This window comes from Croceicoccus sp. Ery5 (assembly GCF_020985325.1).
Lineage (GTDB): Bacteria > Pseudomonadota > Alphaproteobacteria > Sphingomonadales > Sphingomonadaceae > Croceicoccus.
This window is the reverse complement of the sequence record NZ_CP087587.1, coordinates 2,654,686-2,710,744: the sequence shown is the minus strand read 5'-3', so window position 1 is coordinate 2,710,744 and position 56,059 is coordinate 2,654,686. Positions and strand designations below refer to the sequence as shown.

Annotated in this window: 57 protein-coding genes and 3 pseudogenes (1 of these 60 cut by a window edge); 11 read left to right on the top strand and 49 right to left on the bottom strand. The window is 60.7% G+C overall.

The features are described 5' to 3' along the window. Nucleotides 1–156: 156 nt before the first annotated feature. Nucleotides 157–2,241 (bottom strand): TonB-dependent siderophore receptor, encoded by a 2,085-nt coding sequence (locus LOZ74_RS12830; RefSeq protein WP_230291507.1) that lies wholly within the window; start codon nt 2,239–2,241, stop codon nt 157–159. A gap of 81 nt (nt 2,242–2,322) precedes the next feature. Here LOZ74_RS12830 and LOZ74_RS12825 point away from each other — a divergent pair, with 81 nt between their 5' ends. Then, the gene (locus tag LOZ74_RS12825; RefSeq protein ID WP_230291506.1) at nt 2,323–2,850 is read left to right on the top strand and encodes a hypothetical protein; all 528 of its coding nucleotides are present in this window, start codon (nt 2,323–2,325) and stop codon (nt 2,848–2,850) included. Between the two features lie 53 nt (nt 2,851–2,903). Here the strand turns inward: LOZ74_RS12825 and LOZ74_RS12820 are convergent, their stop codons facing one another. Continuing rightward, nucleotides 2,904–3,281: a winged helix-turn-helix domain-containing protein gene (locus tag LOZ74_RS12820; protein ID WP_230293890.1), complete on the bottom strand. Its 378-nt coding sequence runs from the start codon at nt 3,279–3,281 to the stop codon at nt 2,904–2,906. 92 nt (nt 3,282–3,373) lie between these two features. Then, nucleotides 3,374–3,985: a hypothetical protein gene (locus LOZ74_RS12815; protein WP_230291505.1), complete on the bottom strand. Its 612-nt coding sequence runs from the start codon at nt 3,983–3,985 to the stop codon at nt 3,374–3,376. A gap of 375 nt (nt 3,986–4,360) precedes the next feature. Between LOZ74_RS12815 and LOZ74_RS12810 the strand changes: the two genes are divergently transcribed. Next, complete coding sequence (locus LOZ74_RS12810) at nt 4,361–4,591, top strand: hypothetical protein (RefSeq protein ID WP_230291504.1); 231 nt, start codon at nt 4,361–4,363, stop codon at nt 4,589–4,591. Nucleotides 4,592–4,595: 4 nt separating this feature from the next. Here the strand turns inward: LOZ74_RS12810 and LOZ74_RS12805 are convergent, their stop codons facing one another. The 12 genes from LOZ74_RS12805 to LOZ74_RS12750 form a co-directional block, all read right to left on the bottom strand. After that, entirely contained in the window at nt 4,596–7,295 is a 2,700-nt protein-coding gene (locus tag LOZ74_RS12805) for a conjugal transfer protein TraG N-terminal domain-containing protein (RefSeq protein WP_230291503.1), read from the bottom strand. Nucleotides 7,296–7,335: 40 nt separating this feature from the next. Continuing rightward, nucleotides 7,336–8,802 carry a conjugal transfer protein TraH gene (locus tag LOZ74_RS12800; RefSeq protein WP_230291502.1) on the bottom strand — a complete coding sequence of 489 codons (1,467 nt, stop codon included), beginning with the start codon at nt 8,800–8,802 and terminating at the stop codon, nt 7,336–7,338. After that, complete coding sequence (locus tag LOZ74_RS12795) at nt 8,792–9,628, bottom strand: conjugal transfer protein TraF (protein WP_230291501.1); 837 nt, start codon at nt 9,626–9,628, stop codon at nt 8,792–8,794. The genes LOZ74_RS12800 and LOZ74_RS12795 overlap by 11 nt, the downstream gene beginning before the upstream one ends. Nucleotides 9,629–9,673: 45 nt before the next feature. Continuing rightward, nucleotides 9,674–10,800, bottom strand: a protein-coding gene (locus LOZ74_RS12790) for an IS3 family transposase (RefSeq protein ID WP_370638831.1) whose coding sequence is annotated in 2 segments (ribosomal slippage) — nt 9,674–10,560 and nt 10,560–10,800 — 1,128 coding nt in all. Because the reading frame shifts where the segments join, the coding sequence is not laid out codon by codon here. Between the two features lie 32 nt (nt 10,801–10,832). After that, nucleotides 10,833–11,489, bottom strand: a complete 657-nt coding sequence (locus tag LOZ74_RS12785) for a conjugal transfer protein TraV (protein WP_230291499.1) — start codon at nt 11,487–11,489, stop codon at nt 10,833–10,835. 5 nt (nt 11,490–11,494) lie between these two features. Beyond that, nucleotides 11,495–12,421, bottom strand: coding sequence for a DsbC family protein (locus tag LOZ74_RS12780; protein WP_230291498.1), 927 nt, complete (start codon nt 12,419–12,421; stop codon nt 11,495–11,497). Next, complete coding sequence (locus LOZ74_RS12775) at nt 12,418–13,746, bottom strand: TrbI/VirB10 family protein (RefSeq protein WP_230291497.1); 1,329 nt, start codon at nt 13,744–13,746, stop codon at nt 12,418–12,420. Before LOZ74_RS12775 ends, LOZ74_RS12780 begins: the two co-directional genes overlap by 4 nt. Continuing rightward, nucleotides 13,743–14,498 carry a type-F conjugative transfer system secretin TraK gene (locus LOZ74_RS12770; protein ID WP_370638830.1) on the bottom strand — a complete coding sequence of 252 codons (756 nt, stop codon included), beginning with the start codon at nt 14,496–14,498 and terminating at the stop codon, nt 13,743–13,745. The genes LOZ74_RS12775 and LOZ74_RS12770 overlap by 4 nt, the downstream gene beginning before the upstream one ends. Before the next feature lie 2 nt (nt 14,499–14,500). Then, nucleotides 14,501–15,070 carry a type IV conjugative transfer system protein TraE gene (locus LOZ74_RS12765; RefSeq protein WP_230291496.1) on the bottom strand — a complete coding sequence of 190 codons (570 nt, stop codon included), beginning with the start codon at nt 15,068–15,070 and terminating at the stop codon, nt 14,501–14,503. Between the two features lie 12 nt (nt 15,071–15,082). Continuing rightward, nucleotides 15,083–15,370, bottom strand: a complete 288-nt coding sequence (gene traL / locus LOZ74_RS12760) for a type IV conjugative transfer system protein TraL (protein WP_230291495.1) — start codon at nt 15,368–15,370, stop codon at nt 15,083–15,085. Nucleotides 15,371–15,396: 26 nt separating this feature from the next. Then, nucleotides 15,397–15,738 carry a hypothetical protein gene (locus LOZ74_RS12755; protein WP_230291494.1) on the bottom strand — a complete coding sequence of 114 codons (342 nt, stop codon included), beginning with the start codon at nt 15,736–15,738 and terminating at the stop codon, nt 15,397–15,399. A 325-nt stretch (nt 15,739–16,063) separates the two neighbouring features. After that, nucleotides 16,064–16,663 (bottom strand): hypothetical protein, encoded by a 600-nt coding sequence (locus LOZ74_RS12750; RefSeq protein ID WP_230281962.1) that lies wholly within the window; start codon nt 16,661–16,663, stop codon nt 16,064–16,066. Here LOZ74_RS12750 and LOZ74_RS12745 point away from each other — a divergent pair. Continuing rightward, entirely contained in the window at nt 16,595–16,888 is a 294-nt protein-coding gene (locus tag LOZ74_RS12745) for an AlpA family transcriptional regulator (protein ID WP_255671149.1), read from the top strand. The two genes, LOZ74_RS12750 and LOZ74_RS12745, sit on opposite strands and share 69 nt — an antisense overlap. 120 nt (nt 16,889–17,008) lie before the next feature. Here the strand turns inward: LOZ74_RS12745 and LOZ74_RS12740 are convergent. After that, nucleotides 17,009–17,470: pseudogene (locus LOZ74_RS12740) on the bottom strand (transposase); the annotation flags it as partial. A gap of 62 nt (nt 17,471–17,532) precedes the next feature. On the opposite strand from LOZ74_RS12740, the gene LOZ74_RS12735 reads away from it, so the two are divergent. Next, on the top strand, nt 17,533–18,897 hold the full coding sequence (locus tag LOZ74_RS12735; RefSeq protein WP_230290966.1) for a transposase: 1,365 nt from the start codon (nt 17,533–17,535) through the stop codon (nt 18,895–18,897). Nucleotides 18,898–18,967: 70 nt separating this feature from the next. On the opposite strand, the pseudogene LOZ74_RS12730 reads toward LOZ74_RS12735, so the two are convergent. The 9 genes and pseudogenes from LOZ74_RS12730 to LOZ74_RS12690 form a co-directional block, all read right to left on the bottom strand. Next, nucleotides 18,968–19,750: pseudogene (locus LOZ74_RS12730) on the bottom strand (IS256 family transposase); the annotation flags it as partial. A gap of 58 nt (nt 19,751–19,808) precedes the next feature. Further along, nucleotides 19,809–20,742, bottom strand: a pseudogene (locus LOZ74_RS12725) (IS701 family transposase); the annotation flags it as partial. A gap of 118 nt (nt 20,743–20,860) precedes the next feature. Next, entirely contained in the window at nt 20,861–22,024 is a 1,164-nt protein-coding gene (locus tag LOZ74_RS12720; RefSeq protein ID WP_230291493.1) for an acyl-CoA dehydrogenase family protein, read from the bottom strand. A gap of 14 nt (nt 22,025–22,038) precedes the next feature. Next, nucleotides 22,039–22,314 (bottom strand): hypothetical protein, encoded by a 276-nt coding sequence (locus LOZ74_RS12715; RefSeq protein WP_230280521.1) that lies wholly within the window; start codon nt 22,312–22,314, stop codon nt 22,039–22,041. Between the two features lie 248 nt (nt 22,315–22,562). Next, nucleotides 22,563–24,161, bottom strand: a complete 1,599-nt coding sequence (locus LOZ74_RS12710) for an NAD(P)/FAD-dependent oxidoreductase (protein WP_230280522.1) — start codon at nt 24,159–24,161, stop codon at nt 22,563–22,565. Between the two features lie 3 nt (nt 24,162–24,164). Continuing rightward, nucleotides 24,165–25,001, bottom strand: coding sequence for an SDR family NAD(P)-dependent oxidoreductase (locus LOZ74_RS12705; protein WP_230280523.1), 837 nt, complete (start codon nt 24,999–25,001; stop codon nt 24,165–24,167). Nucleotides 25,002–25,502: 501 nt separating this feature from the next. Continuing rightward, entirely contained in the window at nt 25,503–26,801 is a 1,299-nt protein-coding gene (locus LOZ74_RS12700) for a cytochrome P450 (RefSeq protein WP_230280524.1), read from the bottom strand. 144 nt (nt 26,802–26,945) lie between these two features. Beyond that, on the bottom strand, nt 26,946–27,704 hold the full coding sequence (locus LOZ74_RS12695; RefSeq protein ID WP_230291492.1) for an SDR family NAD(P)-dependent oxidoreductase: 759 nt from the start codon (nt 27,702–27,704) through the stop codon (nt 26,946–26,948). Continuing rightward, nucleotides 27,704–29,029 (bottom strand): cytochrome P450, encoded by a 1,326-nt coding sequence (locus tag LOZ74_RS12690; protein ID WP_230291491.1) that lies wholly within the window; start codon nt 29,027–29,029, stop codon nt 27,704–27,706. The genes LOZ74_RS12695 and LOZ74_RS12690 overlap by 1 nt, the downstream gene beginning before the upstream one ends. 34 nt (nt 29,030–29,063) lie before the next feature. Here LOZ74_RS12690 and LOZ74_RS12685 point away from each other — a divergent pair, with 34 nt between their 5' ends. Both LOZ74_RS12685 and LOZ74_RS12680 read left to right on the top strand, forming a co-directional pair. Continuing rightward, entirely contained in the window at nt 29,064–29,423 is a 360-nt protein-coding gene (locus LOZ74_RS12685) for a helix-turn-helix domain-containing protein (protein WP_230280527.1), read from the top strand. Then, a complete protein-coding gene (locus LOZ74_RS12680) occupies nt 29,420–29,998 on the top strand; it encodes a malonic semialdehyde reductase (RefSeq protein ID WP_230291490.1) in 579 nt (192 codons plus the stop codon). The genes LOZ74_RS12685 and LOZ74_RS12680 overlap by 4 nt, the downstream gene beginning before the upstream one ends. Nucleotides 29,999–30,064: 66 nt before the next feature. Here the strand turns inward: LOZ74_RS12680 and LOZ74_RS12675 are convergent, their stop codons facing one another. From LOZ74_RS12675 to LOZ74_RS12650, 6 genes are read right to left on the bottom strand one after another with little or no spacing between them, the layout of a single operon-like run. Beyond that, the gene (locus tag LOZ74_RS12675; RefSeq protein WP_230291489.1) at nt 30,065–31,288 is read right to left on the bottom strand and encodes an acyl-CoA dehydrogenase family protein; all 1,224 of its coding nucleotides are present in this window, start codon (nt 31,286–31,288) and stop codon (nt 30,065–30,067) included. A gap of 21 nt (nt 31,289–31,309) precedes the next feature. Continuing rightward, entirely contained in the window at nt 31,310–31,933 is a 624-nt protein-coding gene (locus LOZ74_RS12670) for a TetR/AcrR family transcriptional regulator (RefSeq protein ID WP_230291488.1), read from the bottom strand. Further along, on the bottom strand, nt 31,930–32,745 hold the full coding sequence (locus tag LOZ74_RS12665; RefSeq protein ID WP_230291487.1) for an SDR family NAD(P)-dependent oxidoreductase: 816 nt from the start codon (nt 32,743–32,745) through the stop codon (nt 31,930–31,932). Before LOZ74_RS12665 ends, LOZ74_RS12670 begins: the two co-directional genes overlap by 4 nt. Next, nucleotides 32,742–33,908 carry an NAD(P)/FAD-dependent oxidoreductase gene (locus LOZ74_RS12660; protein ID WP_230291486.1) on the bottom strand — a complete coding sequence of 389 codons (1,167 nt, stop codon included), beginning with the start codon at nt 33,906–33,908 and terminating at the stop codon, nt 32,742–32,744. The genes LOZ74_RS12665 and LOZ74_RS12660 overlap by 4 nt, the downstream gene beginning before the upstream one ends. Before the next feature lie 5 nt (nt 33,909–33,913). Continuing rightward, the gene (locus LOZ74_RS12655; protein ID WP_066849467.1) at nt 33,914–34,495 is read right to left on the bottom strand and encodes a 3-phenylpropionate/cinnamic acid dioxygenase subunit beta; all 582 of its coding nucleotides are present in this window, start codon (nt 34,493–34,495) and stop codon (nt 33,914–33,916) included. A 17-nt stretch (nt 34,496–34,512) separates the two neighbouring features. Next, a complete protein-coding gene (locus tag LOZ74_RS12650; RefSeq protein WP_066849469.1) occupies nt 34,513–35,901 on the bottom strand; it encodes an aromatic ring-hydroxylating dioxygenase subunit alpha in 1,389 nt (462 codons plus the stop codon). A 117-nt stretch (nt 35,902–36,018) separates the two neighbouring features. Here LOZ74_RS12650 and LOZ74_RS12645 point away from each other — a divergent pair, with 117 nt between their 5' ends. After that, nucleotides 36,019–36,231, top strand: a complete 213-nt coding sequence (locus LOZ74_RS12645; RefSeq protein WP_066849472.1) for a ferredoxin — start codon at nt 36,019–36,021, stop codon at nt 36,229–36,231. A gap of 125 nt (nt 36,232–36,356) precedes the next feature. After that, nucleotides 36,357–37,436 (top strand): 12-oxophytodienoate reductase, encoded by a 1,080-nt coding sequence (locus LOZ74_RS12640; protein WP_230280533.1) that lies wholly within the window; start codon nt 36,357–36,359, stop codon nt 37,434–37,436. 9 nt (nt 37,437–37,445) lie between these two features. On the opposite strand, the gene LOZ74_RS12635 is transcribed toward LOZ74_RS12640, so the two are convergent. From LOZ74_RS12635 to LOZ74_RS12615, 5 genes are read right to left on the bottom strand one after another with little or no spacing between them, the layout of a single operon-like run. Continuing rightward, a complete protein-coding gene (locus LOZ74_RS12635) occupies nt 37,446–38,165 on the bottom strand; it encodes an SDR family oxidoreductase (protein ID WP_230280534.1) in 720 nt (239 codons plus the stop codon). Next, nucleotides 38,165–38,611 (bottom strand): nuclear transport factor 2 family protein, encoded by a 447-nt coding sequence (locus LOZ74_RS12630; RefSeq protein WP_230291485.1) that lies wholly within the window; start codon nt 38,609–38,611, stop codon nt 38,165–38,167. The genes LOZ74_RS12635 and LOZ74_RS12630 overlap by 1 nt, the downstream gene beginning before the upstream one ends. 39 nt (nt 38,612–38,650) lie before the next feature. Then, on the bottom strand, nt 38,651–38,950 hold the full coding sequence (locus LOZ74_RS12625; protein WP_066849484.1) for a putative quinol monooxygenase: 300 nt from the start codon (nt 38,948–38,950) through the stop codon (nt 38,651–38,653). A 23-nt stretch (nt 38,951–38,973) separates the two neighbouring features. Further along, on the bottom strand, nt 38,974–40,464 hold the full coding sequence (locus LOZ74_RS12620) for an aldehyde dehydrogenase family protein (protein WP_230291484.1): 1,491 nt from the start codon (nt 40,462–40,464) through the stop codon (nt 38,974–38,976). After that, nucleotides 40,461–42,086 (bottom strand): GMC family oxidoreductase, encoded by a 1,626-nt coding sequence (locus LOZ74_RS12615; protein WP_230291483.1) that lies wholly within the window; start codon nt 42,084–42,086, stop codon nt 40,461–40,463. Before LOZ74_RS12615 ends, LOZ74_RS12620 begins: the two co-directional genes overlap by 4 nt. Before the next feature lie 131 nt (nt 42,087–42,217). On the opposite strand from LOZ74_RS12615, the gene LOZ74_RS12610 reads away from it, so the two are divergent. Together LOZ74_RS12610 and LOZ74_RS12605 are read left to right on the top strand one after the other, a co-directional pair. Next, nucleotides 42,218–43,357 (top strand): sulfotransferase, encoded by a 1,140-nt coding sequence (locus LOZ74_RS12610; RefSeq protein WP_230291482.1) that lies wholly within the window; start codon nt 42,218–42,220, stop codon nt 43,355–43,357. Then, the gene (locus LOZ74_RS12605) at nt 43,354–44,517 is read left to right on the top strand and encodes a hypothetical protein (RefSeq protein WP_230291481.1); all 1,164 of its coding nucleotides are present in this window, start codon (nt 43,354–43,356) and stop codon (nt 44,515–44,517) included. Before LOZ74_RS12610 ends, LOZ74_RS12605 begins: the two co-directional genes overlap by 4 nt. Nucleotides 44,518–44,526: 9 nt before the next feature. On the opposite strand, the gene LOZ74_RS12600 is transcribed toward LOZ74_RS12605, so the two are convergent. From LOZ74_RS12600 to LOZ74_RS12580, 5 genes are read right to left on the bottom strand one after another with little or no spacing between them, the layout of a single operon-like run. Next, nucleotides 44,527–45,306 (bottom strand): hypothetical protein, encoded by a 780-nt coding sequence (locus LOZ74_RS12600; RefSeq protein WP_230291480.1) that lies wholly within the window; start codon nt 45,304–45,306, stop codon nt 44,527–44,529. Nucleotides 45,307–45,308: 2 nt separating this feature from the next. Further along, the gene (locus tag LOZ74_RS12595; protein ID WP_230291479.1) at nt 45,309–46,145 is read right to left on the bottom strand and encodes an SDR family NAD(P)-dependent oxidoreductase; all 837 of its coding nucleotides are present in this window, start codon (nt 46,143–46,145) and stop codon (nt 45,309–45,311) included. Further along, on the bottom strand, nt 46,142–48,505 hold the full coding sequence (locus tag LOZ74_RS12590; protein WP_230280543.1) for a membrane-bound PQQ-dependent dehydrogenase, glucose/quinate/shikimate family: 2,364 nt from the start codon (nt 48,503–48,505) through the stop codon (nt 46,142–46,144). Before LOZ74_RS12590 ends, LOZ74_RS12595 begins: the two co-directional genes overlap by 4 nt. Before the next feature lie 27 nt (nt 48,506–48,532). Beyond that, entirely contained in the window at nt 48,533–49,309 is a 777-nt protein-coding gene (locus LOZ74_RS12585) for a hypothetical protein (RefSeq protein ID WP_230280544.1), read from the bottom strand. Further along, on the bottom strand, nt 49,306–49,758 hold the full coding sequence (locus tag LOZ74_RS12580; protein WP_230280545.1) for a nuclear transport factor 2 family protein: 453 nt from the start codon (nt 49,756–49,758) through the stop codon (nt 49,306–49,308). Before LOZ74_RS12580 ends, LOZ74_RS12585 begins: the two co-directional genes overlap by 4 nt. A 193-nt stretch (nt 49,759–49,951) precedes the next feature. Between LOZ74_RS12580 and LOZ74_RS12575 the strand changes: the two genes are divergently transcribed. After that, on the top strand, nt 49,952–50,482 hold the full coding sequence (locus LOZ74_RS12575) for an ester cyclase (protein ID WP_230280546.1): 531 nt from the start codon (nt 49,952–49,954) through the stop codon (nt 50,480–50,482). 82 nt (nt 50,483–50,564) lie between these two features. On the opposite strand, the gene LOZ74_RS12570 is transcribed toward LOZ74_RS12575, so the two are convergent. The 8 genes in view from LOZ74_RS12570 to LOZ74_RS12535 are tightly spaced (at most 50 nt apart) and all read right to left on the bottom strand, a layout consistent with a single transcriptional unit that may run on beyond the window. After that, a complete protein-coding gene (locus LOZ74_RS12570; RefSeq protein ID WP_230280547.1) occupies nt 50,565–51,317 on the bottom strand; it encodes an SDR family NAD(P)-dependent oxidoreductase in 753 nt (250 codons plus the stop codon). After that, complete coding sequence (locus LOZ74_RS12565) at nt 51,314–52,162, bottom strand: alpha/beta fold hydrolase (RefSeq protein WP_230280548.1); 849 nt, start codon at nt 52,160–52,162, stop codon at nt 51,314–51,316. Before LOZ74_RS12565 ends, LOZ74_RS12570 begins: the two co-directional genes overlap by 4 nt. A 1-nt stretch (nt 52,163) precedes the next feature. Beyond that, nucleotides 52,164–52,712, bottom strand: a complete 549-nt coding sequence (locus LOZ74_RS12560) for a VOC family protein (protein WP_230280549.1) — start codon at nt 52,710–52,712, stop codon at nt 52,164–52,166. Nucleotides 52,713–52,728: 16 nt separating this feature from the next. Next, nucleotides 52,729–53,130, bottom strand: coding sequence for a MaoC family dehydratase (locus tag LOZ74_RS12555; RefSeq protein WP_230280550.1), 402 nt, complete (start codon nt 53,128–53,130; stop codon nt 52,729–52,731). Next, complete coding sequence (locus tag LOZ74_RS12550; protein WP_230280551.1) at nt 53,127–53,579, bottom strand: hypothetical protein; 453 nt, start codon at nt 53,577–53,579, stop codon at nt 53,127–53,129. Before LOZ74_RS12550 ends, LOZ74_RS12555 begins: the two co-directional genes overlap by 4 nt. Nucleotides 53,580–53,591: 12 nt before the next feature. Continuing rightward, a complete protein-coding gene (locus LOZ74_RS12545) occupies nt 53,592–54,755 on the bottom strand; it encodes an acyl-CoA dehydrogenase family protein (RefSeq protein ID WP_230280552.1) in 1,164 nt (387 codons plus the stop codon). Nucleotides 54,756–54,805: 50 nt separating this feature from the next. Continuing rightward, entirely contained in the window at nt 54,806–55,570 is a 765-nt protein-coding gene (locus LOZ74_RS12540) for an SDR family oxidoreductase (RefSeq protein WP_230281951.1), read from the bottom strand. After that, nucleotides 55,570–56,059, bottom strand: the 3' portion of a protein-coding gene (locus LOZ74_RS12535) for an alpha/beta fold hydrolase (RefSeq protein WP_230280553.1). Its footprint extends 236 nt past the window's final position; 490 of the gene's 726 nt are visible here — the last part of the coding sequence; its start codon lies off the right edge, out of view — the gene reads right to left on this strand; the stop codon is at nt 55,570–55,572. Before LOZ74_RS12535 ends, LOZ74_RS12540 begins: the two co-directional genes overlap by 1 nt.

Here is a 56,059-nt window from a genome sequence, read left to right as displayed (position 1 = left end):
TGTGGCACAGCGTGGAGCCACAAGCCCATCAGCAGCTTTCTCTTCTCTCGCAGCCGTCCAATCTGATTTCGCGCGTCAATCCCAGTGACCCGCGAAGCGTGGTGCCATGGCTGATGCATAACCGAACGTCACAACGAAACAGAAGACAGAAGCGGCTCAGAATTTGCCCCTGGCAGTCATGAACACGCTGCGTCCGGCTTCCGGGAATCCATCCGTCAGCGTATAATATTCGTCGAACAGGTTCCGCGCGCCGATGCCAAGGGTGACATGCTCGTTCACCGCATAATCGAGGCGCAGCGAAGCCGTTACATAGCCATCGAGATCGTAGTAAACCGGCGTATCGCCGCTGGCGGTCGCTGCTTCCACCGTGGTGCGACCGGATGCGAATTCGACGCTCGGCAGGACTGTCAAGCCGTTCACCGGCTTCCAGGACAGCCAGACGAAACCCTTGTGGCTGGGAACGTCCGTTAGTTTGAACTCTCGGACAAAACCTCCCGGGGGCGCCGACCCGATGTCGAAACTGCGATGGATGTAACTATAGTTCAGCCCCGCCTTAAGCGTCGGCGAGAACTGTGCATCGATCCCCAGTTCCGCGCCATAATAGTCGGCCGAGCCGATATTTTCCCGGCGATTGAGATCTTCATCGGTGCGGATCGTGACGAGGGCATCGTCGAGCCTGCTGTAGAAGACAGAGCCGAACAGCCGCGCTGGCCCGAGCCCGGTGCTGCCGCCGATTTCGAAACTGGTCGCGCGTTCGGGATCGAGACCCGGGTTGGGCTCGGCCATGCCAAACTGACTGCTGAAACGCTCGAACAAGGTTGGAAAGCGTATTCGGGAAGAGGCGCTTGCATAGGCCGTGCTGCCGTCGTCGCCCTCCCAATCGAGCCGTCCCTGTGCATTCCATCCTTCGGCATCCTTGAGCTGAAAATTGAACAGGGCGGGTGTGAGATCATCGTCATATTCTTCGGCCCTCGAAAGGTCTCGCCAGTCGTAACTCGCCCCCAGCGTGAGCGACAAATTATCGGACAGTGCGAACCGGTTTTCCGCCGCCATACTCCACGTCTTTTCCAGACTCTGCTGATTGGGCTCTGGCGCGGCGCCGGGCAAATCGGGTTGCGAAAGCTGCGTTTCGTTATGCTCATCGCGCCGGAAATGAACGGCCAGGCTCAGCCTATCGCGCCCGGAAAGCGCCAGGGCAAGCTCGGCCGATCCGCCGATCGCTTCGTCGTCATAGGGGCTGTCGAAGGCCCGTCCCTGCGTCTGGCTGCTCAACGTACGATCGTCATAAGAGCGGAGCACATTGTAATATTCGCTGCGAAACAGCCGGGTCTTCAGCGTCGCCACATCGTCAAGCGCAGTGGTCGACAGGAAATAGATGCTCTCGATGTTCCATTCGGGCCATGTCCAGTTGCGCAGCACGCGGTTGTTGGTGGACGTGATATGAAGCGGGGCAAGCTTCGATCCTTCCTGCCGTGTATAGCTAATCGAATATTCGTCCGTGGCGTTGGGTGTAAATCCAGCCTTCAGATTGAGGCGCCAATCCTCGGTACGCGAGAAGTCGCGCGCGCCACCATCTTCATTGATCGTCGGCTCGAAATTGCCGGGGAGATCCCAGTGATTGCGGAAACTGCGAGCGAAGCTTGCCTGGGCGTACCATCTCTCCTGACGGGTGCCGAGAAGCCCGAATGCGGTGTAACCGGCATAGTCGGCGTCACGGTCGAGATCGAGCACGCCGCGCACCTCCATCTCAAGTTCCTGCGTCGGCTTGCGCGTGACGAGGTTTATCGCTCCGCCCATCGCTCCGGGACCGTCGAGTACCGAGGCATAGCCTTTCGCCACCTGAATCTCGGCAATGTCGGGAGTGAGGAACCGGCCGAAGTCGAGCCGGTTGTCAGCAGGCAGATAGACGCGGATGCCATCGATGGAGAGCGGCACCTGAAAGCGGTCGAAGCCGCGCACGAAGATCAGGCGTTCGTTGCGCGATCCGCCGCTATTGGCAGCAACAACACCCGGAATGAGGTTGGCTGCGTCATCAAGACTATTGCGATTGAACGCCTCCATAGCCTCTGCCGTGAGGGTCTCGCTGCTGATGCCGATGCCGTCCGCGCGCTGTGCCGTCACCACGATCTGGCCGAGCGTGAAGGTCTGATCGGCCTCTTGTGAGGTCGCATCGTCCTGAGCCCGGACGGCCACCGGAAAGACAAGCGTGGCGGCAACTGCAAGAATGGAAACGAGACGCACGAATACCCCCCTGAAATGTTGTTATGGATCTCGGTGTGCTATATACGGTGAAATATAGCTAAGCAATGCGAAGGAAGTTCAGTGCGACAAGCCGCGATATTTGCCGCAACGATCATGGTGACCGGACTGGCGTCAGCACCGCTCTTCGCGCAGGATGCCAATCAGCCCTGCGCCGAGCGTGTCATCCCTTCAGGTATCCTTGCGCCATGGACCCATCCGGTTCCGGCCATCGCTGCTGCGGAAGCTGGACAGAGCGATGCTGCCCGGATCGAGGCAGGCAGCGCGGTCCGGCTATCACTGCATCCCGCATCTGATGTCCGCTATGTCGTTGCTCCCGGAAAGCCCGGTGGCTCGGTCAGCTACGGCGGAATGGCCGGGTTGGATATTCCGGAAGCCGGCAGGTATCGCGTCGCGCTGGGCTCGCCCGGTTGGGTCGATATCGTCTCGAATGGGACTGCCATAGCATCAGTCGCGCACGGCCATGGCCCCGAATGCACCGGTATTCGCAAGATAGTCGATTTCGATCTGCAAGCCGGAAGCTATATCCTGCAGATCGCCGCAAATGGCGAGCCCGAGACCAATGTGCTGGTGGTGCCAGTGCGGCAGTGAACTCTATCCCCGAAAGTTTGCCGCTGAATCTCTCTCGACGACAATCGCTTCGATTATTTTTTCTGGCTCGCTTTCGGTTCATCTAGCATGGCGGCCGACAAGGAACTGTAACTCTTGCCATGGGCGGCTGTTCCCAGCTCGTTCTGCAGATTCCGGTATTGCCGGAGTACGGTGTCACCAAAAGCCGTTACACGTGCGCCACCGCCATGGGCGCTGCCGGGGGTCGTCTCTACGAGCGGATTTTGCCAACAACGGTTCATTACATCGACCAGAAGCCATGCCCGGCGATAGCTCATGCCCATCGTCCGGGCGGCGGCCGAAATCGAACCATGGTCCGCTATCGCATCGAGCAGGTCTGCCTTGCCGGGTCCCATCGCGATCTCGGCGCCGCAATAGAGCTGGATTCTTATCTTGAGAGCGGGAGGTTCCATCGTATCGAGAGGATAGTCGTCGACGCCTGTTTCCTGCAATCCACTCATTGTAGCCTTCGGTATATGCGATCGCGGCGAAGGCGTAAGCTCGCCTATTCGATGAGGTCGCCAATATCGTTGTTGCGCCACGGTTCGGGCAGGCTCGATTGAGGGCAATAGCGCGCGCTGCTTGCCCATCCACTGTCGGATTTCGAGGTAAAGCTGGTTTCATTGAGGATATCGTAGGTTGAGACATTAGTGGAAATATGCTCCTCGGCGCCCCATGCCGCACCGCCTTCCGTACAGCTTTCGGTCACGCGGTAGCTGTTCGCGCCGGTCTTCTCGATTGACTTAAAATCGCAGGGCACGCGCGACGTGTTGATCCCACTCTTGCGCACCAGCACGAGTGTCGCGTTGGATGCTTGCCCGCAAGCCGTATCGTTCACCACATAAAAGCCGGGCTTCAAGGGAAGTGTAGTCACGCTCTCGGCGTCTTGGCTGCCGTTGTCCGAAGCTATTGGTCCTCCTGGAGCCTGGACGGTTCCGCTGCCGAGAGGAGACGCCATGGTAATGGTACTTGGTTCGGTAGCGTTGCCGGTTTCGGCAAGGGCAATCGTATCGCCCTCGTTGCTTGTGACGTCCTCGATATCGCCACTTGCTGTGGAGGATGAGTTGCCACAGGCTGCGAGCAGACCGACGGTAAGAAGAAGTGCTACGCGATGCATGTGTAGGCCTCCAATCGGGATGATATGAGCCTATGCTTATCGGCGCAATTGCTTGTGGGTAAAGCCGAAAAGAGAGTGCTTTCAAGCCTGCGAACTGCGAATGCGTAAACTTCCCTGACAGACCTGACAGTTAAGACGCCGGTTCATTACGGCATCTAGTGCGCTTTGCTTCCTTCATCATGGACTAGCGGGAATGGCGGCTTGCCGTGATCCCGTCCCGTAACCGGACTTGCCGGATCGTCCCAACGGCAGGCATGATGCCGGAACATGTTTTACTCCAGTTTCTATTGAGGAGAGCAGAGGCGGCGATATGGCAAGGCGAATTTTTTGCTGTCACTCAATTCATGTTTCCGCTATGTTCTAGGGAGAAACGAGATGAATGTCATCATGACGAATTTCAACCTTGAAAGCCGGAAGACTTCGCGAACCAAGAATTGGGAAGGCCTATCTGAAATCGATCAGGCGATCCGCGACAATCGCCTGATGGAATATCGGGTCAAGAAATCGTGGGCTGACCCTTGGGGGCGGAAGCTTTCGATTGCAGTTCTTCTTCTCTTTCTAATTTTCGTTGGGTTCGTGGTCTACTGGGATCTCATTAAGGGCTAACGCCCTACCAGTTCTTCACATCGTCGGCCGCCTTTTCGCTTGCCCCTTTGGCATCCTTGGTTGCGGCGTCGAGGCCTTCTCGAGCACTACGGATTTTCAAACGACCGATCGCTTGTTTTCGCTGCACCTCGCCGTTGATGTCGGCAGCATCCACCTGAGGCAGAATACCCGAACCTCCTCGGCCGACTTGGGCGCCTCGTCGTATTGAATCCGGTCCAGAGACCGAAGGACGTGAGATGGTCTGGTTAGTCGAGACAACCAGCTGGTCTTCAATCCCGTTCCTTAGCTGTTCGGCATAGCTGCCGATGAACTTGTCTTGTAGCGCCTGACCCTGCGGACTGAGTTGGAAGGCCAGGTCGTCAAAGCGCACATCGCCGTAGAAGTCGCGATTGCGCTCGATCTCGACCAAACCCCATTCGCGGTATGCTTGCGACAGATTGAGACTTCCCGCCGCGCTGTTTCCTTGCAGGTACGACCCCTGACGCTCAAGACGGTTGGCCAGTTCTTCTGACCGCCGCGCCTCGCGGCTGTAGCTTTGGGCCTCGGTCAGCGATGCATTCATGCCCGTTGCAGACGAGGAGATAGACGAACTCGACGACGTATTGACGCTGCGGATGAAGCCATCACGCGTGCTGGACCAGTTCCGGCTTTCTGACATCTGCGCGAGGCTACCAAAGATCCGTGAGCGATCTTCCGATGCGATACCAATATCGCTGTCTGTCCAGCTTTGGTTTCGTCCGCCTTTAGCACCGACATTCGCAGACTCTACGCCATTCGTTACGCCCGCGCTGCCGCCGGCCTCGCCGTTAAGAAACCATGCAACGGTGATATCGTCGGCGGCCCGTCGCGATAGCCCAAACTGGCGCTGCAGATTAGCCGATGCCTGATCGACCTCGCTGAAAGCTGTCTGGATACTATCGGAATTGGATGTACCGGTGGCGGTCTCGAAGGCGTTTCCGCGACTGAACTGATTACGCAGTTCGCGGAATTTGGTGACGGCACTGCTTGTCGATTCCGATGCTATATTGGCATAGGTTTCGCTGTTCGAACGGGCCTGCGAAGCCATGGTCGAGAGCCGCGCGGTAAACTCCTGCCCGAGGCTGGGCGTGAAAGGATAGCTCGAGTTGGGGAGCTGATCGTAGCTGGCCTCGGCAAAGCTGCTCGTCATCGAGCCTGTGTCACTGAATGTGCGGGTTTGGCCTGCGCCATAGGTGAAGCTCGGCGCGATGGTCCCTTGCGCGAACTGGCGGGTCAACACGTTCGAATTCTCAAAACTGGTATTGCCGAGCGAGACATTGCCGGTGCTCGCCTCGCGTGCTGCTTCCTCGGCCGCGTTCTGGCTCGGATTGAGATAGCTTGTCGCGTGGTGCGAAATCGCCATCGCGCCCTTGGCGACGCCGCCTGCCAGAAACGGGACCGAGGCGATTAGATAGCCGGCCAGTAGTCCGATATCGCTGTTCACATCGGCCATGCCGGTAAAACTGGCGAGGGTAAGCCCATTGCCGCCGGCGACCGCGGTCATATCGGCTGCGCCCTTGTACATCAGCATCATGTGCAGGATGACGAAAAGCGGTCCCCATGCCGCCAGATAGAAGAAGCCGGTGAGATAGCCTTTGAGCGCCAGCGGCCCGGTTTTCGGCATCAGGAACAGCGGGAACAGGACCGGAAACAGGGCATAGAACAGTACGGTCAGCACGATATTGAGCAGCGGCACCCATTTCATGGCATTGCTGGCGATCGAGCCATAGGTCCGCTCGGTCTGGATGTCGGCGCGGGTCTGGGCATAGACATCGACATTACCCGCGCCGCTCGTTGCCGCCATCGAATGCATCGCCTGGCCCATCGCATTGATCGTCAGCACCTGCTGGAAGATTTGGGTGGCATTGGCCGAGACGCCCGAGAGATATTGGTAGGCGACGGGCAGATCGGCAAAGAGCTTGGCCTTGGCGAGCGCTGCGGTCTGGTTGGGATAAAGCTGGCGTCCGAAGACGGTCCCCATGGCGTCGATCAGACCCGCCCACTCGCCATTTAGCGCATCATAGGCTTCGCGGCAGGTGATAATGTTCGATGTCACTTGACCTCCGGCATCCCGGGTGAGGAAGCGCTGCGCGCGGGCCTGGCTGCCGGGCGCAATCGTTGCCCAGATATCGCTGGTTTCGGCGAGCGCCTTCATCGAATAGCGGCCGAGCAGCACATCGTAGAACACGCATTGCTTGAAATGCTCGTCGAGATTGGCGGCAAATTCAGGATCGGAAATGCGCAATGAGCGCGTCGCGTCATAGAGCCGCGCGCCATAGATCATGCCGTTTGCCGAATAGTTGAGGTCCCCGGGCAAGCCGAACACGACTTCGGCCGAGCCGGTCAGATAATCGCCGATCTGGCTCGTGAAACTCGCCATGAGCGCAAGGCCTAATGGTACATTGCTGACATTGGCCGGCGCGAGGCCAGGATTAAGCCGATCGGTTACATGGACGTCGAGCCGCGGCACCATCAGGCAGGAGTAGATAAGCGTTGCGCCCAGAAACCAGTTGATCCAGGCGCGCCAGTCCTGGTTGAAGGCGAGCGTCAGCGCGGAAAGGCCAAGACCCATGACCAGCACGACCTGGAGCAGGCTTTTATAGCCGCCATTTCCCGTCCAGGCGGCGACGGCCTGGAACACATTGACGAGATAGTCGCCGCCGCCAATTGTGAAAATCTCGACCATGCTGCTGGGCTCCCGCCGTTCGGGTCTCGCTAAGGGGTCATCAATGGGTGAGGGCGCGCGAATTTACGCCGCGCGACCAGTCGAGCGAGGCGGCCATGCCGGGCGACATCGAGGCGGCGAGGATGTTTTCGATGAACGCGGTCTTCTCGGTGATCTGCATGATCGCGCCGACCTTCAGATGCGTGTTCGCCTGCCGGTCGGCGAGCGCCTGGCGCACGACATTCACCTGACCGTGCCACATGGCGATCTTGGCTTCGTCCGCGCCGATGAAGCTCGACATCGAGCGGCCCGCTTCACCGGTAATTCGGTCGAGAACGGCGAAGAGCAGATCGACGCTCGCGATCTCGGCGAGCGTCTCGCGATCGTCGGTCGGCATGCCGCGGCCATAGGCGGCCTGGACGGTCAGGATCTTGTAGAGCGGGATCGAGGCGACCTGCAGGAGTTCCTTTTGCGCATCGGTAATGGCGGTATCGTCATGGACCGCCTGCACCATGCCGTCGATCAATGCGGCGACGCGTGGGCGGAGCGCCTTGGAGGCGGCCAGGCTGAGCGGTTTGAAGCCGGGATCGAGGCAGTTTTCGGGTTCGTCGCAATCGAAGATCAGCACCTCGCCGCCGCCTGCGGCAGTGCCGTCGAGGAGCGACGTGACGAGCGTCGAGGAGGCTTCGCCCGCGATGGGCACGAATTTGCCCGGTTCATCGTCGGTTGGCGGGACATAGATGATCGTGCCCAGAAGCGTCATTGCATATTCGGCGAGTTCCTCGTCGAATGTGCCGCCGGGCGAAAAGAACGCGGACTTCTTGAGGATCGTCCAGGTGTAGTTGCGCGCGACCCCCGGATTGACGTCGCCATATTCTTCGCTGCCTTGCGCGAGCGTGCTGGCGCGCTCGCCCTTGGTGCCGCAGCCGTGCTTGGCGGCGGCATAATCGGTGAAGATGCCTTCGGAATTGCCGATCGCTTCGCAGACCGCCTTGTCGGCCAGATCGCCCTTGGGCCAGACCCCGCCCACCAGCCCCTGCGCCATTTCACAGGAGTTGATGTTGAGATTATTCATGAGCTGTGCCTTTTGGCTGAACTCCTGCATGATCTTCGAACATTCGGGGCAGACGGTATCGATCGCGAGGCTGAAGGCGAAACCCACCGAATTATTGGCGACCGCCTTCAGCATCGCGACCATTTCGCTGGCATTGATGAAGCTGAAAGAGCCTGCGAAAATATCGATGCCGCCGCAGCCCGCGCGGGCGCGCGGCAGTTGCAGATTGGCGATATTGGTCGTCTTCTGCGGAAAGCGCGTCCAGACATTGCCGAGGCTGTAATAGCCTGCCGATTGGCCCTCGAAAGCGGTCGGGCCGGTGACATTGGCTGCGCCGCCGACATCATTGAGAAAGCCATCCATCGAACTCCCGACATCGGCCGAAGCGCTGCTGAGGGGGAGGGTGGCGGCAAGGAGCGCGGCCACGACCCGCTTCGTGCGGGATGTCGGGGTGCTGCGGTGTTCAATAGTCATGGCCGGCTTCCTTCGATGTGAGGAGATAGATGCGGTCCTGGAGTTCATCGGCGCTCATCACGCCGTAACCGATCGGAACGGGCTGGCCCTTGAGCGCATCCCAGAGCACGATGGCGGGCGTGATCTTGGGCTCGAGACCCATCCGGCTGCGCTGGTTCGTCTCGACGATATAGCCGGGGAAATGGCGCGAGGGTCCGCCATCGGTCGAGATCGCGCGCACCGTGATCTGCCAGGTCGCTGCGACCGATTGCACGATCGGCGACATGATCTCGCAGGCGCCGCAGCTTTGCGCGAAGAAATAGAACAGCCCGTAGCGCTCGGAGAGTTGCGCCATCACCGCATCGCGCGCGGCGCTGCGCACATCCTGCCACTGGCGCTTGCCGAGGGTCGAGACCGGGCGCTGCAGCGTATAGTCGAGATCGGGATCTTGCCAGATCGCGCGCTGCCAGACATCGCTGAAGAGCGAGGCGCGATCGAGCTGGGCGCGCTGGAAGCGGATATAGGCGGTCACATTCGCTGGCGTCGGCTCGAGAATGGCCCTGGCCTTCAATTCCCGCAGATCGGCCGTCAGCGCGTCGAGTTCGGTTGTTGCGCTTGGAACTGCCTCGGGCGCTTCGGCCTCGATTTCGGGCGGTTTGGGCTTGCTGCAATAGAACCAGTACCCGAGCTTGCGCTCCTCGCAGTAGAAGCGATCCTGATGGTCACTTGCCGCCACCGGTTCCGGTTCTTCGGCGCGCGCCGGACCGGCGAGAGCAGTCGAGGAGAGGGTGAGGGCGAGGCAGGCGATAACGCGCCGCCTCAGCGCCTTATTGGCTGGCACGGGCATAATAATAATGGACTTGTAACGGTTTTGTGCCGGTCACCTATTTCACTATGCCACCTTGGCTTCGAACGCGAGCGGGCTGATGCCGCCCAGATATGAATGGCGTCTACGGGTGTTGTAGAACCCGTTGATGTATTGGAAGATCGCGGCTTCAGCCTGGCGCCGCGTTGGCCAGTTCTGCCGCCAGATCAGCTCTGCCTTCAGCGATTTGAAGAATGTCTCGACAGCGGAATTGTCGTAGCAGTTTCCTTTGTCGCTCATCGATGGTCGCAAGCCATAGGCCTGCAGTTTCTTCTGATAATCATACGAGCAATATTGGCTGCCGCGATCGGAATGGAAAAAGCAGCCTAGCGGCGGATTGCGCAGCCGCACCGCCATGTCCAGCGCCCGGATCGCCAGATCCTTCTTCATCCGATCACTGACCGCCCAGCCCACAACGCGGCGGCTGTGCAGATCGAGGATGACGGCAAGGTAGAGCCAGCCTTCCTGCGTCCACACATAGGTAATGTCGCCAGCCCATTTACGGTTGGGTTTATCGGCGACGAAGTCGCCATCAAGCCAGTTCGCGGCGACACCCAGGCGATGATGGCTGTCGGTCGTGACCTTGTGCTTGCGGGTACGAACCGGCTTGATGGCGTTGATCCGCATCAACCGTCCTACCCGGCGCTCGCCGACATCGAGGCCGGCCTCCTTCAATTCCATTGTCATCCGGGGGCGGCCATAGCTGCCCAAGCTCAGGCTGTACTGCTCGCGGATATGCGCCAGCACCTTCATATCCGTTCGTTCCCGCCGGCTGATCGGACGCGAGCGCCAAGACCGATAGCCGCGCTCGCTGATCTGCAGGACACGGCACATCAATTCCACTGGCCAACGGTGCCGCCAGCTGTGCACGAAAGCGAACCTCACGGCTTTTGGCTCGCGAAGAACTGCGTGGCCTTTTTTAGCACTTCCCTCTCCTCCCGCAGCACGCGGTTCTCCAGGCGAAGCCGTTCATTCTCCCGCGCCAGATCAGCCTGCGGCGCGGCCACCAATTCTCCCGGCCGATATCGTGCAATCCATTTGCCGAGCGTCGATTTGCCGATCCCTAAATCCGCTGCGACCCGTTCGCGCGACAACCCGCTGGTCAGCGCAATCCGCACCGCCTCCTGCTTGAACTCTTCTGAATGCTTCATCATCTCGACGGTCTCCTCTTGCGAGCTTAAATCGCTCAGGTGACCGGCGCAAAACCGTTACAAGTCCAGACCGCCGGTGCATGGGCACCGGCAACCGCCTCGAGCGCCGTGGAGGGGAGGACCAGCGACGAGGCGGAGGGGATTTCTTCTGGCGAGGACATTTCTCGAGGTGAGGATAAGGGACGGAAAGGATCCACGGGACCGATCATCTCGGGGGCGACCCGCCCGGTTGATGCGGGGGCAGCGGTATCGGATTGCGCCTCGCTTGCTTCTTGCGCGGCTTTGAGCTGGCGGCGCAGCTGGCGCATCAGCGGCGGTGCAGTCTCGTCGCCGGGCTGACGGCGTAGCTCTGCCACCCAGCGCGGATTTTCGATGACGGCCCAGGCAATGGCATCGTCGTGTAGCGTGCCGCTTGCATCGACATGTGCAGGAAACACGATCCGCAGCACGCGTTCGGAGGTCCGGTCCCGGTCACCCGCAGCGACAGGCACGGGCTGGCGAACAGGGGCGTGACCGGCGTCAGCAGACATCAGGCCGCTGGTGGCGCGCGCATCGATCACATGCGACGGCGCACAATCGCCCTTGGGCGCACGGCAGGTGAAATTGCCGTCAATATTGGTGCCGAATGTCGCGCAGCCGCTGGCGAGCATGGCAAGGCAGGCGGTCGCGAGGAGACGGGAAGGGATACGCATCGCGATTATCCTTTTGTGCGCTGAGCGGGATTGGCGGGCGCGGCCTGAGCGGGGGCGCCTTCGAGGAAGTCCCGCAGCACCTTGGCAGGGCGGTAGCCTTCGAGGACCGCGCCATCCGACGGGCGCACGATGACGGGTGTGCCGTTGAAGCCATTGGCCTTGGCGAAGGCCTCGTTGGCATCGAGCCCGCTCGTGTCGCAGGGTTTGGGGTTGGCGAGCGCGATGCCGCCATAGGCCATGCGCAACGAGACGGCGGGTTGCGGCGAGCACAGCACGCGCTCGGCATCGCGGCGGCTGTCTGTCCCGAAGATCGAGATCGGCCGTTCCTCGACCCGCGCGCCGATTGCCTTCAATTCGGCTTCGAGCTTCTTGCAATAGCCGCAATGAAAATCGCTGAAGACCACGACTTCGGGGCCGCCCTCCGGGCCCCAGCGGATCGCGCCATTTTCGGGAAGTCCGGCCAGCGAAACCGTCTGCGGCGCGGCGCGCGGGCTTTCCGCAGACTGATCGCCCGCATCGGAACGCCGTGCTGCCCCGGCGGCGAGCAAATCGGGATTGAGCGCGAGCAGGCGGGCCGCGGTCAGGTCCTGGCGCGCTTCCATGTCATAGACGCGGCCGATCACCAGATATTGCGCGGCCCGGTCGACGTAGAAAAGCGTCGACCTGGACGCGACTTCGCAAAGCCCGCCAAGACCTTCGCAAGTGATCGCGTCGACGGGCGTCTTGGGGAGGCGCAGCTTGAGCGCGGCGCGCACGGCGTCCGCATCGGGTGCTGCCCGCTCGGAGGCGAGGCTGGCAACGCCCCAGCCCGTGGCGGCCGACAGCGCGATGACAGCGGTGAGCGCGGCGGCAGGACGGAGCAAGCGGCGCAGTCTGGCCGGGGGCAATCTCAAGGCGTGCGGTCTGAAGGGGTTGGGGGGCTTGAGGGTCATTGCGAGTTCCTCACATAGACACCGTCGAGAAAGACGATCTCGACATCGATGCCGGTCGGCATCTCGACGACGGGTTGATATTGTTCGGCGCGCTCGATCAGATATTGGCTGACCGTATCGGCAGCATCGGCGGCGCCCTGGCCGAGCCCTCCGGTGAGGATGTCGCCCGCCGAGAGCGAGGAGCGTGTGCCATCGGCATTGGTGGTGACGCCCGAAAAGACGCTATTGGCATTGGCTGAAAAGCCGCGTCCGAACCCGCCGACGATCCCGGCCATCAGCGCCTGGCTGACAAGGCTGCCCTCGCGGCTGACGACACGGCCGCGCACGCCCGATTTACCGGCAAAGCTGATGAAGCCCTTGACCTCGCTCACCGCGACCCGCCCGCCGGGCTGGTCGCAGGTCATGCGGGCGAGTTTTACATAGACCTTTTCTGAAGAGAGATCGCCGCGCGCCGCGCCATTGACGATGCAGCCCTCGATGCGCGTGGTCAGCACCTTGCCGTTCTGCATGACCGATCGTGCCGGGCCGGTAATGCGCAGCACCACGGGAAGCGGATCGGTCTGGCTCGCAACGCCTGCCGAGGCATCGACGCCGACAATGACGCGCGCCGAGGCATAGGAATTGGGCGGCAGATAATCTGGCGAATCCTCGACCACGACCGGCGGCGTTTCTGGGCGCACGGCGCGCAGTCCGCTCGCGCCCGCCTTGTCCGAGGTAAAGCTCATCAGCTTTACTTCGCCCGGGCCCGCGATGCCGCTGTCTGCACCCATTGATGGGCCCGAAGGGGTGGGTGATCCCGGCAAGGCGCGCGCATCATAGCCGCCTGCTTGGGGCCCATAGGCCGGCGGCGGCGTGCTGGGCACGGCCGGTGCATTCTGCGCGGCAAGACGGGATTTCAATTCCGCATTCTCGGCCGAGATTGCATCGATGGCGGCCTCGCCATCTTCGCGCATCGCGCGGTTCTCGGCCTTGAGCGCGGCAAGTTCGGCTTCGATCTCGTCGCGCGGAACGGCCGCGTCCTTCAGCGCCTTCTGTTCGCGCGTGACCGCATCGAGCCGGTTGCTATAGGTCGCAACGAACTCGCGGTTTGCGAGATCGCGATTGACGAGGCCTGCGGTATCGATGGTCTGCGCCGCATCGGGATCATCGCTCGCCCGCTCATCGCCGCCGAGGATAAACCAGCTCCCGCCCATGAGCGCGAGCGCGCCAAGCGATCCCATCAGCAGCTTCTGCCGCCGCGCGGTTTTGGCATTGAGGCTGGTGACGGGTGACGGCGAGGCGGCTTCGGCCTGGACAGGCGTGCCGGGGGGAGGCGTGATGCTCATCGACCCATCTCCCCGTTTATGCCGACGACGAAGGCCGTGGTCGCGGTGCCGGGTTCGAGCACGGGTTCGACGATGGAGATCGCGAGCGTATCGCGCGGGGCAAAGTCGCGCTCGGCGAGCGTCAGCTGCTTCTTGCCGCGATTGGTGACGCGGATGACTTTCCCGGCAAGCGCGCTGCCGCGATAATCGGCGATCAGCTGGACCTCGAGATCGCCGACGCGGGCGGGAAGGGCCGAGGCCTGCCGGATTTCGTAGCCATCGACCGTCTGGTCATTCGCCATCGCCTGAATGAGGCGCACCGCGCTCGTCGCGAGTGGGGTTTCGCTTTCCCAGCCCGATGCCTTGTTCCTAGCGATCGCGGGATTGGTAATGAAGATCTGCACCGCGGGAACCGGTTCGATCCGGCAAGCGATCTTGTAGACGAAGCCTTTCCTCGTCGTCGCGAAAAAGCTGATCGAGCGCGCCGCATAGGTTTGGGGGACCGAGACATAGATGTCGCCGCGCAGCGGCTCATTGGTCACCGCGAAATCATTATAGGGTGTGCCCGTCGAGATCTTGGATACGCTCGCAAACTGGTCGTCGACGAGCGCGAAGCGTGTCAGTTCGCGTGCCGAGACCGCGCAATCGATGCTCGCGCCGTCAGCCGCCTGCTTGAACTGGTCGGCCGCCTGCGCGCTGTTGACGCTCACCGCCAGGCAGGCGGCAGTGGCGAGAGCCATCCGCGCTGCGCGTATCGTGTTGGGGTAAGCCATTATCAGGCCTCCTTCGATGAATCTTGCGTCGGCAATTGGCTGAACCCTGCGAGCGCAAGGCGCAGGCCGCGATAGGTCCAGCGGAAGCGGAAGCGCCGCTCGTCGCTTGCGATCACCTGCGCGCCGACAAAGGTCTTGAGCGTGCCGGTGACGTCCGAGGTCAGGGCCGTGGGATCGACGGTCATCGAGCGGATGACGAAAGCCTGGGTCACATCCGACCCGCGCTGTTCCTCGACGATGGCGACGAGATCGGCCTTCAGCCGTCCGTAGCTTGCCGGGTCGGCGAGTTTGAGGATCTCTGCCATCCAGTAATCGAGCCCTTCGGGGCTGCGGTTGAGAAGAACGAGCGCCGCATCGCGCGTCACGAGCTCGAGATAGTCGGCTTCGACCCCTGCACTGCTGACCGTGAGCTGGCGCGGGATGGTGGGCAGCAGCACGATCTCGCGCTCGCGGGTGACAGCAAGGCTGGTCGCGATGATGAGCGTGATGCCAAGCCCCGCGCTGGTCATCGCGAACAGGTTGCGCTGGCGCAGCAATTGCTGCTGGCGCTCATGCGAAATATCGACAAGCATGTGTATCTCCCCTCAACCCGCCAGCAGGCGGCAGTGGGAAGGCGGCGTCGATGTCAGGCCCAGTATTCCGGCCGGCAGATACCAATAGGCGGCATGGGTTACCCAGGAGCTGGCGCGTCCTGCTTTTGCCTTTCGCAGCGCGAACCAGGCCCCGAAAGCAACGATAATGCCGATAAAGATATGCTGGTTGAGAATGCCCCAAGAGAAGGGGATGATCATTCCGGCAAACTCGTCGATGGTCCAGAAGCCGATAAGCTCCGGGTCGTCGAGCCGGCGCGGGATGATGTAGGGGTCTGCCATGGCGAGCCGCCTTCCCGTCCGATGCGTCAGATGACCGCGGTCACGACCGAGGTGACGATCGGAACGCCCGTGCCCACGCCAATGCCGACGCCGACCGGAACAGCGACCTGTCCGAGCGAGAACCGGCCCGAGGCGAGGCCGATGAGCCCGCCTGCCAGGCTCAAGACGGTGATGATCTTGCCGCCCGAACCTTCGAGGAAATCGGTAAACTGGTTGAGCGCCGGATCGAACGTCGTATCCGCGCCCGCATAGGCGGTGGTGGCCGCAAGCGTGGCGACGGCTAACGGTGCCGCAAAGCTGACAGCACTCCCGAACTTGGAGGAACGCTCAGCGGCGGCGATGCGCCGGGGGAGGATAAGGGTCTGCATATGGAACTCCATCTGGAGGGGTGAACCCAGCGTTCTTTCGTTCGCTGTGTGTTCCATATGATGCTAGGAAATTGATCTAGGAAAGCGGGAAGGGGATTTTGCGTCTTTGGATGACGCAATATGGATGGATCAGGCGGTCGATCGCGGCTAATCTGTACCAATACTATGGATATTACGGCGAACACCGTCGATCAATTGCGACACTTGCCGCGAATATGACCGACGACTCACAATCTTGGATTGAGTCGCCTATAAACGAGATGTGCTGTTAATGTTCTTTTCGTTTTCCTACATTGGGCATGCGCGATATGCCTAGCGCTCCACCTCATTCTTCAAGGAGTCTCTCGTGCACCAGACCATTGTTACCTGCGGCAATGCGGATGCCAGCCTCGCGCATGTCCTGACCCACGCTATCGAAACCTCCGACAAGCCTCGGCATCAGATCGCCCGTGAGATGGGCATGCATCGCGAAACCTTGTTGCGGGTCATGCGCGGCGATCGGACCGTCAGTCTGGATGAGGCCGCGCGCGTCTTCGAACTGTGCGGCGCGTGCCCGCGCGCCAGCCTGATCCTGACGCTCGCGGGGCAGGAGAATCTGGCCTGCGAATGGATGCGTTGCGAAATGGGCGCTTTTCTCGAGGAGTTTTTGACCGCGCTGCCCGGACAGCTTGAACGCACATTGGGCAGTCGAGTTGCCGACCTTAGGCCGCGTTGGGCGAATGGCACTTCGCAGCTGATCGCGCGGATTCTTGCCAAGCATATCGACGATTTTGCCAGTCGGGACATCGGTTTGGCGCTGCCGCGATAGAGGAAGAAATCCAGGAGGGGCAGTTAAATTAATCTGATAGGATTGATCATGAAGATCCACGAACAGCCCGCCGATGAAGCCTGCACAAACGGTGATGCAGTGCATCAGATAGCGCAACCGTCTAGGCTATTGCGATTGCCCGAAGTCATGGATCGGGTGGGCTTGCGCCGTTCAGCCATCTACCAGAGGATGAAGGAAGGTCGGTTTCCAAGGTCTCGGTCGCTCGGACCGAAATGTACGGTATGGGTTGAGACCGAAATTGACGCGTGGGTCCAGTCTGTAGAACAAAGCCCATCTAACAAGGATGTATGTTGTCAAATATCGTGCGATGGTCGCCTCTAGGATTACCGAGTGAGGTCGGTAAGTGCATTTAGCCCTACCTGATCATATCGAGGCAAGTGAAGTGTCGTCCGCCTTCGCCGCCGGGGACTGTCAGGAATTTCGTGGGCGGGCGGTTGACCCTTACGCCGCCATGGCTTTGATAAAGCGCTCACCGAATATGACGGCGAACTGGGCCTTTGCCATGGTCCACTCACGCGGCGGCATTTTCCACTCTTTCTCCGACCGATTCAAGATCAGATAGAGCAATTTCGTGGCGGCCTCGTCGCTCGGGAAGTGCCCCCTGGCCCTGACGGCTCTGCGAAGCTTCGAGTTGAGGGCTTCTATGGAATTCGTGGTGTAAACGATCCGGCGGACCTCGTCCGGGAATGCAAAAAACGGAATGACCTCGGTCCAGGCCCGCCGCCAGCTCTGGCCGATGGCGGGATAGCGCTGGCCCCAGGGGCCAGCCTCGAACGCGGTGAGCGCCTCCTGTTCGGCGGCCTCGGCGCTGGGAGCGCGGTAAATGTCCTTGAGCGCCGTCGCCAGCCCTTTGCGGTCCTTCCAGGACACGAAGTCCGTCGAATTGCGCAGCAAATGGACGATGGGGTCGTTGAAAAAGTCGCGCCGGTCTGATTCACTGTGTCGAGGCAGTGGGAGATGGCATTATGCTTGGCTGCAAGGAGCGGGGTCAGCTTGAACTATTCATCACGGGATCGCTTCGTCAGCTGATTCCGGACGATCACGTCCTGGCGCGGGTGGACCGGGTTCTCGACCTGAGATGGCTGCGCGACGAGGTCAGCGACCTTTACTGCGCTGACAATGGCCGTCCCGGTATCGATCCCGAGGTTGCGGTCCGGCTGATGCTCGCCGGGTTCCTGCTTGGTATCGTGCATGACCGCCGACTGATGCGCGAGGCGCAGGTGAACCTGGCGATCCGCTGGTTTTGCGGTTTCGCGCTACATGAGCCGTTGCCGGATCATTCTTCGCTGACGCGCATTCGTCAACGCTGGGGAGCAGAACGTTTCCGCCGTATTTTCGAGCGGACGGTGCAGGCTTGTATTGCCGCGAAGATTGCAACCGGCGAAGTCGTCCATATCGATGCCTCGCTGATCCGTGCCCATGTCAGCTGGGACTCGCTGGTTGTTCGCCACGTCGAGGCGGTCACCGAGGCGAACGACGAAACGCTTTTCGACAATCGCAAGAAGGGCAGGTCAAAGAAGGTTTGTGTCACCGATCCCGACGCGACCATGGCGACCAACGGCCGCAACCGCCGACTTGAACCGGCCTACAAACAGCACACCGCCGTGGACGATGTCGCCGGCGTCATCGTCGATGTAGAGGTTGCGACCGGTGAGGAGAACGAGGGTATAGCTGTGGTCGCACGGCTCGATGCCATCACCGCGACGACCGGCGCGGCGATGGCGGTTGCCACAATGGATGCCGGTTATGCCTATGCCAAAGTCTTCCGCGCGCTTGAAGATCGCGAGATCGAAGGCGTGGTTCCGGCCAAGGCCGAACCGCCGCCCGGCAAGGTCATTCCCACCCGTCGCTTCAAGTTTGATGCGCGCCACAACATCGCTCGCTGCCCTAGAGGCAAGATCCTGCACCCCAGGGGCAAGCTTCAGCGCGGAGCGTTTCAGCATTTTCATGCCAATGCCAAAGATTGCGCGGCATGCCCGCTCAAGGCGCGCTGCGTCAGCCCGTCGCGTTATGGCCGTGTGGTCGTGTTCAATGTCAATCACCCATCATTGCTACGGGCGCGGCGTAAACGGCTGCGGTGGGGTGAGCGAGAAGAACGGCTCTATCAGCGTCACCGCTGGCGGGTCGAAGGCGTCCATGGCGAAGCCAAAACCTGGCATGGTCTTGCGCGTGCCGTCCGGCGCGGTCTCGATAACATGCGCATCCAGGCATTCCTCACCGCCGCCGCGATTAACCTCAAGCGGCTCGCCGTCGCCCTGATTGCGCTGATTTACGGGGTTTTGAACACCCATACGCGCCGGAAACAGTTGCACAGCTTCGGTGTCGCTTGATCGTGCGCCCCAGTCGCAAAACTCGTGGCATTGGCAGACCATCTGTCGCAGATCGACGATAATGGGGCTTTTTCAACGACCCCACGATGCAGGTCTGGACGATCGCCTCAGGGAAGATGGCGGTGATGGCCTTGGGGAAGCCCTTGAGCCCATCGACCACGGCAAGCAGGATGTCTTCTGTACCGCGGTTCTTGAGTTCGTTCATCACCCGCAGCCAGAACTTGGCACCTTCGTTCTGCTCGAGTCACAGACCGAGCACCTCCTTCGAGCCATCGGCGCGGACACCCAGCGCGATGTAGATGGCCTTGTTACGAACCATGCCTTCATCGCGGATCTTGACCCGGATCGCATCGAAGAGGACGAGCGGGTAAACCGGATCCAGCGGCCGCTGCTGCCAGCTGGCGACTTCGTCGAGAACGGCGTCGGTCACGGTGCTGATCAGGTCTGGCGACACGCCGATGCCATACAGATCATCTAAATGCCCGGTGATCTCCCGCGTGCTTATGCCGCGCGCGTACATCGATATGATCTTGTCATCAAAGCCGGGGAAACGGCGCGGGTACTTCGCGATCAGCTGCGGCTCGAAGCTCGACTGACGGTCGCGCGGGACATCGATCTCCAGCTTGCCGGCATCTGTGGTCACGCTCTAGCGGCCATAGCCGTTGCGCGTGTTCCCGGCCCCTTGATCGCTGGTCAGATGGTGATCCATCTCCGCATTCAAGGCCCGCTCGGTCATCGTCTTCTTCAGAGAATCCAGCAAGCCGCCTTGTTCGAAAGCGGCACTGGCAGCATCGCCAGCCCAAAGCTGGTCCAGCAGCTCATTCGGTATCGCAGGTTCTTTGCGTCGGGACATAGTGGGACTCCTTCTTACCCATTATGCCCGCCCACACACGGAATTCCTGACAGTCTCCCTCGCCGGGCAGATGCTGCGCACCCATGTCTTGATACGCTGGGGCGGGCCATCTGCGACACGGACGCGAACGGCGGCGAAGCGGGCGACAAGTGGGCCCTTCGTCCCGCGCCGCCAACTGACCTACCACTTCGCCGTCTCCAGCATCGCCTTGGCAGATATCGATTTGGCATCGGGGATGGCGTTCTTGCGGGGGCGGCCTTTCCCGGTGACCGGAAAGATCATCGCGACATCGTGCATGTAGGCCGTCTGTCTGGACGGAATACCGACCGCCCAGGCAAGGCCACGTTCGGAGAGCCCCTGTCGAAACGGCGCGGACATGCCATACCCTGCATCGGTCAGGACACAGGCAAAGGGGACACCGTGCCGCACGGACCCCGGTCAATCTCGGCCAGCGCGATCTCGGGCTTGGTTCTGTAAGGGTGGCAATCAGCGGGAACGTCAGTTCGTGCCATTCGGGCCGCATCGCTGGTCCAGCATTCGGGAAGAAACAGACGCAAACCGACCATGACCGGCATTTCACCTGATGCCAGCGCTTTCGACACCAGTGTCTTACATTTGGCATTCTTGCCAAGCGGCGAGGCATATTGCGGCGACACGCCAACCGCATGGCATCCCTTCTTGGCCACGGCCGCGGCCTTATCGTCGATAATCAGCCAAGCATCGTTGCCGCCCACCTGCCTGTCGGCTTCGACCTGCAGCTCCGGCTCAAGCGGTTCCTGGTCCCACACACCGCTCGCGAAAAAATGATGCAACCGGTCGTAGCTGACATCGCTCCCGCGCGCGGCCATCGGCTGTATGCTCTTGCGATCCCCCGGACCGATCAGCCCCGCAATATCTGCTGGACACATCCAGAAGCGCGTCTTGTTTCGCAACGCCACTACAAACGGCGCCAGCCACTCTTCCAGTTCGTCACGCCAATCCGTATCCATCACCAGCCTCCCTAAAAGCTGGCTCTCTATGGAGCCGTAGGCGTGCGAATGCACAATCACCGGAATCCTCGCCAAAGAATCCCCTGCGCAAACCCGTCAACAAATATCTGCCGAAGTAGTGCTAGAACGAGCGGGGCAACCCAAGGCTTTCCGCAATTCCGTTGCGTACCATTTCATTAGTGATCGGACCGATCCGCCACAAGCGACTGTCGCGCCAATAGCGTTGCATGTCAGTTTCCGCCGAATAGCCCATGCCGCCAAGAATCTGGATGCCGAGATCGGCGGCCTTGTTGGCGTTTTCCGATGCCATCAGCTTGAGCATGTTGGCCTCAACGCCGACCTTCTGGCCCCGCCTCTGCTTGTCCGCACAATAGTGAAGCATCAGCTCTGTCGTCTTTTGCATCGTCGCAATATCGGCCAGATAATGCTGCAGGCTCTGGAAGCGCCCGATGATCCCGCCGAACGCCTTGCGCTGCTGCATGTAGTCGAGTGCGTCTTCTAGCACGCCGTCGATCACGCCGAGGCAGAACGCGCCGACCATGATGCGCTCGTTGTTAAGGGTTGGAAGCAGCATGTACCAGGCCTTGTCCGGCTCACCCAGTACGGCGTCATCGGCGACGAACGCATTGTCGAAGTGGATGGAGCAACTGCCCATCGAGCGCATGCCAAGTTTGGCCAGAGGCGTGATCTTCATGCCGTCGGTGGTGGTTGGGACCCAGAACAAGGTCAGGCCCTGATGCTTCTTTTCCACCGATTTGTCGCTGCGCGCGATGACGAGCAGATAATCCGCGACATGCGCGGAAGAGCTCCAGATTTTTTCACCATTCAGAACCCAGCCCCCATCGACTTTTTCCGCCGTGGTGGCCATTGCGCCGAGCAGATCAGTGCCGCCAGCCGGTTCGGTAAATGCGATCGCGGCCTTAAGACGGCCGTTGGCGATTTCCGGCAGGAATTTCGCTTTTTGATCCTCGCTACCGTAGAGGCCGATGGATTTCGAACCGGCGAACGAGGTGATGCCCCAGATCCAGGCAAGGCCGCCCAGCGTCCGCGCCAACTCGCGAGCCAGTAGCATCTGCATCACGACATCGCCGCCCTGGCCATCGTAATCTTCCGAAATTCCTACCCCGTGAAAACCGGCTTCAGTGAATTTGTCCCAAAGGGCGAATGGGTAGTTATGCTCGTCCATTTCAAGGTTACGGGCCCAGTCCTTGGGCGCCTCGTTGTCCACCCAGCGGCGAACCGTGTCCCTGAAGGCCTGATACTCTTCGGGAAGTTCGAAATCCATTGTGCTCTCCTCAATCAATCTATCAACAAATTGTCTTTGGTTACATGTTGGCCCAAGGCTCTACTCGTAACTGGTAGAAACTTCGGGCTCAGACCAATGTCTCCGGCGCTGGCCATGGCCAGCAATCTGGCCGCCAAACCATCAAGCTGGATCAACACGCCGTCGGCGTCGCCACGCTTGAGGCAGACCAAATTCGCCTTATGCTTGCGGGGGAATTCGATCGTTAGTTCGGGGCTGATACTGAGGTAGAAGGTGACTTCGATTGTAATGTGTCCAGCAATCAATATCATCTATTCGCCGTAAGTCTTGGCATCGAGGATACGTACACCAGTGACGGATGCGGATGGAGTTGCGGTCGCCAGCAAAGGATTGATGTAGTCCGGCGTAATCCCGTCGGTTGATGTAGGGGCTAGAGCCATGATACTTATCCTTTTTCGCGCCTATCCGCGTAAACGGCCATCAATGCTTCGAGCGCCGTAGAGGGAGTTCGTCACCTATTCGCCCATCGAAGTGACGATCGCCGTCATCATGGCCCCGCTTATTTCATCTTCTTGAGTTCGCGCATCGCGCGATTGGCTGCGATGCGCCCGGCGATACCCGATACGCCGCCGCCCGGATGGGCGCCCGCGCCGCCGATAAGGAAGCCCGGGAACGGCGGTTTGGGTCCGCCGAAGCCGGTAGCGGGGCGATGCACCCCGGCGCGCAGGGCTCCGAAATCGACATGGGTTACGCAACCGTTGGTGACGTTGAGCCGCCTTTCGCGCTCGCGCGCGGTTTCGACGAAGCGGCCCACCTCGCTATCGAGACCGTCGTAGAACTCACCCAGCTGTGTCTTGATCGACGTCATCGTGCGGTTCTTGAGCTGCTGCGACCAGCCCTCGCGCGCATCGACTGCGATGCTGGGCAGGTAGACATAGGCCAGCGAGCCGCCCGGAGGAGCCTGCGTCGGGTCCGAGTTCGACAACGGCGTCACCGACACGGCATGGCGGCGGGGAATATCGCCGCGGCGGGCGGCGGCGAAGGATTCGCGCACTTCGTCGGGCGTACCGATCAGGCCCACCGCCTTGTTGAGATCGGCATTGTCGTGACGCAGGTCCTGATGCTTCTTCAGCGTCAGCGGACCCGACATCGCCAGATTGGCGAGGAAGGGGGCGGCATTGGAACGGTTCGCGGGCGCATGTTCGATGCGCTTCATCAGCGTGCGAGGCACGCCACCGGGCGTGGTCAGGCGCATGGCCGTGCGCGGATCGCAAGTGGCGATCACCATCTTGGCACGAATGACCCGGCCATCGTGCAGCCGCACACCTTTCGCCGCGCCATCATCGACGATGATCTCGGCAACAGGGGCATTGAGTTCGATCTGCGCGCCCGACGCCTCGATACTCCGCGCCAGCGCGTCGGCAAATGACTGGAGGCTGCCGATGGGCTTGCCCGTGCCATATTTGTGGGTAACGGCGAAAATCATGTAGGCCGCCGCGTTGCCATCGTCATCGACGGGGCCGGCGCCCGCGGCAATGCCCAGCAGCAGGGCGATGGTCGCCGGATGTTCGAAACGCTCGCACGCGACCTGGTCGGCGGTGGCCTTGGACAGCGCCACCAGCTCGTCCTTCAGCCGCACGTTGCGTACCGCGCTGCCGATCATCTTGGACATGTTCTTCACGTCCGGCCGACCGGGTTCCGACATCATGATCGGAAAGCCGATATCCATCATGACGTTCAGCGTCTTCATGAACTCCAGATAGGCCTTGCCGTCATTGCGATTGATGCGCGCAATGTCTTCGGCGGTGCGGCGATAATCGTAAAACAGCGCGATCGAGCTGCCATCGGGATGGAGATAGGCATAGGTCGGATCGGGATCGACCGTGCGCAACCCGTATCTCGGCAGGTCGAAATCCTCGATGATCCCGGATTTGCGGGCGAACAGCAGTTCCACGGCGCATGGCGTGACGAGGTGTCCGGGCGCCTCGGGGATCATATAGCCCGAACTGGTCATGCCGCCGACCTTGTCGAGCCGCTCTACGACGAGCACTTTCTTGCCCTCGCGTGCCAGATATCCCGCAGCGGCCATGCCATTGTGGCCGGCGCCGATCACGACAACGTCGAACAGATCGGCTTCGATGTTAGGGTGCGTTGCCATAGTTCAGGCGTCTGCAGTTGCGGTATAGGCCTTGCCCCATTCGGCCAAGGCCAGCAGGCGGGTCTTGCGATCGCTCTGAATCTGCGGAATTTTCGCCTCGTCCGGGCCGTCGGGCACCAGCACGAGCGGTTCCTTGCCCAGACTGGCCAGCGCCAGCGCGCACACGTCGTCAGGGTCATAGGCCATGGTGTAATCCATCCCCAGCCCCTCGGTGGACTTGCGCAGCGTAGGCGTATCCATGATCGGTGCGCCCATGCCGAGGATGTCGACATTCTGCCCGTCAAGCTCGGCCCAAAGCGATTCCACGAAGTTCAGTTCGAACGCCTTGGTGGCGGAATACATGACGAGCCAGGGCTGGCCGCCAAGTCCGGCACCCGAGGACATGACGATGATGCCGCCCTTGCCGCGCTTTAAGAAGCGGTTGCCAAAGCCGTGGGTGGCTTCCAGCACATTGGCGGCATTCATCGTCAGCAATCGCAGCGACCGTTCGACCGGCGAGGCGAGGAAGCCGTTGCCCGCCCCGTCCGCACCGGCATTGGAGATGTACAGACCCACGTCGAGATCGGCGGTTTCCTCGACAATGCGGCCACCAGCGCCCTGCTCGGTCAGATCGGCAACAAGCGCGCGGAATTCGATACCGTATTCGGAAGCGAGCTGCTTTCCCAGCGCGTCGAGCGCCTCTTGCCGGCGCGAGATGAGGACGAGGTTGATGCCCATGGCGGCTAGCTGCCTGGCATAGCACGCACCCGTGCCGTCGGAGGCACCAGCGATGACGGCCCAGGGACCATATTTCCCCGAAAAGGCGGCCCGGTCGAAATCGGGCAGGTCGATCTTGCGCATAAGCTTTTCTGTTCCTTTCAATTGCCGCAGGCGCGTGCTGGCCCCGGCGATGCTGTTTGCGGCGCAGCCTATAGATACGTGAAGTGGCGCCCGCCTATCGAGGGGAGGGCGGGCGGGAAGGCTCGGAGCCTGCCGGCCCGCTCAATGTTCGCGGTCTTGCCGGTGACGACTCCGGTATAATTTCCGACCGCCGCGCGTGTATAGAGATAGGCGAAGCGGGCGCGGTCCGTCGCGCCCTCCATTGGAATCGCAAGTCCTGCCGCTTGCGCCCAATCGTGCGTGGCGGTTCAGGCCGCGATGTTGGGCTGGCGATAGCCGATATAATGCAGCGCGATAGTGCGATCGTTTGGGACAGGGCATCGATAGGTCTAGGCCATGCGAAGCGAGGTTCTATCAGCACAGCCTTTCGCAGATCTAGGTGCGAGTGCGTGCGGATGATAACTGGATTGCCCTAAAGATCGCGGAATTCTTCATACAAGTCGATTCCCACCGTCAAATCCCCTACGCTCCGTCGACATCCCACAGCACATGCAGGGCATCAGGCCCGCGCATGTTCAGGCCGCGGATTTCTGGCTTCGGATAGTCCGGGTCGAAGCGCAGGCCCGGAAGGTCGAGTATCTCTTCCAGCGCGACCTCCATCTCGGTCAGCGCCATGTGCATGCCAAGACACATGTGCGGCCCAAAGCCAAAACTCAGCAGCGGCCGCATCGGGCGCTTGAGCCACAGCCGGTCGGGATCATCGTACACTTCGGGATCGCGGTTGGCGGAAGCGATCGAGCATAGCACCGCCGTTCCCTTGGGTATGGTCATTCCGCCGATTTCCATGTCGCGGGCGGCAATACGGGCAACCGCGCCGGCCGTGGGATCGCGGCGCATGGTCTCCATGACCGCCTTCGGCACAAGGCTGCGATCCTGGCGCAGTTCCTCCAGCACGTCCGGCTCTTCCAGCAACTGTACCATCATATTGGCAAAGCTGCGGGTCGTCGTTTCGCCTGCGGCCAGCAGCAGCATGCGGATGAAGTTCGCGATATCCTCGTCGCTGAACTTCTCGCCCTCATGCTCGGTCGTCATCATATAGCCGAGGATGTCGTTACGCATTTCACCGCGCGCGCGATATTGCTGCACGATCGGCATCAGCGTTTCGAACATGGATTGCCCGGCGACCATCGATTGGGGGATGGTGACCTTGGCGACTTCGGGATCGGTCTGCGGGGCGGCGACGACCTGAATGGCCCAGCTTGCCAGATTGCCCAGCAGGTCTTCGTCATGCGGAAAGCCGAAATAGGCATACATCGCGCGAATGGGGAAGGGCAGGGCAAACTCGCGCAGCAGGTCCGCCTTGCCGTTGGGGCGCAGTTTCTCGACGAATTCGTTCACAACCACCGGACGGATCAGCGTTTCCATCAGCTTGCGGATCTGGCCGCGCATGAACGGCTTTTGCAGCGTCTTGCGATATTTTGTGTGTTCCTCGCCATCCATCGCGGTGAGCAACAGATTGTCGACAGCGGCCCCGAACCCGTCACCGACGATATAGCTGAGCCAGTCGTCGGGGTTCATCAACACCGAATGGATGTCGTTATAACGATACAGGGTCACCACAGGGCGGCCTGTCATCATGTAGTCGGCCATGCTGGGAATGCTGTTTTCCTGCAGCAGGTCGCCGTGCATTACGGGGCACTTGGCGCGCTTTTCCTCGAACATCGGATAGGGGTTGGCGGGTGCGACACCCGAATATCCGTGCGTGACGAGCGAGTAATCCCTGACCATCTGGTCGAGCATTGCATTATATTTGCCGGTCATTTCACTTTCCAATCCATGCGGTGCAGCCAGCTTTCGCGGAGGGTCCGAACCGTTTACGGAGATGGGCGCCCAGCAGCAGGCTTTGACGACAGTAGAGCCGTCTGGCATCGCGGCTCCACCTATCGCAGGAAAGGGAAGGCGGGCTTAACCGGCGGTGATGCCGCCATCGGCAACATGGCACGCGCCGTGCACGGATCTCGCGCGATCCGATGCCAGAAACAGCAGGGGCTCCACGATATCCTCGGGCTGCGACGGTTGGCGCAGGCCAAAATAGCGGCTGTAGAGCGACTGGTCTGCATGCTTGGGAATTTCAAGGCCATCGGCCATGCCGGTCAGCATGCCGCCGGGCGCCAGCGCGTTGATGCGGACGGGCTTGTGCATGAACTCCATCGCGAGCGACTTTGTCAGGCTGAGCAGCGCCGACTTGGTCGCGCCATAGGGCGCGGTATAGGCCTGGCCCAGAAACGCCGCGCTCGACACCACGTTAACGACATTGCCATGGCTTTCCACCAGATGCGGCATGGCTGCCTGCATCATGAAGAACGGGCCCGATACATTGGCCGCAAACAGCGTGTTCCAGTCTTGCGTCGTGACATCCTCCAGCGCGTGAAAGCGCAGGATGCCCGCGATATTGCACAAAACCTCGAGGCGGCCGAAGGCGCCGACCGCTGTTGCGACAGCCTGTGCGCAAACCGCCGGATCGCCCAGATCGCCCGCCATGCTGGCGCATTCGCCTCCGGCCTCCTCTATCCGCCGCGCGGTTTCCGCCAGCCCGTCGGCATTGATGTCGACAAGGCATAATCTGCCGCCTTCGCTGGCGAACCGAATGCTGGCGGCGCGGCCAAGGCCCGATGCCGCGCCGGTGACGAGGACGACCTTGCCTGCGAACTCGCCAGCGCTCACTACACGTCCCAGACGAGCGGCAGGGTAACCGGCTGGATCATGCCCAAATGATATTCAAGCTGGTGGCCGGGTTTGACACTGAACTGCGGGATGCGGCCGAGAAATTCCTCGAGCGCGATCCGCATTTCGCGCTTCGCCAGATGCATGCCGATGCAGGTATGCAGCCCATAGCCGAAAGAAACGTGACGCGGCCTGCGCCCGAAATCGACTTTATCGGGATTGTCGAACTCTGCCGGATCGCGCCCGGCCAGCGTTGTGCTCATCGCCACCTTGTCGCCGGGCATCATCTTCACGCCGTGAAATTCCGTTTCGCGGGTGCAGGTGCGGAAAGTTGTCACCGCCGCATAGGCGCGCATCAGTTCGTCGATGGCATGCGGGATTTCCTCTGGGTTTTGGCGCAGGAATTCCTGATCACCGTCTTCGCGCGCCAGATGGGCGAATTGCAGGCCCATATTGGTTGAAACGGTGTCCAGCCCGCCGATGAAAAGGTTGAAGGAAAATCCGACCAGCTCGTCATCATTAAGTTTCGCACCCTCTACGTCGACCGCAAGGGCATAGCTGATGATGTCGTCGCGGGGCGATTTGCGCCGGTCCTCAATCTGCTCGCGCAGGTAGTCGACAACTTTTCGGGTCGCTGCAGCGATTTTCCCCAGATCGGAGGCGTGGAGCAGGTCGTACTCCCATTCAAGGAACTGCCGCGTGTGATCGAGCGGGAAATCCATCAGTTCGAGGAAGACCTTTATCGGGAATTCAAAGGCAAATTCCGCCATGAATTCACATTCGCCTCGTTGGCGAAAGGCTTCCACATAGTCCACAGCATATTGCCGGATCTTGCCATCGAGCGAGGATACCGCTTTCGGCGTGAACAGCGGATTGGCCATCTTGCGATATTTGGCGTGGTTTGGCGGATCGACCTCTGCCGGAGTGTTGGTCCAGTTTTCACCGATCAACTTGGCAAAGGGAGAGAAGTCCTTGCTGGAGAAGGTGTCGGTGTCGAAGTAGATTTCGCGAAGATGGTCCATGCGGCGCACCACCCACGCCGGTGATCCACCGGGATAGGCGTGGGGCGCATAGAAAATGTCGGGCCCTTCGGCGTGGACTTTGGGAGCCCACCCCCGATGTGGTTCCTCACGCGTCGTCATGCCGAAAATATAGGGAAAAGGCTTCACGAGGTTGGCAGGCACATGCGTCGGAATCACTGCTTCGGGCATTTCTGGCTGCATTTCTGGCTCCCAATCTTTGGCGACACGATCCACCTGCGCGGTGCGACCGGCCAAACCTCTATTTTCAAACCGGGGACTATAACTTACACCTAATTTCAACAAGTAGGATCACCTTTATGGGGTTAGTAACCTTTATATGACCGTTACCGATGAAGATCCTGTCGACCGCGGCGTCAGTCCCAATTCGCACGATGCGCTGCGCCGCGCATTGACGATGATTTCGGGCAAGTGGAAGCTTGAGATATTGTGGCTGCTGTATCATCGCACCCATCGTTTCGGGGAATTGCAGAAAACTATTCACGGTGTTTCGCAGCATGTGCTGACCAAGCAGCTGCGCGAGCTTGAGGCCGACGGGCTGATCACGCGCAAAATCTATGCCGAGGTGCCGCCCCGCGTGGAATATTCGATGACCGATGCCACGCGTGAGCTTGAGCCGACGATCCAGTCGCTGATGCTCTGGTGGGAAAACCATGGCAGCAATACGAGGGGTACATGATGGCGGCAGATCTCGAGACGATTTTTGCAGAGGCACGCACTTTCAACGGCTATAACGAAAGGTCCGTGCCCTCTGCATTGCTGCGGGAATTATACGATCATCTGAAATGGGGTCCCACCTCGGCTAATTCCTGCCCGGCGCGGTTTGTCTTCGTTACTTCGGGCGAGGCGAAGGAGCGGTTGCTGGCCTGCGTGAACGAGGGGAACCTCGCCAAGGTTCGCTCCGCGCCGGTCACCGCCATTGTCGCAGCGGATACGCGATTTTACGAGGAGATGCCCAAGCTGTTTCCGTCGCGCGATTTCGCGTCGGCCTTTGCGGGAAAGACCGCGGTTATCGACGATCTGCTGGCGCGCAACGTGCCGCTGCAGGGAGCGTATATGATTGTCGCGGCGCGCGGGTTGGGATTGGATTGCGGGCCCATGTCGGGCTTTGATGCAGAGGCGCTGAACCGGGCCTTCTTTCCCGAAGGCCGCTGGAAGGCAAATTTCATCTGCGCATTGGGATATGGCGACAGGACGAGCCTGTTTCCCCGTAACCCGCGATTGCCGTTCGAGGATGCCTGCCGGATCGTCTGACGCGGATTACACAGACAGACGACCATCGCCCGGCCTATGACCGGGCGATGGATTTCGTGTCCCGCCTTAGTAGGAACCCGGAGGTGCTATCGGATCGCCACCGGCAAGGGCTCGGCCCTGAATTTCATAGCCGATCGTGGGAATGTTCTGGATGTGCCGAAGCGCCATCGAAATGTCGCGCCAGTAACGGTTGATCGGCTTATCGAGCGAAAAGCCCGACGAACCGGCCTGGAACATGAGCGATTCACTGGCCGCGTGGATCGATTCGACGATCTGGCCGCCCATCGCACGATGGCGAACCTTTTCCTCAGCCGTGAACTCTTCACCCATTCCGACCCGATCGAGCTTTGCGGCAAGGCTGAACAGGATGGTCTTGGCAGTTTCGACCAATGCGGCAGATTCACCCAGATCGCGCATATAGGCACCCGATCCAGTGCGCGGACCGATCGTAGTCGTCAGGACAGGCTTGCCCGATTCCGCCGTCACGATCTCAAGCATGGCTTCGACCGCGCCTACAAGCTGGGCAAGACCGGTGGTCCGCACCATCGGAACTGCGGGAACAAGGTCCGACGGCGCGCCGAAATGTTTCTTGGTGGGATCGATCTGGCCCGTCCGTTCATTCATCAGCGCCATCTGGCTGTCAGGGATGAAAACGTCCTTTGCAATTGCGGTATCGGAACCGGTGCCCTGCATGCCGCTGACGAACCACGTATCCTTGATCTCGAATTCGCTCATCGGGATATAGCACATGTTGATGCCGGGAACGACCGGGCCGTCGTAATCCTCAAGCACGACGCCCTGCTGCGTCCAGGTCGCCTGCCGCGAACCCGACATATAGGGCCACGCGCCATTAATGATCCAGCCACCGTCAACCTTGCGCGCCTTGCCGGGCGGGTTGTAAGCGCCGCACACCGGCTGCGGTCCGTCGGCAAAGACTGCGTCCTGCACGCCGTCGGGCGCGAGGCTGGTGATCCAGCTGGTGCCGTTGATGATCTGCATCACCCAGCTTACCGCCGGATCGCCCTTGGCGATTTCCATCTGGACGCGGCAGAAATCGGTGGGCGAAAGGCCAAAGCCGCCGAGGCGTTGCGGCACGATCAGTTGCAAGAAACCTTCTTCCTTGAGCATCCGGTCAACCGCTTCGGTGGGATTGCGGCGCTTTTCGCCTTCGGGTGCCTGCTCAGCCAGAAACGGGCGCAGTTCCTTTGCGCGGGCGACGATCTTGTCGGCGACCGATTTGTCGGCCCATGCGCCAACTTGCCCCACAGGTGCTTTTGCCAAAGTAGCCATTTCATGCATCCTTTCGATTATTCAGACAGTCTGGTTGGCTGTGTCGACAAGCCACTTTTCCAGACTGTCCGCGCTTTCATTCCAGAGCGTCATCCAGTTTTCATCGGCAGGCACCAGAAGAGTACTTAATTGCAGCCGAACGAGTATCTCGACGATAGCCATGGCATTGATCTTCTTGCCAAGCTTCGCCTCTAAAAATGCGAAGGTAGGTTCCAGCGCGGCATGGACGGCAAGCTTGTACCGTCCGAACCGGCTGCGAAAGAAAGAGAGGTGGAACCGGGGTTCGACTTCGAAGACGCGGTCGGGGGAATTTTCATTGGTATAGCGTGCATAGAACTGCATCACCTGGCGGAACCGATCGATCGGATCGTCGATGCCATCCGCCACTTCGCGAACGCCGGTTTCGAACCCGACGCAGACGAATTCGGCGACGGCGGCCAGCACATCGTCCTTGTTCGAGAAATAGCGATAGAGCGTGCCTCGCGAAACGCCGCTCGCCTCGATGATATCGCTCATCGACAGGCGTTTGACGCCCCGTTCCGCGATCGCATCCAGCGCCCCTGACAGGATCTTGATGACGCTGGGCGACATGACGAAATCGTCGCTTACTTCGGGCGAGGTGGCCAGTTCAGGCTGGAACTTCACGTTTCCCCCTTTTCGAGTTCGTCGAGATTGTGGGGGATGCTGACATAGCCGGGCAGGTTCTGTCCGCCATCGACATTGATCATTTCGCCAGTGACGAAGCGCGACATGTCCGAAGCTAGGAACACGACGACCGGGCCGATGTCGTTTTCAGGGTCGCCTGCGCGTTTCAGCGGATTGGTCGCAACGACATTTTCGAGGAAGCCGGGTACTTCGTCCACCAGCTTTGCGAAAACCTGCCCCAGGCCAGTCGGAGCGATGGCATTCACGCGGATATTGAACCGGCCCCATTCGACCGCTGCACTGCGCGTCAGCCCGACAATGCCAAGCTTGTTGATATTGTAGTCGCTATGGAGCCACGCGCCAGTCTGTGCGTCGATGGAGCTGAAATTGATAACCGAACCGCCGCCGCGTGCCTTCATGTGCGGAAAGGCGGCCTGCATGGCCCACCAGTTACCCCAGATGCCAATTTCCAGCGTGCGCTTGAGCATCTCGTCCGTCTTGTGCTCCAGCAGGACACCGTCAGACAATAACGAGGCATTATTGACCAGAATATCGAGGCCGCCGAATTCATCCACCGCGCGCTGCACCATGGCCAGCACGTCATCCTTGATGCCCATATCGGCGGACATGCCGACTGCACCGGTTCCGAATTCCTTGCGGATCTCTTCGGCCACCCGTTCGGTCGCTACACCGTCGCGCCCGGTAATGAGTAGCGAAGCGCCTTCGCGCGCCAGACGACGCGAAATGCCATGGCCAAGGCCCTTCGCCCCGCCCGTTACGATTGCCACTTTACCTTCGAGCATTCCGCTCATGCCATTTCCCCCACCAATTTATCCATTTCCATGCGTTGTTCGCATTTTCCCTGTGTCAGGACGTAACCCTGAACCCTGTTGTCGCTATCGACGAACAGATGCTTGTCGCCCTCTGCGTCGCTTTCCACCTGCCGCCACTCGCCCCGCAAAGCCACCGCAGGCGGCAGCAGGTTGATCGGGAACACGGTCGTCTTCACCTGCACCGAAAGCGGCGGGAACCTGATCTCTGTCGGCGTGCCCAAGGCGCTGGGCGCAATCCCGCGGGCCGCTGCCATGATCGGCGTGACATAGGCGGCAAGGCCGTTGGGATATTCGGCGCAATCGCCGATCGCGTATATGTCGGGGTCGCTCGTTTGCCCGTATTCATTGACCTTTATGCCGCGGCCGATTTCCAGCCCGGCTTCGCGGGCCAGCTCGACGTTGGGGCGCAGTCCGACGGCGGACAGAACGATATCCGCCTCTACCCGCGTACCGTCATCGAGTGTGGCGACATATCCGGGTGAGGGCTGGCAATAGTCGATGGCGTCGACCTTGCGGCCAAGATGCCACTCCACGCCCTTTTCCTGCAGCGTATCGCGCACCTTTTCGCCCACCGCGGGCGGGACAAGCTGGGCGAGGGGATTATCCAGCATGTCGACGACAATCGGCCGGTAGCCATTGGTGATCAGATCGTTGGCGAATTCGGTGCCGACCAGACCTGCGCCCATGATCAGAACGCGCGCGCCCTCCGGCAATTCCTTCCGAAAGCGATCGTAATGTTCGAGCTGGTTCACCGAAATGGCGCGATGCGCGGCATCGCCACCGATCTGCGGTCGAACCGGCTCGGCGCCGGTTGCCAGGATCAGGGAATGGTACTGGATCGGTCCGCCAGTGGTCAAAAGCGCCTTGCCGGCACGGTCGATGGCCTCTGCCTCGCGCCCGATGCGAGCATCGAGCTTGAGATTGGCGATCATCTTTTCGGCCGGGGTCGTGACCAGCGTTTCGCTTGTCTTACCCTTGGCGAGCGCCGTGGATAGGGCGGGCTTGGAATAGAAATGCCCGTCCTCCAGCGTCACCATGACGAGCCGGGCCTCGGGCGAGAGCCTGCGCAATTCGCGCAGGACCCCGAAGCCCGCAAGGCCGCTACCGACGACCACCACAGTAGATGTTGCAGACGTGCCCATGCAATTTACAGGAACACCGCGAAATTGGACATGCCGAGCACCGACTGATCGACGATGATCTCGCGGCGGGCCAGCCTGTATTCGCCGTCCACTTCGCGCCAGACATCGCGGCGTTCGGCGGTGGTATTCTCGTTTTCCGGACTGTCGCCGCGGCTACGTTCGAGAAAGAGATAGCTGACGACTTCATATTCGCCCGGCGTGTCGAGCTCGCCCACGCGGACATTGGTCACGAAACGGCGACAACGCGACGGCGGATCTTCGGCCCATGCGCTTTTCTGCAAACGCCCTGAACGCATCACGAGCGAATCGTAATTCTCGTCGAAATGGAACATCGTGCGCATGACGTCACGGTCGCGGTTCGGACCGGTACGCGTCAGGCGGATCGGCGCCTGATAGATGATGTCCGGCGCAAGCATCGCGATCCAGTCATCGATCCGGCGCTCGTCGAGAGCGGCGGCTTCGTCATACAGCGTCTCTAGGAGCCGGTTATAGATTTCCGAGCCCAGCGGCACGCGCTTCTTGGAAACCAGGCCGCGAAGGATCGTGGTGGAATCGGGGGCGGCGGTCGATTTGGTAATCCAGGTCATGTCTTGATCTCCCCCGCTCAAACCGCGTCCATCAGGTCGTAATAGGCCAGCCACCAGTTCCACTGCGTGTCGTCCTTGGTGAAGCCGGGATAAAGCAAGCCTTCGCCAACCCAGCCTTCGGGCCGTTCGTGGCCGTGAAGGGCCTGATACTTGAGCGTCATGTCCTTGCTGACCGCGCCCCGCGCATTCTTCATGATTACAGGCCAGACGTCGGCATCATCCTGTTCGATCACGCCGGAGGTGCCTGTATTCCAGATCGAGTTCTGCAGCATGTCGCGCTTCATCTGCTCGGGGGCGTCCTTTTCCGCGAACAGATAATTCACGAATTCCACCTTGTCCGGGCCCTTGGGCACATAGGCATGCAGCGAAAGCGCACCCGACGATCCGCCATCCGTGCGCGGGGCGAAAATGAAGGCGATCAGGATGTTGGGGAACATGCCGCCGACCTGCGGCGGAATGGTTGCCAGCTGGGCAACCTGATCTTCGGTCAGGTTCTCGAAAAGTTCGGGGATCATGTCCTTGGTGATGCCCGGCGGGGTGAGCAATTCCAGACGCTCGCGCGTGGACTTGCCTTCGAACGGCACGTCCGCGAACATCTTGAAGGTCTTTTCCGCCTCAAGGCAGCGCAGCGAATGGCCCTGCTCGCATGAAACATCGACGCCATACATGCCGGGTGCCTGATCATAGATCGTCTCGGCCGTGCCGCCCATGACTCCGCCTTCCATCAGCGAGCGGTGCAGGGTCAAGGTGTGGAAGCCGTCCGAACCCGATTGCTCGCCGGGAACCTTCCAGTTGCAGGGGAGGGTGAAACGCTGCGGCGGGCCGAGCAGTTCGAGGCCGCGATTGGTGCGGCAGAAAAGCTGGTCCATGTAATATTTGATGTCGCCGAGATACTCGTCGAACGAAGGTCCGTCGACGTTCCAGGTGGCGAAGATCAGCCCGCCGTAGAGATGCACCCTGGCCTTCTTCAGACCCAGCGTCTTCTTGTCGACGTCATTGCCATGCATCTTTTCGCGTTCGACCGGCGCACCGATGAAATCGCCGTTCGGGCGGAAGGCCCAGCCGTGATAGATGCACTGGTGGACGCGCTTGTTGCCTGCTTCGCCAAGACACACGCGCATGCCGCGGTGCGGGCAGACATTCAGGGAAACATGAACGTCCCCGTCCTGTCCGCGGGCCACGATGACGTTGTCTTCGGCCATGTCGCGTACGATGAAATCGCCCGCCTCCGGAATCTCGCTTTCGTGACCGAGCAGCAGCCAGGTCTTGGCGAAAATCTTCTCCATCTCAAGCTTGTAGAGCTCTTCGTCGGTCATAACGCGGAGCGAAACTTCGTTGCTCTCACGCATGATCAGATCGTCAAGCGAGGTTCCGTCGCGCAACACGAGTTTGGATTTCTGGAGCATCGCAGCCTTCTCTCCGTAGCAAACATTTTCTGATTGATTCGCGTTATACACATTGAATAATATTTGTTCAATATGTAAAAGGGCGTTAAAGGCAAATCGAGGAGATTGGAGAGGTCGATGTCTGGAAACGGTAAACTCAAGGTCGTGATCAACAAGCCCGCTTGCTGCGGCTATGGCGTCTGCGCGGAAATCTGCCCGGAAGTGTACAAGCTCGACGAACATGGCATCGTCTATGTCGATGACGAGATCGTGCCAGAGGGTCTGGAGGACAAGGCGCGCGAAGGGGCCGATGCCTGCCCGCAATCCGCATTGGCAGTGGTCGACGCCTGAGGAGAACAGGCTGAGGAGGGGGTGCGCGCTTTCTCCTCTGCCCCCTTGATGAATTTCCCTATCGGTTGACAGGGCAGATATGCCTTGGCCTCGGCGACGGTCGCCTTCAGAAAAGGGGGCGAGCGATGCGTACCGAATTGAATCCGCTGTTTTCACCATTCTCGTGCAAGACGTTGCAGGTGCCTAATCGCTTCGTAATGTCGCCGATGACGCGGCAGTTCAGTCCCGGGGGCATTCCGGGTGAGAATGTTGCCGATTATTACGCGCGCCGCGCGGCCAGCGATGTCGGGTTGATCGTAACCGAAGGGATCGGCGTCGATCATCCTTCGGCCATCGGTGAGGGCAGCATGGGCGAAAAGGACATTCCTGTCCTGCATGGCGATGCCGCCCTGCAGGGCTGGCGCAATGTCGTTGACCGGGTGCACAAGGGTGGTGGCCGGATCGTGCCACAATTGTGGCACATGGGCGCCGTGCGCAAGGACGCCAGCCCGCCCCAACCCGAAGCGCGCTCGCTCCATCCGGGAAACATGGATGAAGACGATATCGCCGATGTCGTCGCTGCCTTCGCACGCAGTGCAGCCAATGCCAAGGACGTGGGTTTTGACGGGATCGCGCTACATGGTGCGCATGGCTATCTGCTCGACAGCTTCATGTGGGAGCAGATGAACAACCGCGATGACGATTGGGGCGGGGACGTCGCTCGCCGAACGCGTTTTCCTGTCAAGGTTGTCGAGGCGGTCCGCGAAGCCGTCGGCCCCGATATGCCGATCATATTCCGCATATCGCAATGGAAGCTGCAGGATTACGATGCGCAGCTTGCTGATACGCCCGAAGGCCTTGGTGTTATCGTTAAGGCCCTGGCCGAAGCCGGGGTCGATATTTTCGATGTCAGCACGCGGGTATTCTCCCGCCCGGCGTTCGCCGATTCCGACATGGGGCTTGCCGGCTGGATACGCCGCCTGTCCGGTCGCCAGACCATGACGGTCGGCGGCGTCGGCTTCGATAAGGAACTGGCAGCCAGTTTCACGCAGCAGACCACCGTTCTCGACAATCTGGACGAGGTTGTCCGCCGGTTCGAAGCAGGCGAATTTGATCTGGTGGCGATCGGTCGGGCCTTGCTGATGGACCCGCAATGGGTGGTAAAGGCCAAGGAAGGCGAGGCTTTCAAGCCCTTCGACATCTCGGCCTATGCACGACTGGAGTGAAGCTGCGCGTCAGAACGTTTCCGACGTGGCATAGATGTGCATGCGTGCGGCATTGGCATTGCCCGTCTGCTCGCACATGAAGCGGATTGCGCGGGCAATATCCCCGGCCTGCATTGCCGGTAGAAATTCGTCCCAGCCGGGCTGGCCCCTGGACTTCATGTCTTCGAAGATCTCGGTCGATGTCGTGCCGGGCGAGACCAGCCCGACCCGGACACCGGAACCGGCAAGCTCGACCCGCAGCACCTCGGTAAAGCGCTCCAGCGCCAGTTTCAGCCCCCCGTATATGCCGGTACCGGCTGCGGCGATGCCGGCGCCAATGCTTGACACGTTCACGATCTGGCCAGTTCCCTGCGCCTTCATATGCCGGGCGAACAATATGCTGGCGCGGACGACGGCCGAATAGTTCACCGCGATCATCCGGTCGAGTTCGTCCAGATCGAAATCATCGTGGTGACTGGTGCGCAGGATCCCCGCATTGTTCACAAGGATGTCGACCTTGCCAAACGCTGCCAGCGCATGGTCCAGCAACGCGCTCGCGGACGACGGATCGGACAGGTTGAGCGCCATGAATTGCGCAGCATCCCCGATTTCCTGCTGCAACGTTTCAAGCCGGTCCTGCCGCCGCGCCACCAGCAGAACCCGCGCTCCAGCCGATGCGAGAATATGTGCCGTTGCGGCGCCGATCCCCGCAGAGGCACCGGTCACTACAGCGACTTTTCCATCCAGCATTATGCCTGATCCCTCTCCGATCCGATGATTAACGCCGTGAAAGTGCGCCGCGCAATCTTCCAGCCATCGCTCGTCCGGACAATGAAGTCATCGTATGAGCCTATGCCGCGATGCATCGGACCCTGCTTGTTTTCCGGACTCAGCAGCGCATCGACATAGCTGGTTGCATTGGCACCGCCTTGGGCATTGGTCAGCTTGATATTGCTGATCCGGTGCAGCGTCGGGCCCAGCCGCGCATGGGCTTCCCGCATGAAATCGGTAAGGTCGGCGATATTCTGCCAGCTGCCAAAATCACCGTAATCGGCTTGGCAATCGGCGATGAAGCAACTGCGGAACAAGTCCCAGTCCCGCAAGTCTATGGCGCTTGCATAGGCGATCAGTACGGCACTGATCGAGCGTTCGTCCTGGGCGCTGAGCCCGGTATCGATCCCGCAATTGATGTTCATGTTTTCTGCCTCTCCCCCAATTTCACAGCCACGACCGGATCACACGATGTTCCGGTCCCAATATTCCGTCCGTGGCGGGCTGGTCAGCATGGCTGCCATTTGGTCCATCACGCCGCTTTTGGTCCGAAATGCGACATAGGCTTCATGGTCGGCCCGCGACGCCCATTCCTCGATAAAGATGACGCGATTGGGATCGTCGGCATTGTGGCGAATGCTGATATCGACAAAGCCCGGAAACTCCCTCGTATCCTTCAGAGCTTCGGGGATTTGCTCGCAGAAATCGTCGACAAGTTCGGGCTTCAAGGCCAATTCCAGTGTCACGATGACTGTATCTTGCATGGCGCTTTTTCCGTTCGATCGCGTTATCGGCCAATCGGATAGAAAATCGATTTTTCGTGCTGATATTCGCGCAGCCATCCGGGACCATATTCGCGCCCGATGCCGGACCGCTTGTATCCGCCGATGGGGGCGTCGCTCATCGTGCCCGTCCCGCCATTCAGCGACACGCTGCCGGCCCTGATCTGCAAGGCCATCTCGTATCCCTTTGCGGCATCGGCCGTTTCGACCGCGCCATTCAGGCCATAGCGGGACTCGTTGGCGATGCGGATGGCCTCCTCGTCCGTGGAGAAGCCGATGATGCAGCCGACCGGTCCGAAAATCTCTTCCTGCGCGATGGCCATGTCGTTGGTCACGTCGTCGAATAGGGTAACCTCGGTAAAATATCCCTTGTCGAGACCGGCAGGACGGCCTCCGCCACACACAAGCGTCGCGCCGGCGGACTGTCCCAGCCCGATGAAATGCTCCACCTTGCTGCGTTGGCTTTCGCGGATCAGCGGGCCCATGCGGATCGAAGGGTCGGCCGGATTACCGATGCTGATCTGCGCGGCGACGGCAGCCGCGGTGGCGGCAAAAGCAGGTCGCAGGCTTTCGTGGACGAGGAAACGCGTGGGAATGGCGCAGCCCTGGCCGGCGTTGATGGAAATAAGGGTTGCGGCCATGGCGGCGGCGCGCTCGACATCGGCGTCCTCGCGCACGATCAGCGCCGATTTGCCGCCCAGTTCCAGATGGACCTTCTTCAGCGTGGGCGCGGCCTGCCCCATGATCTGGGCGCCCACTCCTTCCGATCCAGTGAAGGTCACCATATCGATCCGCTCGTCAGTGCAAAGCAACCGGCCTTCTTCGATCCCGCCGGTCACGATGTTGACCACGCCGGGCGGCAGGCCGATCTCGTCCGCCACCTCGCCGAAGAGCAACGCCGAAAAAGGCGTGAACGGCGACGGTTTCAGCACCAGCGCGCAACCGGCGAGCAGGGCTGGGCCGATTTTCGCAAGGTTGAGCAGGAACGGAAAATTATAGCCGGTTATAGCGGAAACGACGCCGATCGGCTCGCAAACCACCGTTGTTCCGCCGATCGAGCGTGGACCATCCGGGACGAAAGGATTGGGTGTGATATCTATGGGCAGCCGTTCGGGACGGTCGCGCCGTGCATGGCCGATCGCAGCTTCTAGCAGGCGCAACGGATTGTCGACCTGCATCAGCTGGGTCACACCTGCCGCGCAGCCGACTTCGGCCACGATCAGCTCGGCGATGCGGCCCTGTCTTGCCCGCAGCGCCCGCGCCATCTTCTCGATCATGTCGGCGCGCTCGGCCATCGACATCTTGGGCCACGGGCCGTGGTCGAAAGCTTCGCGGGCGGCAGCAATGGCCAGTTCGACCTGTTGTGGCGAAGCGACGGGCGCATGGGCGAGGATTTCTTCGGTGGCGGGATTGATCACAAGCTCGGTTCCGGCCTCTGGCGCGTGCCAGCCGCCATCGATGTAGAGCTTCGAAATATCGGTAAAGGCGGTGCTCATCGGTTTGTGTCCCTGCCGAGAATCATGTCCGCGGCGTTCATGGCGATGGCCATCGCCGGTGCATTGGTATTGCCCGAGACCAGCGTGGGCATGATGGAGGTGTCGCAAACGCGCAGACCGGTCACGCCGCGCACGCGCAATTGCGGATCGAGCACGCTCCCTGCTTCGGCGCCCATCGCCGCCGTGCCGGCGATATGGAAGGACGTCCCGCCAAGCTGGAGCAGGTTTGCCAGGATGTCCTCGTCCGAATGGACCTGCGCCGCAGGTCCGACCTCCTCGACGATCCATGGCGAAAGCGCGTGCTGGCCCCCGAAACGGCGTATCCATTTGAACAGGGCCAGCGCCTTGTCGCGGTCCAGCTGCTCGCTGAAATGATTGGCATCGATTTGCGGCGGGGCAGCGGGGTCGGCCGACCGGATATGCGTCGATCCGCGGCTCTCGGGCCGGGTGAAATAGCCCAGCAGGCGCATGCCGGGAAAATCGTCCAGCACGACCCTGCCGCGCGCATCCTGCTTCATGGTGACCATCATCGAACCAATCTGCGCATCGGGACGGTCGAGGTCCGGCGCAGTCTTGATGAACCCGCCGACCTCATGCGCGGCGTCGGTCATCGCTCCCCGGCGCAGCAACAGATATTGCATGACCGAGGATATCAGACCGATTCCGCTCAGCTTCTGGTTGGAACTGTGGCCGCGGATGCGCCAGTCGATCGCGACATAGCGATGCTCGCGCAGGTTTTCCCCCACAAGGGGGCTATGCGCCGTGACCGTGATGCCCAGAGACTTCAGCCGCTGCGCATCGCCGATGCCGGAAAGCTCCAGCAAGCGGGGCGATTCGACCGCTCCGGCGGAGAGGATGACTTCGCCCTCGCAGCCGATGGTCCTGCCTTCGACCACGATGCCCACGGCGCGGGTGCCTTCAAAGGCGATCCTTTCGGCGGATTTGCCGGTCAGGACATAAAGGTTGGGCCGTTTGCGGGCCGGGTCGAGGAAAGCCCGCGCGGCAGAAAAGCGCTCTCCCTTCCACGTGGTGGTGGTCTGGTATCCCATCCCCTGATTCGCGACGACATCGACCGCGTTCACATCGCTGACGGTCGGAACGCCCATTTCGGCGCCCGCGCGCAACATCGCATCGGTAACCGGATTGCCGTGCCTTGCCACCGAAATGCGCAATGGTCCGCCCGTGCCGCGCCACGCCGCCGCGCCCAGCGCGTGATCCTCCAGCGCGACGAAATGCGGGCCCATGCGGTCCCAGCCCCACCCGTCGCAACCGGCCCTTTTCCAGTCATCATAATCCTGCGGTGCGCCGCGCATGTAGACCATGCCGTTTACCGAACTGGAACCACCAATACCGCGGCCCTTCAGCCATGTTTCCTCGGGCTGGTTGCCAGCCGGAGTGACGCCATAGGCGAGGACGTGTGGATTGGCCGGATCGAGCAATTTGCCCACACCGCGCGGCATGCGGATCAGCGGGCTCTTGTCATCTGGGCCGCATTCGATGAGCAACACCCTGTTGGCAGAGTTCGCGCTCAGCCTGTTGGCAAGGACGCAGCCCGACGAACCGGCGCCGACCACGATGTAGTCGAATGATGCCCCCTCAATCATGGCGCGTGCGCGACTCATTATCTCTCCCGTCGATCAGCGATGTGTCGCGCTTCAGTGGCGGTCTCTGTCCTACCCGGTGACAGGTTGGCGGATATTTTGCGCTCCTAAGCTTTCGTGAAACGAGAAAAGACAAAGAGAGGAGCGTGTGAATGGGTGACCTGACATCGCAGCAATTGATCGAAGCGGCGGGACTGGATGCGGACATGGCCGCTGGTGTCATGCCCGGGCTTTCCGCAGCGCTGACGGCCCTTGGCGAGGAAACCGGTCTTTCCGACGCCGGCCATCAGCGCGCCCTTGCGCAGTTTCGCGATAATCTGGCGCGCCTTGCCGCCATTGCGGCTGACCGCAGGGCGCATCCGGAGATTGCCGATGGCGAGATTGTGCGCCCGGTTTTCATTCTGGGCCTGCCGCGCTGCGGAACGTCGATCCTTCACGCGCTGATCGGGGCGGACCCGCAGATCCGCACTCCGCTGCAATGGGAGGTTGCCGCGCCATCGCCGCCGCCCGATGCCGCGACCTTCGATACCGATCCGCGCGCGGACGGGTTCGACGCTTATGTGCGAGAGAATTTCACCGGCGCCTGGGCTGATGTGCTGAAGGCGCATCCGATCGGATCGCGCATACCGCAGGAATGCGGCATGATCCTTGAGACTGCGTTTCAGGGGATCAACCCGACGATGCTGTTCCGCTTGCCATCCTATTACGACTGGTATCGCAAGACGGATACGCGGTTCGGCTATGGTGTGCACAAGATGTGGCTGCAGCATCTGGCATGGAAGAATCCGCGCAAGCGCTGGGTGCTGAAGGTGCAGGAACATGCGCACCACCTTGCCGAACTGCTTGCTGTCTATCCGGATGCGGTGCTGGTTCAGCCGCATCGTGATCCGGTTACGGTCATGGCGTCGATCTCTCGCCTGATCGAAGTGATCCGCTGCGTATCTTTCGACCGGATCGACCGTGACGAACTGGGACAGGAATTGCTGCACCTGTGGCACGACGGGCAGGCTGCAGCGCTTGCATGGCGTAAGGCCAATCCGCAGGTGGAGGTTCTCGACCTTGCCTTTCGCGACCTCATCGCGGACCCGGTCGATGCGGTGCGCAAGGTTTATGGCCATGCCGCTATCGATTTCACGGGCGAGAGCGAGGAAGCGGTATCGCGCTGGTGGCGTGAGCATCCTGCGGACAAGCACGGGCAGCACCGCTACGAGCTGGCGGACTATGGCCTGACGCGCGAGCAGGTCGAGGGCGTCTATGCCGATTACATTTCTGCTTACAGGCAATATCTGTGAGCCGCTGGGCCGATTATCTGGCGCAGCTTTCCTCGGCAGAGGACGTGCTCGCCATGCTTGCGGGCGACGCCGATCCGGCTGATCTCGCCGACGCGGAGCGCATGCTGTTCATGGCGCTCGCTTCGGGGTGGCTGACCACCTTTGCGGATCGCGACAATCCCGATTTCGTGCCGGCGGTCGGCACCCATTTCAACCTTGTCGGTACCAATCCCGATTTCATCTACGCGGCGGCTTCCATCGATGGCGATGGCAGCTACCTGATAACGGGCGAGCGCGGTGAAAGTCTTTTCGTGCAGATGGATATCACGGCAGGCGGGCTGGGCGTGATGGAGGCGATGGGGCCATCGCTGGGCACGGTCGATTTCGACCATCTTGCGGTGGATGGGGAAGGGCGCTTTTCCCTGATGTTGAGCCATGAACGGCCTGCGGGATGGAGCGGCGACTGGCGTCATCTCGATCCTTCTGCCCGTTCGCTCTCTCTCCGTCAGGCCAGCTATGACTGGGGTGCGGAAAGGGAGGCGCGCATTGCCATAGAACGGACCGACATCGTCCATTCTCCCCGGCGGTGGACGGAAAGGGAAATCGGCGAGCGGCTGACGGCGCTATGCGGGTATCCCAAGCGGATCGGGACCATGTCCCTGGGATTTATTGCTGCGCAAAAACAGAAGGGTTTGTGGAACGCGTTCGAACATGACGACTGGGCGGGACGCGGCGGCGTTGAGGGGCAGCATTATTACCAGGGCCTGTTCCGGCTGGAACGTGGCAGCGCCCTGCTGCTGGAGACCGGGTTGCCCGAGACGGTACGTTACTGGAACGTCCAGTTAAACGATTTGTGCTGGAAGACGATCGACTGGATGAACCGCCAGTCGAGCCTCAATGGCGGGCAGGCGAGTATCGATGCGGATGGCAGGTTTCGCGCGGTAATCGCATTGGACGATCCGGGCATTGCCAACTGGCTGGACCCGGGCGGTCATTCGGCAGGCTCGATCATGCTGCGCTGGAGCGGGGCGAGCAATGGGCCGGAGCCAAGCCTGACCGTCATACCCCTCGACGAGCTTGATGCGCGCCTGCCGACGGAGACGAAGCGGATTTTGCCCGCGGACAGGGAGGAGGCCCTGCGCGCGCGCCGCCGGGCCGTACAAATGCGCCGCCGCTGGTAGAAAGCGCCGTCAGGCCGAGCCAAGCTTCTCCGCGCCGCCCGTCAGCACATCGTCGCCCATGCGCGCACGGGCCTGTTCTTCGGCGGCAAGGCCTTGGGCGGTGGGGTGCTGGACGTCGTCCTTCGTCAGTTTCCGGGTCAGCTTGTCCCAATGCGTAACCTGCAGGTCATCGCGTTCGACAAGGTCTGACTGCGCAATTTCCGGCGCGTCTTTCCAACCCTTCCAGCTGTCGGAGGAATTGACTTTGTAGATGCCGACATAACGATAGCGCGGCGTGGTGGGGATCATCTGTCCATGGCTGCGAAACGCCAGCAGGGCTGCGCTGTGCACGCCCGGACGGCGCACGGCGGCAGGCAGATAGCTGTCGGCATACCATTCGCGCAATTCGGCGTCCTTGCCTGGTGCGGCATTGAACTGTTCGAACACGACGCCGCCCGAATGTTCGATTTCGGGATCGTTGTTCCGGAATGCCAGCGGATAATAGTGATAATCCTCAAGCACGCTGTCATCGATGGCGGTGGTAACCATCATGCGGCTGGTCAGCGCGTTCTCCCAATGCTCGCGCGAGAAACGTTCGGGATCGAATACATCGTACAAGGCGAAATACTGCCAGTCATATTCCGGCGGGATGTCCATCGGCTGATGCGGACTGCGGGAAAAACGCTGTGCCGTTACAGAGCCTCGAAAACGCAGTGCGTCGCGGATATGGATGTTGCTGTACCAGTCGTCGAGTTCCGCCTCGCGCCCCGGATGCGCCTTGGTCAGCACTACGAGGACTGCTTCGATCATAGCTACTCTCCGCCGACGCGGGTAAAGGGCATCTGCGGCGCTCCCATCGTTTCGCGATAGGATATCGGTTGCTTTCCATCGAGATCGCGGACCCCGTAGGTTTTGCCCAGTTCGGCACCGATCAGCGCTTGCCCGCTAAGCGACATCATCCCGGGGTCAGCATAAAGGGCTTCGAGCACGCGCGCGGCGAATTCGGGCGTCTCCCATTGAGGAAGGCTTTCGCGCATGTCGGGTGGCAGCATGTCGGCAGGGATGGCTTTCACGGCATCGGTCAGGATGAAGCCCGGCCAATAGGAGATCGCGGCCACGCCATGGGGGGCAAGGTCGACCGCCATGTCGGCCATCATCTTGTCCGTCCCGGCCTTGGCCGCGCCATAGGCGGCCCCGTGGAAATAGGACACCGCGCCATAAAACGAGATGCTGGCGATCAGGCCCTTGCCCGCCTTGGCCATCATCGGTGCAGCATGCCACGAAGAGACATAGTTGGAGCGCAGGCCGACATCGATCATGTCGACAAGGTGCAGCGGCTTTTCCCAGAACGGTCCGGGCGCGATCAGGTCCATCGCATGCACCGCCGCGGCATTGTTCACCAATATGTCGATCCGGCCCGCTTCGTCCTCGATCCGCGCGAAGGCTCTAGCGACCGATTCGTCGTCCGCATGGTCGCAGGCGATCGCGATCGGTTTGCCGCCGCGTTCCGCAATTTCATCGGACACCGCCGCCAGATCCGCCTCGTTCCGGCCCGTCACCACCACGGTAGCGCCATCGGCTCCGAACTCGCGGGCGATACCCCGGCCAAGGCCCCTTGTTGCTCCGGTAACGACCGCGACAATGCTCATTTTTTCTCCCCCTGTACCCGAGTGCCCTGCGGCAACGCATAGGCGATCAGCTCGTTGCTATATCCCGACAATATGCCGCCATGTCCGCCGGCGGCGATCACAACGAATTGCCGACCGGACCGGTCGGACCAGTAGGTCATGGGCGTGGCATTGCCGCCGGCCGGTAGTCGTCCATGCCAAAGCTCCTTGCCCGACCGAAGTTCATAGGCGCGGATCATGTGTTCCTGCGTGGCACCGATGAAGGCCAGTCCGCTGCCCGTGACCACGCCGCCGCCGATATTGGGCACGCCCATCGGAATCGGTATGCCAAGCGGCATCATCAGCGGGCCGCTATCGCGCGCCGTGCCGAACGGCTTTTGCCAAAGCAGCTTGCCCGAAACGAGATCGACAGCACTGACGAGCCCGTAGGGCGGCTCTGTACAGGGCGCGACGAGCGGGGACAGGAACGGTGCAACGGCGGCCGCATAGGGAGTCCCGGTCTGTGCCACCGGCCCTGCAACGTTCTCGTAACTTGGGACCGCCACGGGCTTCAGTCCGATCCTGTCGGCTTCGTCGCGCGCTATCAGACGGTTGTAGTTCAGGACATGCGACGAATTCACGAATGCGATGCCCTGTACCGGATCGACCGCGATGCTGCCCCAGTTGTTGCCGCCCAGAGAGCCCGGCCAGATAATCGACGCGCGGTCGGTCTCAATCGGAGTCATGTGCCCGTCGAAACGCGCCTGCCGGAACTTCAGGCGGCACCAGACCTGGTCCACCATCGCCATGCCCCACATGCTGCGCTCGCTTGGCCGCGGTCCTTCGAAACTGGGCAGGCCGACCGAGAATGGCTGTGTGTGCGCTCCGCGATCGCCTTCTGCCTTCGAAGGCGTCACCGGCAATTCGGCAACCTCGGTGATGGGCTCTCCCGTGCGGCGATCGAGCATGAAAAGCTCGCCCCGCTTCGTCGGTTGCAGCAGGGCAGGGCGGCCGTCGGGCAGGTCGAACAGGACAGGCTGCGATCCGACGTCGTAATCCCAGATATCGTGATGGGCCGTCTGGAAATGCCATCGCGGCCGACCAGTTTCAGCATCCAGCGCAACGACGCTGGTCGAGTATCTCTCCATTTCCGGCGTGCGGTGCAGCCCCGTATAATCCGGGGTGGCATTGCCCATCGGTACATAGACCATGCCCAGCTCTTCATCGGCGCTCATCACGCTCCAGCTGTTGGGCGTACCTGGGGTATAGGTCTCGCCCGGCGCAGGCTCGCCCATCCGGTCGGGGGCGCCCATATCCCATGCCCATGCCAGCTTTCCGGTGATGGCATCATAGGCGCGGATCACGCCTGAAGGCTCGCCAACCATCTGGCCGTCGGTGACCCAACCGCCGATCACCAGCTTCCCCGAAACGAGCGTGGGCGGTGAGGAAACGTGGTAATAGCCCGGCGGGGCCTTGCTCATGCCGCGTAAAAGATCGACTTCACCTTCTTTGCCAAAATCGGTGCAGGGCTGCCCTGTCTGCGCGTCGAGGGCGATCAGGCGGCTGTCAATAGTCGCGGTGTAGATCCGCGCGGCACAGCTTACGCCGGCTGCCGCATCGGGCGCCGCGAAGTAAGTGACGCCCCTGCATGTCTGGCCGAAAACCCCGGTCGCGTCGGCATGGGCTTCAAAGCGCCAGATCTGCTTACCGCTTTCGGGATCGAGGGCGATGACGTCATTATAGCCGGTGCAGACATACAGCCGATCGTCGACCATCAGCGGGGTTGCCTGAAAAGGCGCGGGCTGACCGTTCGGTTCTCGCCCGGTCGAATAGCGCCACACCTCTTGCAGCGCACCGACATTGGCAGGGGTGATCTGGTCAAGGGGCGAAAAGCGGCGTCCTGCCTGCAAATTCCCGTAATGATGCCATTCGCCGTCGCGCGCAGATGCGGGCGCTCCGGCCAGACCGGCAAGATCGGTGCCGCCGGTGATACGGTCGTTCCAGAAAGTCCACGAAAGCCCCGCAACCAGACCCAGAAGCGCCACGCCCAACAGTCCGCCGCTGATCCGCGTGACGGGGACGACGCCCAGCGATCGCCGCACCCATGGGGTAAGCAGCCAGATGCCGATGACCGTAAGCAAGCCCATCCGGCCCAGCAGTGGCCAGAAGGCGAAGCCCGCTTCCCAAACCGACCATGCCAGCGAAAGGGTCCATATGGCGGCATAGACATAAAGCGCTCTTGCCGATTGACGCCAAAGCAATCCGGCGACGGCAATGAATGCCAGACCGCCAGCCACATAATATGGCGAACCGCCCGCCAGCAGAAGTTGTGCGCCGATCCAGATCAGACTGATGCCCAGAAGGAGCACCAGTATTGCCAGTAAACGATTCAACCAGGTCACTTCGTTGCAATCTCACTTTTATGCGGATCAGGGCACAAGTGCACTGGGGCCACCGAACGCCATGCGTGCGATCACGGCGGGGGCGATATTGATCGCAAGAAAGGTTGCCTGAAACAGTAAGATCATACCCCACAGCCGCGTCCATTCCCGGTCAAAGCCGGCGGGCCTGGCCGCTGCGCCGAGGCGAACCTCGTGCGCCATGAACCCTTGTGTATCGCGATCGGCAAGCATCCCGACGAACCAGCCAGCCCACAGGCCAATGAGCAGAGGGAAAACAAGCGGCAACCGTCCCTGTTCGCTTTCCAGCGCCGGACCGACCACCGAATCATACGTCCACCAGCCGTTGGCGACCGAACTGCCCTCGACATAGATCTGATAGGCAAGGAAAAGCGGAAACGCGGTCATGAACGATAGCGCATAGACCGACCGCGCAGGGAATTTCCGCTTGAGGAACAGCACGAGCGAGGTCAGCAATGGTATCGAGACGGCAAACCACCATCCCCAGCTGAACGGCATGAACAGCGGCTTCACTGGCGTCGTATAGGCCATCTCGCCCCAGAAGGGCAGGCGCGCAAAGTCGGGGTTCCAAGCGACATAGGCGCCCCAGTCACCGAAAAATTCCTGCCAGAAGCCGCTTGAGGCTGCGATCAGCATCAAGCCGAAAAGCGGGATGCGGCGGTTCTTCACCGTAAGGGCCGTGGCCGCCAGAAGCAGCGCACTCCACAGATAGATGCTGCCGGTTTCCATCACCCATGGATTGACTGGGTCGCCCATCGTCTGCGCGGCGAGCGCTTCGGGGCTCATCGCGCCATCGCCTTGATGTGCTCGGGCAGATTGTGGTTATAGCATTTCTTTTCGTAGAGGCCGGAAATGCGCCAGCCGTTCTGGGTGCGGCGGAACTGGTGGATGTACCACAGGCCGAAGAAGATTGTCTGGGGCTGCCCATCATCGCCGGGAACGACCATCGGGTTTGTGCAGACCGACCGCGTTTCGCAGCGATCACCGTCAAAGCTGTATTGCGTGGTCGAAACCGCATGCTGCGACATCGGCACGGACCCAAGACTGGCTGCGAGGAACGACTTGATATCGGCCAGCGAACCTTTGACGCCGACCATTTCGCTATAGTCGATTACGGCATCATCGGTGAAATAGCCGTCAAGGGCATCGAAGTCCTTGTTGTCCACGGCATAGCAATATCCCACCATCAGGTCCTGAATCTCGAACCTGTCCGACATTTCTTCGATCGAAAGCACGGCAGTCTCCCTTCTGTCCGCTTATGCCACATGAATGTGCGGGTAATCGCCGGTCTGTTCCTGCCGATTGGTAGGTTGCAGACCGCAGCATGGAATTGAAAAGGGCCGCGATCGACGGCCGCATCCCTCTTCGGGCCTGGTCAGACGTATCCCTACGCTGCAAGATCGCAGCTCGACATAATGGAGAGTTTTTATGGCTGGACGGATCCCGCCCTTCACACTGGATGATTTCAAGCTTTCGCCCGAAAAGCGTGCCGAGATTTGCGAAGGCCTGACCGAACGTCAAACGTTCATGGTCAACCAGTGGATGAACCTGCACGACAAGCTGAACGTAGGCGACTGGTCCGGATTCGACGAGTTCATGGACAAGGACAAGATGACCTACGACAATCCGAACCGGCCCGATCTGGGGACGTTCGAAGAGTGGAACAGCTCGCCCCGCGCGCTTTTCACTACGTTCCCGCCGTCGGTCTACCGCACGCTCAAGGCATGGGGCCGTGGCGACGACGAGATTTGCGTCCTGTGCCACCACCACGGCAAGCACACGGGCGGCCCCTACATGGGTGTTCAGCCGACGGGCAATCAGCTCGACGTGCTCTGGTTCAGCTGGATCAAGTTCAACGGCGACAAGATCGTGCACATCTATTCCATCTCGGACGTGCTTTCGATGCTGATCGACCTTGAAGTGATCGAGGCTCCGCAGCCGGTCGATCCCTACAAGTAAGGCAGCGCCAGTCATGACGCGAAAGGGGGGCAATTCTGCCCCCCTTTTTTCGCGTCATAGCGCGACCGGCCGCGTCGCTGGGTTAGAGGCTGAAACCGCCATCCACGATGATCGTCTGGCCAGTAATATACGACGCCCGGTCCGAGGCGAGGAAGCGAACCGCTTCAGCCACGTCCTCACCGTTGCCAAAGCGGCGCAGGGCGATCGTCTTCTTCTGCTGTTCCCAGATTTCAGGCGTGTAGAGCCTCTTGACGAATTCTGCGCCAAGGCCGGCGTCGATGATTCCGGGCGCCACCATATTGGCGCGGATACCAAACTTGCCTTCTTCCTTGGCGATTGCGCGGCCCAGCGCTTCCATGCCTGCCTTGGGAACCGAAGATAGCGCATCGCCGGGCGGGAAGGTGTAGTTTGCGACCGACACAACGATCACGAAATTACCGCTTCCTTGCTGGCGGAACACGGGCAGTGCTGCTGCAACGACGCGCATCAGGCCGAGCAATTCGGTCTCGATCACCTCGCGCCACTGGGGTTCCTCAATCCGGCTGACGAAAGGCTGTTCGATGGCGACACCCGATGCGAATACCACCGCATCGATCCGCCCGAAACGATCATTCGCCGCCGCGATAGCGGAACTCACGGATGCAGGCTCCGTCAGGTCGCACGGCACCGGCCAGCCCTCGCAGGATTTCGGCAATTGATTGGCAATCTCTTCGGCGATGGTTCTATTCGACCGGTAGGAAAGCGCAATTCCACCGAAATCTTGAGCAAGCGCGCGCGCGCAAGCCCGGCCGAGGCCACCGGTCGAGCCGATGACGAATGCCGTCCTGCCACTCATCCGGCGGCATCATCAGAATAGCGGTCCAGCCTTTCAAGTAGTTTTGCGGCAAACTCGTCATTCCGATCTGCGGTGAACATATGGCCCGCGCCCTTGGCGGTCAGGACTTCAAGTTGGGGAGCGAGCGTCTGGAATCGCGCCGTATTCGCATCATTGACTAGATGGCTCCTTTCTGCACGGACCATTACGATAGGCGACGTAACCCGCGATGCAGCCGCAACAACCGCCTCGTTCTCACTTGGGGGGTGAATGAATTCCTCCTTGCCAGAGGCAGGATCCCAATGCCAGTGCCATCGACCTGACGGATCTTGCCGCATTGAACGGACTAACCGCGATGCATCTCGGATGCGCGGTTGGTCCAGATGGTGAGCCAAAGCATCTGCCGCCGCTTCGAGACAGGGATAGCCATGCGCTCCTTCGGCAAAGAAGCGGCGGATTCCATTGATTGCATGGTCCGGCATGTCTGGCGCTACGTCGGCCAGCATGATCAGTCGCACCCTGTCGGGATGGCGCGATCCGGCAATTAGGGACGCTTGGCCACCACGCGAAGCTCCAACAAGGGTTACACGATGGTCGAACTGTGAAAGCAGGCATTCGATATCGCGGGCAAATGCATCAATATGATAGTTGCGGTCTGGTGCCCAATCGCTTTCGCCATGGCCACGGAGGTCGAAGGCTATGCCGTAGTACCCGGCTTTGCTCACTTTTAAGGCAGAGCCTCGCCATGCGTTACGACTTTGGCCTCCGCCATGGAAGAAGAAGACGGGTGGAGCCTGCGGGTCGCCAAAGGCTTCACCCGCAAGCTTCAGTCCGTCTCCTCGAAATCGGACTGTCTTGCCGTGCATGTTAAACCGATATGGGCACGGTTTCGGCGTGGCTCGGGTGTTCACCAGGTCCCTTGTAGGCAAACTTGCCAGGAGCATGGTGCCACTTGCCATCATCGCGGCTTTCGTACGGAGATGCCACTTCAATCAGGCAGCCATGGGTGCTTTTGGGACCGACCCAACTCCACTTCTGCCAAGTCATGTCAGGATCGTTGAACGTCTCACCATCGCCCGGAAGATGCAGCCCTTCAGCCTTCATTTTTTCCATGGCGGCGGGGACGTCATCGGTGCTGAAGCACAAGTGATGGACATGCTCACCAACTTTGTCGAGCCGCTTGCCGAGCGGCGTTCCGGGGGTGGGCTGGATGAACTGAATCTCGGTTGAGTATTCGTTGACGAAGGTTGCCCACTTCATGCCGGAATCTTCGCCACTTGAAAATTCATCATATTTCACAATTGGCTTTTCAAGCGATTGCGGGTCGAGAACGCGAAGGATCTTGGTCCAGTCCTCGATCGCCTGATCGAGATCGCGAACCAGCATGCATACATGGGCAAAGGGACCGCTGGGCATAGTTGTTCTCCTTGGATTATATCAAAATCGTGGCGGTGCCGGCATTGACTGTGCCGCGCCCGTCCACATCGAGCTTCAGATCGCAAGTTACGCGGTTCCCCTCGACGGCGGTAACTTCGCCTGAAGCAAAGACGCGGTCGCCTTCGTAGACATTGTCGAGAAATCGCGAATCCATCGTCTCGATCCGGCAACCGGGAAAGGCCGTCATCAGCATGTTCATCATATAGGCAACGTTGATCGGACCCTGATTGATCCGCTTGTCGCCAAGCCCTTTTGCCTTCACCACCTTTACATCGAGGTGGATCGGGTTTGGGTCGGCCAGGAACACGGACCAATCGCGCATGGCGTCCGGACTTACCGATTCGATCACGAAGGGGGGAATCGTGTATCCCGTCTTAATGTCTTCTGAAACGCTCATGCGGCAAGCTCTTTGCGCGGCAGGACCCAGACATTGTCCGTTTCCAGTACGGCATCGCCACCTGCGGCCGGATGCAGGCGAAGGCGATAGGTGAGGACGTCCATCACCCCCAGCTTGCGGCTTTTCTTGCGCACGAGGCTGAGGATTTCGCCGGTGACCCGGTAATCCTGCCCGACCATGAGCTGCCCTGCAAAGCGCACGCCGGAGGAGCCCATCATCGGGCCGTCCTCCACGTCGAATTCGCAAGTTTCGCACACGCCGGCCACGGTCTTGCCCATGGCGACCTGCGTGGCGATGTAATAATAGATTGGATGCGCGCTGCCGTCAGGCAAGGGCTGCACGCCGGTTGACCGGCACAGCGCCGCATTCTCGTCCATGCTGATCGAGAATATTGCTGTGCCATCTAGCGAAGTGCCGGCGACATCGGGAGCGGGGGGGAACTCTTCCATCTAAGCCCTCCTTCAGAATGACCGGGGCAGGCCGAGGTTTTCTGCGATCGAATTGCGCACCATCTCATTGGAAATTGGCGTCATGCGCAAAATGCGGTGGTCGCGCCAGTAACGTTGCATGTCGGTTTCGGCCGAATAGCCCATGCCGCCCATGATCTGGATCCCCATATCGGCGGCTTTTACCGCGTTTTCGGTGGCGACCATCTTCAGCATGTTCGCCTCGTTCCCGCAGGGCATGCCATTGGCTTGCATCCATGCGACATTGAATAGCAGCAGTTCGGTCAATTTCTGCGACGTGGCGATATCCGCGACATAATGCTGCAGGATCTGGAAGCGACCGATTACGCCACCAAAAGCCTTGCGCTGCATCATATATTCCAGCGCGTCTTCCAGCACGCCGTCGATCGCGCCCAGACATTGCGCGCCGACCATGATGCGCTCATTATTCAGGCTGGGCAGCATCGCGCTCCACGCCTTGCCGGGTTCGCCCAGAACATCCTCATCGGGGACGAACACATCTTCGTAATGCACCTCGCAGCTTCCCATGGCACGCATGCCAAGCTTGGGAAGCAGGTTGGTTGTGATGCCCGGCGATTTGGCGTCCACGAACAGCGCGATCAGACCGTGATGTTTCTTTTCCGCATTGCGGTCGCTTCGGGCCAGTACGAGCAGGCGGTCGGCGACCTTGGCGCCGGTGGTCCACATCTTTGCGCCGTTAAGCTTCCAGCCCCCGTCGACCTTGTCGGCAAAGGTCTTCATTGCACCGAGCACGTCGGTGCCGCCATCGGGTTCGGTCATCGAAAGCGACACGCGCAGATTGCCTGCTGCCATTTCGGGCAACCAGCGCTGCTTCTGCTCTTCGCTACCGGCGATCGCAACGGAATGGGCGCCCCCGAACGATGTAAGGCCCCAGACCCACAACAGGCCGCCAGCGGTGCGGGCCATTTCGCGCGCGAAGATCATCTGCATGACCACGTCGCCGCCAAGACCGCCATATTCTTCCGGAATGCCGACGCCGAAGAAACCCTGTTCTTTCAGCTTGTCCCATACCTCGAAGGGATAGTTTGCCTCATCCGCTTCAAGCTTACGCATGAGGTCCTTGGGCAGCTCGGCATCGACCCAACGCCTTACGACATCGCGGAATGCGATCTGTTCTTCAGTGAGATTGAAATCCATACTGGCCTCGTGCTTTCGGATGCTGTGTTTGGAACCTATCGAACGATGGGCTAGATCGACAGCCCGCCTTCGACCGGCAGGACCGAACCGGTGACATAGGAGCCTGCAGGGGATGCCAGGAAAATAGCCGCGCCGGCCATGTCCTCGGCCATTCCCGTCCGCCCGCGCGGGACCATGGATTCGACCATCTTGCGCATTGCATCGTCGGTGATCACGGTCATGTCGCTCTCAAAGAAGCCGGGCGCGATGGCATTGACGGTGATATTGTCCGATGCGAGATTTTTGGCCAGAGACTTGGTGAGCCAGTGTATTGCACCCTTCGATGCCTGATAGGCATAGACCTCGCGCGGACCGACCTTGAGCGCGCCGACCGACCCGATATTGATCACGCTGGCCGGTCGTTGTGCGCTGCCCCCCGCGCGCAGCAGCGGCAACAGCTTCTGCAACAGGAAGAATGGGCTCTTCAGGTTGAGGTCGAGGACGCCGTCCCAATCGGATTCCGTAAATTCGTCGATCGCGGCGTCGGACAGAGTGCCTGCGTTGTTGACGAGCACATGCAGAGCTTTCTCGCGGCCCGAAAGCTCCGCTACCAGCGCCTTGATGCCGTCGATGGTCGAGATATCGGCAGCGATGCCGATGACGTCGCCGGGGATATTCCCTGCCACGGCAGCGACCTTTTCGGCATTGCGGGCACAGATATAGACCCGCGCACCGGCCGCGGCGAGCCCTTCGGCGATCATCCGGCCGATACCGGCGCTGCCGCCGGTGACCAGTGCGACACGGCCCTTTATCGAAAACAACGTGGTGGCATCGATCATGCCACGATCTCCAGCATCATGTCGGCAAGCCCTTCGGGATCGCCTACGTTGAAAGCATGGTCGCCCGGATGCTTGTGCATCGTCCAGCCCAGCTTTTCGGCCCGTTCGTGCATCATGCCCATGATGGTGTGTTCGGCAGCGATATAATCCACCGGATGGGTGATCGATTCCGCGCCGACGGGAATGACGCAGCTGGTGGCGCGCATTGGCTGGTCGGACAGGTGGTCCAGCAGCCATTTCTCGCGGTCGCGATCCATCATGTGCGGATGGTCCTTGGCCATCGCGCGCTGTTGTTCATGCACGCCCGACCCGATCGGGCCCTCTCCGCCATCCAGCATGGCATCCAGTCCGGCGGCTTCCTCTTCACTCGCGAAACCCATCATCGATGCGATGCGTTCACCCGCATGGGGGACGATCGCGTCGAGATAGATGACGCGCCGAACGCGGTCGCCCGCCTGCGCCAACACGCCCGGCGCGACGGTGCCG

Coding starts and splice junctions, on each gene's coding strand:
- LOZ74_RS12820 (WP_230293890.1), bottom strand. CDS start 3,281: ATGGAACCTCCCGCTCTCAAGATAAGAATCCAGCTCTATTGCGGCGCC.
- LOZ74_RS12815 (WP_230291505.1), bottom strand. CDS start 3,985: ATGCATCGCGTAGCACTTCTTCTTACCGTCGGTCTGCTCGCAGCCTGT.
- LOZ74_RS12810 (WP_230291504.1), top strand. CDS start 4,361: ATGAATGTCATCATGACGAATTTCAACCTTGAAAGCCGGAAGACTTCG.
- LOZ74_RS12805 (WP_230291503.1), bottom strand. CDS start 7,295: ATGGTCGAGATTTTCACAATTGGCGGCGGCGACTATCTCGTCAATGTG.
- LOZ74_RS12800 (WP_230291502.1), bottom strand. CDS start 8,802: ATGACTATTGAACACCGCAGCACCCCGACATCCCGCACGAAGCGGGTC.
- LOZ74_RS12795 (WP_230291501.1), bottom strand. CDS start 9,628: ATGCCCGTGCCAGCCAATAAGGCGCTGAGGCGGCGCGTTATCGCCTGC.
- LOZ74_RS12785 (WP_230291499.1), bottom strand. CDS start 11,489: ATGCGTATCCCTTCCCGTCTCCTCGCGACCGCCTGCCTTGCCATGCTC.
- LOZ74_RS12780 (WP_230291498.1), bottom strand. CDS start 12,421: ATGACCCTCAAGCCCCCCAACCCCTTCAGACCGCACGCCTTGAGATTG.
- LOZ74_RS12775 (WP_230291497.1), bottom strand. CDS start 13,746: ATGAGCATCACGCCTCCCCCCGGCACGCCTGTCCAGGCCGAAGCCGCC.
- LOZ74_RS12770 (WP_370638830.1), bottom strand. CDS start 14,498: ATGGCTTACCCCAACACGATACGCGCAGCGCGGATGGCTCTCGCCACT.
- LOZ74_RS12765 (WP_230291496.1), bottom strand. CDS start 15,070: ATGCTTGTCGATATTTCGCATGAGCGCCAGCAGCAATTGCTGCGCCAG.
- traL (WP_230291495.1), bottom strand. CDS start 15,370: ATGGCAGACCCCTACATCATCCCGCGCCGGCTCGACGACCCGGAGCTT.
- LOZ74_RS12755 (WP_230291494.1), bottom strand. CDS start 15,738: ATGCAGACCCTTATCCTCCCCCGGCGCATCGCCGCCGCTGAGCGTTCC.
- LOZ74_RS12745 (WP_255671149.1), top strand. CDS start 16,595: ATGAAGATCCACGAACAGCCCGCCGATGAAGCCTGCACAAACGGTGAT.
- LOZ74_RS12735 (WP_230290966.1), top strand. CDS start 17,533: ATGCTTGGCTGCAAGGAGCGGGGTCAGCTTGAACTATTCATCACGGGA.
- LOZ74_RS12720 (WP_230291493.1), bottom strand. CDS start 22,024: ATGGATTTCGAACTTCCCGAAGAGTATCAGGCCTTCAGGGACACGGTT.
- LOZ74_RS12715 (WP_230280521.1), bottom strand. CDS start 22,314: ATGATATTGATTGCTGGACACATTACAATCGAAGTCACCTTCTACCTC.
- LOZ74_RS12710 (WP_230280522.1), bottom strand. CDS start 24,161: ATGGCAACGCACCCTAACATCGAAGCCGATCTGTTCGACGTTGTCGTG.
- LOZ74_RS12705 (WP_230280523.1), bottom strand. CDS start 25,001: ATGCGCAAGATCGACCTGCCCGATTTCGACCGGGCCGCCTTTTCGGGG.
- LOZ74_RS12700 (WP_230280524.1), bottom strand. CDS start 26,801: ATGACCGGCAAATATAATGCAATGCTCGACCAGATGGTCAGGGATTAC.
- LOZ74_RS12685 (WP_230280527.1), top strand. CDS start 29,064: ATGACCGTTACCGATGAAGATCCTGTCGACCGCGGCGTCAGTCCCAAT.
- LOZ74_RS12680 (WP_230291490.1), top strand. CDS start 29,420: ATGATGGCGGCAGATCTCGAGACGATTTTTGCAGAGGCACGCACTTTC.
- LOZ74_RS12675 (WP_230291489.1), bottom strand. CDS start 31,288: ATGGCTACTTTGGCAAAAGCACCTGTGGGGCAAGTTGGCGCATGGGCC.
- LOZ74_RS12665 (WP_230291487.1), bottom strand. CDS start 32,745: ATGAGCGGAATGCTCGAAGGTAAAGTGGCAATCGTAACGGGCGGGGCG.
- LOZ74_RS12660 (WP_230291486.1), bottom strand. CDS start 33,908: ATGGGCACGTCTGCAACATCTACTGTGGTGGTCGTCGGTAGCGGCCTT.
- LOZ74_RS12655 (WP_066849467.1), bottom strand. CDS start 34,495: ATGACCTGGATTACCAAATCGACCGCCGCCCCCGATTCCACCACGATC.
- LOZ74_RS12650 (WP_066849469.1), bottom strand. CDS start 35,901: ATGCTCCAGAAATCCAAACTCGTGTTGCGCGACGGAACCTCGCTTGAC.
- LOZ74_RS12645 (WP_066849472.1), top strand. CDS start 36,019: ATGTCTGGAAACGGTAAACTCAAGGTCGTGATCAACAAGCCCGCTTGC.
- LOZ74_RS12640 (WP_230280533.1), top strand. CDS start 36,357: ATGCGTACCGAATTGAATCCGCTGTTTTCACCATTCTCGTGCAAGACG.
- LOZ74_RS12635 (WP_230280534.1), bottom strand. CDS start 38,165: ATGCTGGATGGAAAAGTCGCTGTAGTGACCGGTGCCTCTGCGGGGATC.
- LOZ74_RS12630 (WP_230291485.1), bottom strand. CDS start 38,611: ATGAACATCAATTGCGGGATCGATACCGGGCTCAGCGCCCAGGACGAA.
- LOZ74_RS12625 (WP_066849484.1), bottom strand. CDS start 38,950: ATGCAAGATACAGTCATCGTGACACTGGAATTGGCCTTGAAGCCCGAA.
- LOZ74_RS12620 (WP_230291484.1), bottom strand. CDS start 40,464: ATGAGCACCGCCTTTACCGATATTTCGAAGCTCTACATCGATGGCGGC.
- LOZ74_RS12615 (WP_230291483.1), bottom strand. CDS start 42,086: ATGAGTCGCGCACGCGCCATGATTGAGGGGGCATCATTCGACTACATC.
- LOZ74_RS12610 (WP_230291482.1), top strand. CDS start 42,218: ATGGGTGACCTGACATCGCAGCAATTGATCGAAGCGGCGGGACTGGAT.
- LOZ74_RS12600 (WP_230291480.1), bottom strand. CDS start 45,306: ATGATCGAAGCAGTCCTCGTAGTGCTGACCAAGGCGCATCCGGGGCGC.
- LOZ74_RS12595 (WP_230291479.1), bottom strand. CDS start 46,145: ATGAGCATTGTCGCGGTCGTTACCGGAGCAACAAGGGGCCTTGGCCGG.
- LOZ74_RS12585 (WP_230280544.1), bottom strand. CDS start 49,309: ATGAGCCCCGAAGCGCTCGCCGCGCAGACGATGGGCGACCCAGTCAAT.
- LOZ74_RS12575 (WP_230280546.1), top strand. CDS start 49,952: ATGGCTGGACGGATCCCGCCCTTCACACTGGATGATTTCAAGCTTTCG.
- LOZ74_RS12570 (WP_230280547.1), bottom strand. CDS start 51,317: ATGAGTGGCAGGACGGCATTCGTCATCGGCTCGACCGGTGGCCTCGGC.
- LOZ74_RS12565 (WP_230280548.1), bottom strand. CDS start 52,162: ATGCACGGCAAGACAGTCCGATTTCGAGGAGACGGACTGAAGCTTGCG.
- LOZ74_RS12560 (WP_230280549.1), bottom strand. CDS start 52,712: ATGCCCAGCGGTCCCTTTGCCCATGTATGCATGCTGGTTCGCGATCTC.
- LOZ74_RS12555 (WP_230280550.1), bottom strand. CDS start 53,130: ATGAGCGTTTCAGAAGACATTAAGACGGGATACACGATTCCCCCCTTC.
- LOZ74_RS12550 (WP_230280551.1), bottom strand. CDS start 53,579: ATGGAAGAGTTCCCCCCCGCTCCCGATGTCGCCGGCACTTCGCTAGAT.
- LOZ74_RS12545 (WP_230280552.1), bottom strand. CDS start 54,755: ATGGATTTCAATCTCACTGAAGAACAGATCGCATTCCGCGATGTCGTA.